Annotated in this window: 58 protein-coding genes and 1 tRNA gene (1 of these 59 only partly in view); 27 read left to right on the top strand and 32 right to left on the bottom strand. The window is 71.0% G+C overall.

All coding sequences use genetic code 11. From position 1 onward, the window contains the following. Window positions 1-190 precede the first annotated feature (190 nt). The 3 genes from ABT342_RS28710 to ABT342_RS28720 all read left to right on the top strand — a co-directional run bounded on the left by ABT342_RS28710 (window position 191) and on the right by ABT342_RS28720 (window position 2,174). Window positions 191-1,279: an FG-GAP repeat domain-containing protein gene (locus ABT342_RS28710; protein WP_351580051.1), complete on the top strand. Its 1,089-nt coding sequence runs from the start codon at window positions 191-193 to the stop codon at window positions 1,277-1,279. A gap of 263 nt (window positions 1,280-1,542) precedes the next feature. Next, on the top strand, window positions 1,543-1,806 hold the full coding sequence (locus tag ABT342_RS28715) for a hypothetical protein (protein WP_351580054.1): 264 nt from the start codon (window positions 1,543-1,545) through the stop codon (window positions 1,804-1,806). Further along, on the top strand, window positions 1,803-2,174 hold the full coding sequence (locus tag ABT342_RS28720) for a PIN domain-containing protein (RefSeq protein ID WP_351580057.1): 372 nt from the start codon (window positions 1,803-1,805) through the stop codon (window positions 2,172-2,174). Before ABT342_RS28715 ends, ABT342_RS28720 begins: the two co-directional genes overlap by 4 nt. 44 nt (window positions 2,175-2,218) lie before the next feature. On the opposite strand, the gene ABT342_RS28725 is transcribed toward ABT342_RS28720, so the two are convergent. Continuing rightward, window positions 2,219-2,506, bottom strand: a complete 288-nt coding sequence (locus tag ABT342_RS28725) for a DUF397 domain-containing protein (RefSeq protein WP_351580060.1) — start codon at window positions 2,504-2,506, stop codon at window positions 2,219-2,221. Continuing rightward, window positions 2,463-3,314: a helix-turn-helix domain-containing protein gene (locus ABT342_RS28730; RefSeq protein WP_351580064.1), complete on the bottom strand. Its 852-nt coding sequence runs from the start codon at window positions 3,312-3,314 to the stop codon at window positions 2,463-2,465. The genes ABT342_RS28725 and ABT342_RS28730 overlap by 44 nt, the downstream gene beginning before the upstream one ends. 139 nt (window positions 3,315-3,453) lie before the next feature. On the opposite strand from ABT342_RS28730, the gene ABT342_RS28735 reads away from it, so the two are divergent. The 7 genes from ABT342_RS28735 to ABT342_RS28765 all read left to right on the top strand — a co-directional run bounded on the left by ABT342_RS28735 (window position 3,454) and on the right by ABT342_RS28765 (window position 7,481). Next, a complete protein-coding gene (locus ABT342_RS28735) occupies window positions 3,454-3,834 on the top strand; it encodes an ATP-binding protein (protein WP_351580270.1) in 381 nt (126 codons plus the stop codon). A gap of 27 nt (window positions 3,835-3,861) precedes the next feature. Then, the gene (locus ABT342_RS28740; protein WP_351580067.1) at window positions 3,862-3,984 is read left to right on the top strand and encodes a hypothetical protein; all 123 of its coding nucleotides are present in this window, start codon (window positions 3,862-3,864) and stop codon (window positions 3,982-3,984) included. A gap of 83 nt (window positions 3,985-4,067) precedes the next feature. Next, the gene (locus tag ABT342_RS28745) at window positions 4,068-4,643 is read left to right on the top strand and encodes a dihydrofolate reductase family protein (RefSeq protein ID WP_351580070.1); all 576 of its coding nucleotides are present in this window, start codon (window positions 4,068-4,070) and stop codon (window positions 4,641-4,643) included. Between the two features lie 147 nt (window positions 4,644-4,790). Continuing rightward, window positions 4,791-5,891, top strand: coding sequence for a DUF2330 domain-containing protein (locus ABT342_RS28750; protein WP_351580073.1), 1,101 nt, complete (start codon window positions 4,791-4,793; stop codon window positions 5,889-5,891). Then, window positions 5,878-6,549, top strand: coding sequence for an O-methyltransferase (locus ABT342_RS28755; RefSeq protein ID WP_351580076.1), 672 nt, complete (start codon window positions 5,878-5,880; stop codon window positions 6,547-6,549). The genes ABT342_RS28750 and ABT342_RS28755 overlap by 14 nt, the downstream gene beginning before the upstream one ends. 109 nt (window positions 6,550-6,658) lie before the next feature. After that, window positions 6,659-6,985, top strand: a complete 327-nt coding sequence (locus ABT342_RS28760) for an antibiotic biosynthesis monooxygenase family protein (protein ID WP_351580080.1) — start codon at window positions 6,659-6,661, stop codon at window positions 6,983-6,985. A gap of 10 nt (window positions 6,986-6,995) precedes the next feature. Further along, on the top strand, window positions 6,996-7,481 hold the full coding sequence (locus ABT342_RS28765) for a GNAT family N-acetyltransferase (protein ID WP_351580083.1): 486 nt from the start codon (window positions 6,996-6,998) through the stop codon (window positions 7,479-7,481). Between the two features lie 70 nt (window positions 7,482-7,551). Here the strand turns inward: ABT342_RS28765 and ABT342_RS28770 are convergent, their stop codons facing one another. Genes ABT342_RS28770 through ABT342_RS28780 form a run of 3 tightly spaced genes read right to left on the bottom strand, consistent with a single transcriptional unit; the run spans window position 7,552 to window position 12,080 of the window. Further along, window positions 7,552-8,634, bottom strand: a complete 1,083-nt coding sequence (locus tag ABT342_RS28770; protein WP_351580086.1) for a tetratricopeptide repeat protein — start codon at window positions 8,632-8,634, stop codon at window positions 7,552-7,554. After that, window positions 8,631-9,974 carry an AAA family ATPase gene (locus ABT342_RS28775; protein ID WP_351580090.1) on the bottom strand — a complete coding sequence of 448 codons (1,344 nt, stop codon included), beginning with the start codon at window positions 9,972-9,974 and terminating at the stop codon, window positions 8,631-8,633. Before ABT342_RS28775 ends, ABT342_RS28770 begins: the two co-directional genes overlap by 4 nt. A gap of 33 nt (window positions 9,975-10,007) precedes the next feature. Continuing rightward, window positions 10,008-12,080 (bottom strand): MDR family MFS transporter, encoded by a 2,073-nt coding sequence (locus ABT342_RS28780; protein ID WP_351580093.1) that lies wholly within the window; start codon window positions 12,078-12,080, stop codon window positions 10,008-10,010. Between the two features lie 225 nt (window positions 12,081-12,305). Here ABT342_RS28780 and ABT342_RS28785 point away from each other — a divergent pair, with 225 nt between their 5' ends. Together ABT342_RS28785 and ABT342_RS28790 are read left to right on the top strand one after the other, a co-directional pair. Further along, window positions 12,306-13,136, top strand: coding sequence for a peptidoglycan-binding domain-containing protein (locus tag ABT342_RS28785; protein ID WP_351580096.1), 831 nt, complete (start codon window positions 12,306-12,308; stop codon window positions 13,134-13,136). Window positions 13,137-13,293: 157 nt separating this feature from the next. Further along, complete coding sequence (locus ABT342_RS28790; protein ID WP_351580099.1) at window positions 13,294-13,944, top strand: HAD-IA family hydrolase; 651 nt, start codon at window positions 13,294-13,296, stop codon at window positions 13,942-13,944. A 29-nt stretch (window positions 13,945-13,973) separates the two neighbouring features. On the opposite strand, the gene ABT342_RS28795 is transcribed toward ABT342_RS28790, so the two are convergent. The 4 genes from ABT342_RS28795 to ABT342_RS28810 all read right to left on the bottom strand — a co-directional run bounded on the left by ABT342_RS28795 (window position 13,974) and on the right by ABT342_RS28810 (window position 17,483). Further along, window positions 13,974-14,588 carry a GOLPH3/VPS74 family protein gene (locus ABT342_RS28795; RefSeq protein WP_351580102.1) on the bottom strand — a complete coding sequence of 205 codons (615 nt, stop codon included), beginning with the start codon at window positions 14,586-14,588 and terminating at the stop codon, window positions 13,974-13,976. A gap of 90 nt (window positions 14,589-14,678) precedes the next feature. Next, complete coding sequence (locus ABT342_RS28800) at window positions 14,679-15,704, bottom strand: alcohol dehydrogenase (protein WP_351580105.1); 1,026 nt, start codon at window positions 15,702-15,704, stop codon at window positions 14,679-14,681. Window positions 15,705-15,896: 192 nt separating this feature from the next. Next, window positions 15,897-16,481, bottom strand: coding sequence for a TMEM165/GDT1 family protein (locus ABT342_RS28805; RefSeq protein WP_351580108.1), 585 nt, complete (start codon window positions 16,479-16,481; stop codon window positions 15,897-15,899). A 213-nt stretch (window positions 16,482-16,694) separates the two neighbouring features. Further along, the gene (locus ABT342_RS28810) at window positions 16,695-17,483 is read right to left on the bottom strand and encodes an ABC transporter permease (protein WP_351580111.1); all 789 of its coding nucleotides are present in this window, start codon (window positions 17,481-17,483) and stop codon (window positions 16,695-16,697) included. A 192-nt stretch (window positions 17,484-17,675) separates the two neighbouring features. Here ABT342_RS28810 and ABT342_RS28815 point away from each other — a divergent pair, with 192 nt between their 5' ends. The 4 genes from ABT342_RS28815 to ABT342_RS28830 all read left to right on the top strand — a co-directional run bounded on the left by ABT342_RS28815 (window position 17,676) and on the right by ABT342_RS28830 (window position 22,866). Then, entirely contained in the window at window positions 17,676-18,320 is a 645-nt protein-coding gene (locus tag ABT342_RS28815; RefSeq protein ID WP_351580114.1) for an HNH endonuclease family protein, read from the top strand. Window positions 18,321-18,487: 167 nt separating this feature from the next. Continuing rightward, window positions 18,488-20,170, top strand: coding sequence for an alkaline phosphatase D family protein (locus tag ABT342_RS28820; protein ID WP_351580117.1), 1,683 nt, complete (start codon window positions 18,488-18,490; stop codon window positions 20,168-20,170). A 184-nt stretch (window positions 20,171-20,354) separates the two neighbouring features. Next, a complete protein-coding gene (locus ABT342_RS28825) occupies window positions 20,355-22,310 on the top strand; it encodes an FAD/NAD(P)-binding protein (protein WP_351580120.1) in 1,956 nt (651 codons plus the stop codon). Window positions 22,311-22,377: 67 nt separating this feature from the next. Next, a complete protein-coding gene (locus ABT342_RS28830) occupies window positions 22,378-22,866 on the top strand; it encodes a DoxX family protein (protein ID WP_502965634.1) in 489 nt (162 codons plus the stop codon). Between the two features lie 46 nt (window positions 22,867-22,912). Here ABT342_RS28830 and ABT342_RS28835 read toward each other — a convergent pair whose 3' ends face one another. Beyond that, window positions 22,913-23,611, bottom strand: coding sequence for a superoxide dismutase family protein (locus tag ABT342_RS28835; RefSeq protein ID WP_351580123.1), 699 nt, complete (start codon window positions 23,609-23,611; stop codon window positions 22,913-22,915). A 286-nt stretch (window positions 23,612-23,897) separates the two neighbouring features. Between ABT342_RS28835 and ABT342_RS28840 the strand changes: the two genes are divergently transcribed. Beyond that, entirely contained in the window at window positions 23,898-24,527 is a 630-nt protein-coding gene (locus tag ABT342_RS28840) for a DedA family protein (protein ID WP_351580126.1), read from the top strand. On the opposite strand, the gene ABT342_RS28845 is transcribed toward ABT342_RS28840, so the two are convergent. The 3 genes from ABT342_RS28845 to ABT342_RS28855 all read right to left on the bottom strand — a co-directional run bounded on the left by ABT342_RS28845 (window position 24,496) and on the right by ABT342_RS28855 (window position 25,375). Further along, on the bottom strand, window positions 24,496-24,750 hold the full coding sequence (locus ABT342_RS28845; protein WP_351580128.1) for a DUF2277 domain-containing protein: 255 nt from the start codon (window positions 24,748-24,750) through the stop codon (window positions 24,496-24,498). The two genes, ABT342_RS28840 and ABT342_RS28845, sit on opposite strands and share 32 nt — an antisense overlap. A 48-nt stretch (window positions 24,751-24,798) precedes the next feature. Next, window positions 24,799-25,014, bottom strand: coding sequence for a hypothetical protein (locus ABT342_RS28850; RefSeq protein ID WP_351580131.1), 216 nt, complete (start codon window positions 25,012-25,014; stop codon window positions 24,799-24,801). Window positions 25,015-25,171: 157 nt separating this feature from the next. Next, complete coding sequence (locus ABT342_RS28855) at window positions 25,172-25,375, bottom strand: helix-turn-helix transcriptional regulator (RefSeq protein ID WP_351580134.1); 204 nt, start codon at window positions 25,373-25,375, stop codon at window positions 25,172-25,174. An 86-nt stretch (window positions 25,376-25,461) separates the two neighbouring features. Here ABT342_RS28855 and ABT342_RS28860 point away from each other — a divergent pair, with 86 nt between their 5' ends. Next, the gene (locus tag ABT342_RS28860; RefSeq protein ID WP_351580137.1) at window positions 25,462-27,480 is read left to right on the top strand and encodes a zinc ribbon domain-containing protein; all 2,019 of its coding nucleotides are present in this window, start codon (window positions 25,462-25,464) and stop codon (window positions 27,478-27,480) included. On the opposite strand, the gene ABT342_RS28865 is transcribed toward ABT342_RS28860, so the two are convergent. Both ABT342_RS28865 and ABT342_RS28870 read right to left on the bottom strand, forming a co-directional pair. Further along, the gene (locus tag ABT342_RS28865) at window positions 27,477-28,112 is read right to left on the bottom strand and encodes an NADPH-dependent F420 reductase (protein WP_351580140.1); all 636 of its coding nucleotides are present in this window, start codon (window positions 28,110-28,112) and stop codon (window positions 27,477-27,479) included. The two genes, ABT342_RS28860 and ABT342_RS28865, sit on opposite strands and share 4 nt — an antisense overlap. A gap of 113 nt (window positions 28,113-28,225) precedes the next feature. Next, a complete protein-coding gene (locus ABT342_RS28870) occupies window positions 28,226-28,369 on the bottom strand; it encodes a hypothetical protein (protein WP_351580143.1) in 144 nt (47 codons plus the stop codon). Window positions 28,370-29,186: 817 nt separating this feature from the next. Between ABT342_RS28870 and ABT342_RS28875 the strand changes: the two genes are divergently transcribed. Continuing rightward, the gene (locus ABT342_RS28875) at window positions 29,187-29,873 is read left to right on the top strand and encodes a hypothetical protein (RefSeq protein ID WP_351580146.1); all 687 of its coding nucleotides are present in this window, start codon (window positions 29,187-29,189) and stop codon (window positions 29,871-29,873) included. A gap of 35 nt (window positions 29,874-29,908) precedes the next feature. Here ABT342_RS28875 and ABT342_RS28880 read toward each other — a convergent pair whose 3' ends face one another. The 4 genes from ABT342_RS28880 to ABT342_RS28895 all read right to left on the bottom strand — a co-directional run bounded on the left by ABT342_RS28880 (window position 29,909) and on the right by ABT342_RS28895 (window position 33,019). Then, window positions 29,909-30,601, bottom strand: a complete 693-nt coding sequence (locus ABT342_RS28880) for a response regulator (RefSeq protein WP_351580149.1) — start codon at window positions 30,599-30,601, stop codon at window positions 29,909-29,911. A 97-nt stretch (window positions 30,602-30,698) separates the two neighbouring features. Then, a complete protein-coding gene (locus ABT342_RS28885) occupies window positions 30,699-31,868 on the bottom strand; it encodes a sensor histidine kinase (RefSeq protein WP_351580152.1) in 1,170 nt (389 codons plus the stop codon). Window positions 31,869-31,885: 17 nt separating this feature from the next. Further along, complete coding sequence (locus tag ABT342_RS28890) at window positions 31,886-32,674, bottom strand: hypothetical protein (protein ID WP_351580155.1); 789 nt, start codon at window positions 32,672-32,674, stop codon at window positions 31,886-31,888. A 270-nt stretch (window positions 32,675-32,944) separates the two neighbouring features. Next, window positions 32,945-33,019: transfer RNA gene (locus ABT342_RS28895), tRNA-Val, on the bottom strand. A gap of 276 nt (window positions 33,020-33,295) precedes the next feature. On the opposite strand from ABT342_RS28895, the gene ABT342_RS28900 reads away from it, so the two are divergent. From ABT342_RS28900 to ABT342_RS28915, 4 genes are all read left to right on the top strand, one after another. Continuing rightward, on the top strand, window positions 33,296-34,006 hold the full coding sequence (locus tag ABT342_RS28900; protein WP_351580276.1) for a DUF4097 family beta strand repeat-containing protein: 711 nt from the start codon (window positions 33,296-33,298) through the stop codon (window positions 34,004-34,006). A gap of 73 nt (window positions 34,007-34,079) precedes the next feature. After that, a complete protein-coding gene (locus ABT342_RS28905) occupies window positions 34,080-35,459 on the top strand; it encodes a hypothetical protein (protein WP_351580158.1) in 1,380 nt (459 codons plus the stop codon). Window positions 35,460-35,777: 318 nt separating this feature from the next. Then, complete coding sequence (locus ABT342_RS28910) at window positions 35,778-36,323, top strand: DUF4383 domain-containing protein (protein ID WP_351580162.1); 546 nt, start codon at window positions 35,778-35,780, stop codon at window positions 36,321-36,323. A gap of 20 nt (window positions 36,324-36,343) precedes the next feature. After that, window positions 36,344-36,559: an FmdB family zinc ribbon protein gene (locus tag ABT342_RS28915; RefSeq protein ID WP_351580165.1), complete on the top strand. Its 216-nt coding sequence runs from the start codon at window positions 36,344-36,346 to the stop codon at window positions 36,557-36,559. Between the two features lie 27 nt (window positions 36,560-36,586). Here the strand turns inward: ABT342_RS28915 and ABT342_RS28920 are convergent, their stop codons facing one another. Next, on the bottom strand, window positions 36,587-37,240 hold the full coding sequence (locus ABT342_RS28920) for a response regulator transcription factor (RefSeq protein ID WP_351580168.1): 654 nt from the start codon (window positions 37,238-37,240) through the stop codon (window positions 36,587-36,589). Further along, complete coding sequence (locus ABT342_RS28925) at window positions 37,231-38,523, bottom strand: ATP-binding protein (RefSeq protein WP_351580171.1); 1,293 nt, start codon at window positions 38,521-38,523, stop codon at window positions 37,231-37,233. The genes ABT342_RS28920 and ABT342_RS28925 overlap by 10 nt, the downstream gene beginning before the upstream one ends. Window positions 38,524-38,633: 110 nt before the next feature. On the opposite strand from ABT342_RS28925, the gene ABT342_RS28930 reads away from it, so the two are divergent. Then, complete coding sequence (locus tag ABT342_RS28930; protein WP_351580174.1) at window positions 38,634-39,272, top strand: DedA family protein; 639 nt, start codon at window positions 38,634-38,636, stop codon at window positions 39,270-39,272. 34 nt (window positions 39,273-39,306) lie between these two features. Here ABT342_RS28930 and ABT342_RS28935 read toward each other — a convergent pair whose 3' ends face one another. The 3 genes from ABT342_RS28935 to ABT342_RS28945 are packed head-to-tail and all read right to left on the bottom strand — an operon-like array spanning window position 39,307 to window position 43,975. After that, complete coding sequence (locus ABT342_RS28935) at window positions 39,307-40,194, bottom strand: HAD family hydrolase (RefSeq protein WP_351580177.1); 888 nt, start codon at window positions 40,192-40,194, stop codon at window positions 39,307-39,309. After that, complete coding sequence (locus tag ABT342_RS28940) at window positions 40,191-42,800, bottom strand: phosphoribosyltransferase (protein ID WP_351580180.1); 2,610 nt, start codon at window positions 42,798-42,800, stop codon at window positions 40,191-40,193. The genes ABT342_RS28935 and ABT342_RS28940 overlap by 4 nt, the downstream gene beginning before the upstream one ends. A gap of 2 nt (window positions 42,801-42,802) precedes the next feature. Beyond that, window positions 42,803-43,975, bottom strand: a complete 1,173-nt coding sequence (locus ABT342_RS28945; protein WP_351580183.1) for an HpcH/HpaI aldolase/citrate lyase family protein — start codon at window positions 43,973-43,975, stop codon at window positions 42,803-42,805. A 209-nt stretch (window positions 43,976-44,184) separates the two neighbouring features. On the opposite strand from ABT342_RS28945, the gene ABT342_RS28950 reads away from it, so the two are divergent. Then, window positions 44,185-45,042: a TerD family protein gene (locus tag ABT342_RS28950; RefSeq protein ID WP_351580186.1), complete on the top strand. Its 858-nt coding sequence runs from the start codon at window positions 44,185-44,187 to the stop codon at window positions 45,040-45,042. A 36-nt stretch (window positions 45,043-45,078) separates the two neighbouring features. On the opposite strand, the gene ABT342_RS28955 is transcribed toward ABT342_RS28950, so the two are convergent. The 6 genes from ABT342_RS28955 to ABT342_RS28980 form a co-directional block, all read right to left on the bottom strand. Next, complete coding sequence (locus tag ABT342_RS28955) at window positions 45,079-45,816, bottom strand: TerD family protein (RefSeq protein ID WP_351580189.1); 738 nt, start codon at window positions 45,814-45,816, stop codon at window positions 45,079-45,081. Between the two features lie 118 nt (window positions 45,817-45,934). After that, window positions 45,935-47,074: a DUF475 domain-containing protein gene (locus ABT342_RS28960; RefSeq protein WP_351580192.1), complete on the bottom strand. Its 1,140-nt coding sequence runs from the start codon at window positions 47,072-47,074 to the stop codon at window positions 45,935-45,937. A gap of 70 nt (window positions 47,075-47,144) precedes the next feature. Continuing rightward, on the bottom strand, window positions 47,145-47,720 hold the full coding sequence (locus ABT342_RS28965) for a TerD family protein (protein WP_351580194.1): 576 nt from the start codon (window positions 47,718-47,720) through the stop codon (window positions 47,145-47,147). A gap of 159 nt (window positions 47,721-47,879) precedes the next feature. Beyond that, complete coding sequence (locus tag ABT342_RS28970) at window positions 47,880-48,455, bottom strand: TerD family protein (protein WP_351580197.1); 576 nt, start codon at window positions 48,453-48,455, stop codon at window positions 47,880-47,882. A 113-nt stretch (window positions 48,456-48,568) separates the two neighbouring features. Beyond that, window positions 48,569-49,027 (bottom strand): peroxiredoxin, encoded by a 459-nt coding sequence (locus ABT342_RS28975; protein WP_351580200.1) that lies wholly within the window; start codon window positions 49,025-49,027, stop codon window positions 48,569-48,571. 109 nt (window positions 49,028-49,136) lie between these two features. After that, window positions 49,137-49,577 carry a DUF3052 domain-containing protein gene (locus ABT342_RS28980; RefSeq protein WP_351580203.1) on the bottom strand — a complete coding sequence of 147 codons (441 nt, stop codon included), beginning with the start codon at window positions 49,575-49,577 and terminating at the stop codon, window positions 49,137-49,139. A 401-nt stretch (window positions 49,578-49,978) separates the two neighbouring features. Here ABT342_RS28980 and aceE point away from each other — a divergent pair, with 401 nt between their 5' ends. Together aceE and ABT342_RS28990 are read left to right on the top strand one after the other, a co-directional pair. Then, window positions 49,979-52,726: a pyruvate dehydrogenase (acetyl-transferring), homodimeric type gene (aceE, locus tag ABT342_RS28985; protein ID WP_351580206.1), complete on the top strand. Its 2,748-nt coding sequence runs from the start codon at window positions 49,979-49,981 to the stop codon at window positions 52,724-52,726. Window positions 52,727-52,806: 80 nt separating this feature from the next. After that, complete coding sequence (locus ABT342_RS28990) at window positions 52,807-53,586, top strand: potassium channel family protein (RefSeq protein WP_351580209.1); 780 nt, start codon at window positions 52,807-52,809, stop codon at window positions 53,584-53,586. On the opposite strand, the gene ABT342_RS28995 is transcribed toward ABT342_RS28990, so the two are convergent. Both ABT342_RS28995 and ABT342_RS29000 read right to left on the bottom strand, forming a co-directional pair. Beyond that, complete coding sequence (locus ABT342_RS28995; protein WP_351580212.1) at window positions 53,567-53,956, bottom strand: peptidase inhibitor family I36 protein; 390 nt, start codon at window positions 53,954-53,956, stop codon at window positions 53,567-53,569. The genes ABT342_RS28990 and ABT342_RS28995 overlap by 20 nt on opposite strands. 166 nt (window positions 53,957-54,122) lie before the next feature. Continuing rightward, window positions 54,123-55,209, bottom strand: the 3' portion of a protein-coding gene (locus ABT342_RS29000; protein ID WP_351580216.1) for an MFS transporter. Its footprint extends 524 nt past the window's final position; only the last 1,087 of its 1,611 coding nucleotides appear in the window; its start codon lies beyond the right edge, outside the window; it ends in the stop codon at window positions 54,123-54,125.

Genomic DNA, 55,209 nt, shown 5'->3' on the forward strand with positions numbered 1-55,209 from the left:
CGTCCTTGCTGCCCATCTGTGATCCTTCCCGGCAGAGACCACATCTCATGCCAGACGGGTCACACCGGGGCATACACAAACTTCAGGACAGTCCCGCATCACGACCAGCACACCCGGCCTGACAGCAGACGGCTATATCCAGCTCCATGACCGCGGAAATCTTGTCGTCTACAACGCCAAGGGTCAGTCCGTGTGGTCCAGCGGATCCGCCACACGCAACGACGTCAACGGCGATGGCCGCAGCGACATGGTCGAGTGGTACGACTACGGAGACACGGACAATTACCGCGACGCCCTGCACGTGCTGAAGGGCGAGGCCGACGGCAGCATCAAGGCCCCCTACACGGCGTGGCAATCAGCCGGCAACCAGTGGGATGAGAACGAGACGAAGAAGGTCTACGGCGACTTCAACGGCGACGGGCTCTCCGATGTCGCGGTCATGTACTACTACGACGACTACAGCCACAAGCTCTGGACGTACCTCGGCCAGTCCAACGGCACTTACAGCGCCCCATTCTCCTCCTGGGCCTCAACCGGCAACCGGTGGGGAGCCATCAACCGCTCCACCCTCCAGGCCGGTGACTTCAACGGCGACGGCCGCGACGACATCGCCGCCTGGTACGACTATGCCGACGGCACCGACACCCTGTTCACGTTCACTGCCGATGTCCGAGGTGGTTTCAACAAGCCGTTCTCCAGCTGGACCTCCACAGGCACGTGGACCCGCAACCTGAGCAAGATCACCACGGGTGACTTCAACGGAGATGGTCGCGACGATGTCGGCGTGCTCTACGACTACGCTGCCGGCGCCGTCAAACTGTGGACCTTCCAGGCCCAGCCCACCGGCGGCTTCGCGCACCCCATCGTGGCTTGGACCCACGACGCCTGGGGCGACTGGAACCGTACCCACGTCCACGCCGGCGACTTCAACGGCGACGGCAAGGACGACATCGCCACCTGGTTCGACTACCCCGACGGCAGCGACAAGATCCATACCTACATCAGCCTCAGTACAGGGAACAGCACCTTCGCCCCGCCCAAGGAAGCCTGGAGCGTGGGAGCCGGAACCATCACCTACCAATCCATGCAGATGGTCCCTGGTGACTACAACGGCGATGGAAACGACGATCTCGGCGCCATGTACAGGTACAGCAACGGCACGGTGAAGATGTTCACCTGGCTTGCCAAATCCGACGGCACCTTCGAACCCATCAAGGTCAGCTGGAGCGACTTCTGGGACTACGCCAGAACAACCTTCGTCAACCGTTACACCACCTGAGCTGAGACCCCGCCTCAGGCCCTGTGCCCCGGCGATCGCGATCGCCGGGGCACAGGCGCACCTCAAAGCCCGTCTCCATCCCGACGACCTCGTCCGCGAGACCGAGGAGAGTATGGGCACTATGGCCCGCTCGCTTCATCACGCAGTACGTGGCGCATGCCCTTCGCTCCCTGGAGAGCCCGATCCCCCCTACGCCCCGCCCCCGCCTCCCGTCGCGCGCCGGAAGGGGAGCCCACAACGGTATTCTGTTGTATTCTTCGCGCATGGCTGACACCACCATAAAGATCACCGAAGAAGTACGTGACCGCGTCCGCGCCCTCGCCGAGGAGCGAGGTCTCAGCACCCGCGCCTACATCGAGCGGATGATCACAGCGACGCCAACGGCGGACGAGCGCGCCGAGCGCACCGCCAAAGCGATCGCCTACGTACGGGCCAACTTCGGCGTGGACCTCAGCGAGAGCGATCTGCGCGAGGGAGAAGAGTGGCGCGAGGCAATCCTGACCAGGCAGGTGGGCAGCCGCAGGTGATCATCCTTGACCACACCGCGGTCATCGCACTGTGCCGCGGTCATCGAATGCTGTCCCGAATCGTCGTCGTCGAAGTCGACGATCCGGCACGGCGTGCCCACGTCCCGTCACTCTGCCTGGTAGCCGCGGGTCTGGAGCTGGCAGGCGTCGCCGCCCACGTGGGAGCACTACCCGGCCTGGAGTTCCTGCCCCTCGACTTCGCAGGGGCCTCGACCGTCGAGGACGTGGTCGCCGCCGGCGTCGAGTGGCCGTACGCGCACGCGGTCTACGCCGCCGTCTCCAGCGCGGTCGAGGGCCAGGTATTGACGGCGACACCGGAGGCGTACGACGGCACCGGGGTGTGGGCCGTGGACATCGGCAAGCCCTGACCCTCGCCCGTTACTGCGCGGCCTGCTGAGCCCGAAGCCGTTCCTCAGCCGGCGCCGAAGCCGCCGCGCGCGGCCGCCGACACGAAGTCCGCGAAGGCGCCCGGGGCGAGGCTGAGGTGGGGCCCGTCGGGGACCTTGGAGTCGCGGACGGCGACGAGGTGGGCGGCCTCGGCGATCTCGACGCAGGAGCCGCCCTGGTCGCCGCTGTAGCTCGACTTGCGCCAGGCGGCACCGCCGAGGGCGGCGCACTCGACGCAGTCGCCGCCGTCAGGCCCGCTGTAGCTGGACTTACGCCAACGGGCGCCCGTCAGGTGAGAGTTGCTGCTCTGCATAGCATTCCTCCATCGTGCGCAGGATCAGCGCGGCCGAGTCCTTGATGGACAGGGCGGCGGCCTGGAGGTGAGCGTAATCGAGCGAGCAGCTCTTGACGGTGTCCGGGTTGGCCGTCGGATGCCCTTGCCCATAACCCTCGGTGTAGACGATGGACGGGTCGCTCGCGAAGCGGTAGAGGTTGAACGAGCCTTGCAGCCCGGCATGGACTCCGACCGCGAACGGCAGCACCTGGATGTTCACCAGGCGGTCGTCCTCGTACGACAACAGATGGGCCAGTTGCGCCCGCATGACCTCCGGGCCGCCGACCTCCTGGCGCAGCGCAGCCTCCCCGAGGATCGCCCAGAGCACCGGCGGCTCGTCCTTCTTGAGGATCCGCTGCCGCCCTAGCCGGACCGTCGTACGGTCGTCGAGCTTGCTCTGGCCCCTGGCGCCGAGCACGGCACGTGCGTACGCCTCCGTCTGCAACAGCCCGTGCACCATGTGCGTGTGGAACGTGCAGATCTCCGTCGCGCGCGCCTCCAACTCCGCCACCTGTTGGAACCACGCGGGCAGCTGGCTGCGCAGCACAAGACCCAGCAGCCGGGTCAGCAGCCCGCCCGTCCCCAGCGCCGCGTCCGCCCGCTCGCTGAACGCCTCCGTCGGCAGTTTCCGGGCCGTCTCGATCTGGCCGACCAGCGATCCCGTGTAGTTGATGATGGCGCCCAGCTGCTTCTGGGTGAGTCCGGCCGCTTCGCGGTAGCGACGGAGCTCGTAGCCGTAGTAGTCGAGCGGCGAGGCGCTCGGGTCGAGGACGTTGATATGGGTCACGCGGTACCCCCTCGTACGTGCAACTCCGTCCACTGCGGGACGGGTTGTATTCGTTCCGTAGCCGAGAGTAGCCGCCCGGCCGCACGCTCGTAGCGTGAACGAAGACACCGAGGACGTCGCACCCGCCACCCAATACGCCATGCGCTTCGCAGTCGGAGACCACTCCGCCCGCCACGTGCGGCGCATCCTCCGCCACTACCTCACCCAGTGGGACATGCCGGACCTGGCCGACGCCGCCTCCCTCGCCCTCACCGAGCTCCTCACCAACGTCCACGTCCACGTCCCGGACCGCCGCTGCTCCCTGCTCATCGAGCGGGGCCCGACGGGGGTACGCGTGGAGGTCAGGGACGACTCCCCCGCCCTGCCGCGCCTGCGGGTCCTGTCGCCCGACGAAGAGACAGGGCGCGGTCTGGCGCTGGTGGACGCGATGGTCCACAAATGGGGCGTGTCGCGGAACGGATCACCGGGCAAGACGGTCTGGTTCGAGTGCCGCGCAAAGCCTCTCCCGCCACCATGCTGACCCGACGCCTGGGCCGCGGCGAAGGCGGTGCACCGTCTCGGTGACCCGGAGTGGCTGGGCACGGCGGTCGCCAAGCCGGCGCCGAAGCCGCGGCGCACCATCCATCCGGACTGCCGGGTGGGCCAGGTCATCGAGGCCCTCGGCACCTGACGACGCCCCCCCCTGGCGCGCTCGCGGTGCCGCCACCTCCCGCTTAGGGTCGAGTCGAGTCCCGATCGGAGGGAAGGCGCCGCATGCGAAAGCTCTTCCTGCAGATCAACATGTCCCTCGACGGCTTCATCGAGGACGTCAGCGGCGAGATCGACTGGCACTTCGCCGACCGCGAGTTCGACGAGTTCATCCTCGAAACCCTCCGGTCCATCGACGCGATGATCTTCGGCCGCGTCGCCTACCAGAAGCTCGCCGAGTACTGGCCCACGGCCGCCACCGGCCCCGACGCCTCGGAGCTCGACATCGAGGTGGCCAGGCTCGTGAACGGGCTGCCGAAGTACGTCGTGTCGCACCACCTCGCCCACGCCGACTGGAACAACTCCCACATCATCCGCGGCGACGTCGCCGAGCGGATCGGGCAGCTCAAACAGCAGCCGGGCCAGGACATCGCGCTGTTCGCCGGCGCCGGTGCGGCGACGACCTTCACCCGGCTGGGGCTGATCGACGAGTACCGGATCATCGTCAACCCGGCGCTGCTGGGAGCGGGCACTCCGCTGTTCAAGGGCGGATACCGGCGGACCGAGCTGAAACTGCTCCGCACCAGGCCGTTCAAGAACGGCTCGGTCGTCCTGTACTACGCACCCGTACAGGTGGGCTAGTCCACTGATCGACTGGCGGCCCCGCGCCAGGGGGCGGATCCTGGCTGGACGCGGCGATCCACCCGAGGGGCCGCCGCACGAGGCGGTCCCTCGGGCCGTGGCTCGCGTGGCTGGAACCGATCGGTCCGCTCCGTCGTCCGAAGAGGCATGCGGGGGATACACAAGATTCTTCTGGTCGTGGGCGCGCTGTTCGCGCTGCAGCTCGGGTCACTGATCGCACCGGCGTACGCGTGCGGCTGCGGCGCGATGATCCCTGACGGGAAGTCGCGGATCCAGGTCGACCACGAGACGTCGATCGTCAGCTGGGACGGGCGCAGGGAAGACATCGTCATGCGCTTCACCGTGAACGGCGACGCGCCCAGCGCCGCATGGATCATGCCCGTGCCGAACCGGGCGACGGTGGAGCTGGGCGACGAGGAACTCTTCCGCGAGCTGTCGTACGACACCGAGCCGGAGGAGCGCACCAGGCACTACTTCTGGCCGCGCGGCGGCGACTGGCCGTTCTCGTCCGGGGACGGCAGCAGCGCGGGCGCCGCGCCGCCGGGGGACGGTGCGCAGGCCGCGCCGCCCGTCGGGGTGGTCGGGCGGGAGCGCCTCGGTGCCTTCGACGTGGCGCGGCTGACGGCGACCGACCCGGACGCGCTGCGGAACTGGCTGGAGGAGAACGGGTTCGAGTTCCCGGACCGGCTGGGGCCGGAGCTGCGGCCGTACGTCGACCAGAAGTGGGAGTACGTGGCCATCCGGCTGGCCCCGGACGACGAGAACACGGTGCTGGGCGGCTCGCTCGACCCGCTGCGGATCCGGTTCGCGAGTGAGCGTCTCGTCTACCCGATGCGGCTGTCGCGGCTCGCGAAGAACCCGCAGTCGCTGACCCTGTACGTCCTCGCGCCGCACCGCATGGAGCCGAAGAGCCGCATCGGCGGCGACGAGCCCGAGGTCACGTTCGCGGGCGAGCTCACGTACCCGCGCCCGGCGGTGGGGAAGCTGACCGGGGGCAAGCCGGTGTTCCTGACGGCCTTCGAGCAGGAATTCCCGGAGCCGTCGCGCATCGACGGCGACCACGAACTGCTGGCAGCCGCCGCCGACACGCCGTACCGGCAGGTGGAATGGCGGGACGAGATCCTCCTGGTGGGCGGGATGCCGGTGTGGCTGCTCACGGTGGGCGGAGTGGTCGTGGTGGTGACGGCGGGAATTCTGTGGCGCCGGAGCCGCAAGCACGCGGTACGTTTCGGGCATGTCATCGAATGATCAATGGACCGCTGTAGACGCCTTCTTCACCGAGCACCTCGCACCCGAGGACGAGGCCCTGAGCGCCGCGCTCGCCGCGAGTGACGCCGCCGGGCTGCCGCAGATCGCCGTCGCCGCCAACCAGGGCAAGCTGCTGCACCTGCTCGCCCTCTCCCAGGGCGCCCGGAAGATCCTGGAGATCGGCACCCTCGGCGCGTACAGCACGATCTGGCTGGCCCGCGCCCTGCCCGCCGACGGCCGGCTCGTCTCGCTGGAGTACCGGGAGCACCACGCGGTCGTGGCCCGCGCCAACCTCGCCCACGCCGGCCTCGACAAGCTCGTCGAGGTCCGGGTGGGCGCGGCGCTGGACTCCCTGGCGGTGCTGGAGGCGGAGGGGGCGGGCCCGTTCGACCTCTTCTTCATCGACGCCGACAAGGGGAACAACCCGGAGTACGTGGAGTGGGCGGTGAAGCTGTCCCGCCCCGGCAGCCTCATCATCGTCGACAACGTGGCGCGCCAGGGCGCCGTCGCCGACGCGACGAGCGAGGACACGGCGGTCCGCGCGACGCGCCGCATGGTCGAACAGATCGGCCGGAACCCGAGGCTCAGCGCGACGGCGGTGCAGACGGTGGGGGTCCGGGGGTACGACGGCTTCCTGCTGGCCCGCGTCCGCGACTGACCGGCACGTCCGCGACCGATCGGCACGTCCGCGACCGACCGGCGAGTCCCCGCCCGGCGCGCCCCGCCCGGCCCGGCCAACTCCGGGTGTCGGCACATATCCTGCCCCCATGAGCTACGTGAAGATCAATGTACTGACCGTCCCCGCCGACCAGCGCGACGTGCTCGAGCAGCGGTTCGCCGCCCGCGCGGGGTCCGTCGAGTCCTCCGACGGCTTCGAGTGGTTCGAGCTGCTGCGTCCCGTCGAGGGCACCGACCAGTACCTCGTCTACACGCGCTGGCGCGACGAGGAGTCCTTCAACGCCTGGATGGAGGGCCCGATGAAGGCCGCCCACCAGGGCCAGGGCGGTGGCGGCGAGCGCCCCAAGCCCGCCGCCACCGGGTCGGAGGCCTGGTCCTTCGAGGTCGTACAGCAGGCAGCGCCGAAGCAGAGCTGAAGCACGGCTGATGACGAACTGGGTGATACGCCCGGAGCACGTCGACACCCCCGCCGCCACCGCCCTTCGGCGGGACTACTACGACGAGGTCGCGAGCCGCTACTGGAAGCGGCCCGCGACCACGGCGGAGATCGACGACGGGCTCGACGGTGACGGGGCGGAGCGACTCGCCGCCCCCACCGGCGAGTTCGTCGTCGGGCGGTACGGCGGCGAGGCCGGATCCTGCGGCGGGGTCCTGATGCTCGACGCGGTGACCGCCGAGCTGACGCGGGTGTACGTACGGCCCGGGTTCCGCGGCACGGGCGGCGGGGCGGCGCTGCTGGGCGCGCTGGAGGACGCGGCCGTCGGCCTGGGTTCCGAGCGGATGGTCCTCAACACCAGGCTGGACCTCGTCGAGGCGCGCACGCTCTACACGCGCGGCGGCTACGCGGAGATCCCGGCGTACTGCGAGGGTCCGTACATGGACATCTGGTACGGCAAGGATCTCCCCCGCTGAGAGGGCCGCTTCAGGCCGCTCCAACCCGCCTCGGCCTGCTTCAGGCCGCTCCAGGACTCTTCGGGTCGCCTCAGTCGGTCTTCCTCCGGTCGAACCAGACCGTCGCCAGCGTGGGCACGATCCCCGCCCAGAACAAGATCTGCGGCACTGTCCGCTCCGTCCACGGCACCTGCGAGATCAGCAGGGCGCAGAGCATCGCCCAAGCCGCCTGCGCGAGCACGACGCGGGCCCAGCGCCACCGGCGTGCCACGGACCGCACGCTCAGCCGGACGCCGGTGCGCAACCTGCGATAGCGGCGCCACGCGCCGAAGCCCCAGATCGCGGCCATGGGCACGAGGGTCCAGAGCCGGTTGCCGAGCGGCACCGGCAGGTCCCGGGCCGTCTCGCCGGCCTGCGGGAAGATGTCGAGCATGGCCCCCGCGGCCGCCACGCACAGGAGTGCCAGCCAGCGGATGCCGCGCAGCATCCGGTAGCCGGCGTGGTCGAGATCGCTCCGCAGCCCGGGGCTGTCGGGGACGACGGCGAGCGCGTCGGCGTATATGTCCGCGGCCTGCTTGGCCGAGGTGCCCGGCTTGCTGGCCTCCTGCTCGCTCACCAGCACCAGCGCGATCGCGTTGGTGGGGTCGATGCGGAGGACCTCCCGCAGCGCCCACTTGTACGTCTCGACGTCCTCGATGGCGGCGGCTGCCAGCCACAGCGCCTCGTACGCCCGTACGTCCTGCGGGTCCAGCCGCACGGCCTCCTTGGCGAGCTGGAAGGCCTCGAAACGGCGCGTGGGGTAGTACGCCAGGAGCTCGGCGAGCAGCGCACGCACCGCACTGTTGTCCGGGTCGAGCCGGAGCGCCTCCAGCAGGGAGTCCTGCGCCTTCTGCCAGGCCTCCGCCCGGTCCAGGTGGTCCGCGCGGCGCAGCGCGTACGCCTGCATGTAGAGCGCGCTGACGTCCTCGGGGTCGCGCTTGAGCGCCTCGGTGATGGCGGCGACCGCCTGCTCACCGTTCTTGGCGCCCATGTGGCAGCGGCAGAGCTTCACCCAGGCGCGGACATCGTCGGGGTCCTCGGCGAGGCGGCGGGCCAGCAGGGCCTCCGCCTGCTCGTAGCGCTTCATGTCGATGAGCGCGTCGGCCTGTTCGACGGCCGGGTGCGGGGTCGTCACAGCTTGCGTCTCTTCCTCAGGTAGGTGAGCAGGTCGTCGTACATCCCGCCCTCGTTGGCGAACATGGCCACGTTGCGCGCTGCCGCGAACCACGGCTCGGTGGAGGGGATGACGGTCTTGGCCGCGTCGAGCAGGTCGGACATGCCGATCATGCGGACGGTGCCGGTGCGCGCGGAGTCGAGCAGTGCCGTCTCGGCCGCGGACTCGCACAGGTGGGCGAGGTCGGCTCCGGAGAGGCCGTCGGTGGCCTTGGCCAGCTTGGCCACGTCGACGTTCTCGATGGGGCGGTCGCGCAGGTGGTAGCGGAGGATCGCCTCGCGGGCGGGGGTGTCGGGCGGCAGTACGAGGAGGGTGCGGTCCAGGCGGCCGGGGCGGCGCAGGGCGATGTCCACGTCCCAGGGGAGGTTGGTGGCGGCGAGGACGAAGACGCCCTCGTTGGCCTCCGCTCCGATGCCGTCCAGCTCGGTCAGCAGCTGGTTGACCGTGTTGCGCATGCCGCTGTTCTGGGTGCGGCTGCGCTTGCCGCCGAGTGCGTCCAGCTCGTCGAGGAAGACCACGCAGGGGGCCTGGCGGCGGGCGGTGGCGAAGACCTCGTGCATGTTGCGTTCGGAGTTGCCGATCCACATGTCGAGTACGTCGTTGAGGGACACCGACAGGAAATTGGCACCGAGTTCGCCCGCCACGGCGCGGGCGATGAAGGTCTTTCCGCAGCCGGGAGGGCCGTACAGGAGGAGTCCGCCGCGCAGGCTCTTGCCGTACAGCCTGCGCAGTTCGGGATTGCGCATCGGGGCGAGGAAGGCGGCCTCCAGACGCTCCTTGACCTCCCGCATGCCGCCGACGTCCGCCAGGCGTACGCCGCCGGGCGCGTCCACGTCGAAGGCGGAGGCCCCGCCCGGGTCGCCGCTGCCGTCGACGGTGAGCGGGCTCTCGACGAACCGGGGCGGCACCGAGTCGCCGACCTGGTCCTCGGCGGCCTTCCAGTCGAAGCCGACGCGGGACCGCGGTGCCTCGGCGGCGGGTTGCGCACTCTGCGGCTGCTGCGCGGGGGACTGCGGCGCAGACGGCTGCTGCGCGGGCGACGCAGGTGACTGCTGCGCGGGTACGACAGGCGCCTGCTGCGCGGGCACCTGTGCGGGCATTCCCATCGCGCGGGCCATCAGTTCGCGTGCCTGCGCGTCGCCGGGCGCGTGCTGGAGCGCGACGGCCACCTCCGCGACGGCCGCGTCGTGACGGCCCGCGGTCAGCAGCATCTCCGCGAGGTGCAGCCGCAGCGGTACGTCACCGGGCGCCGCAGCGACGGCCGTACGCAAACTCTGGATCAGGGGTGGGTCCTCCGACATGGCCCACACTTTACGTTCGGGCCTGTCGCCCCCTCAGCGCCGGTGCCACGCCTCGTGATCGCGGTGCGGTGCGCCGGCGTACGGGCGTTCGCCGTCGGAGCCGCCCAGTTCGGCGGTGAGCTCCTTCACGAGCTGCACCAGGTCCGTGGGTCGGTCCGGGCCCCACCAGTCCCCGAGCAGTTCGGCGAGCGACTCCTCCCGCGCGGCCGCCAGCTTCGCCGCCGCCTCGACACCCTTGTCGGTGAGGATCAGTGCCAGCCCCTCGCGCCGGGCCAGCCCCTGCTCCTCGACCTGCCGGGACGCCTCTGTGATCACCTTCAGCGGTACGGGGGTGGCGTCGGCGAGCCGGGACGGTTCGACGGTGCCGTGCCGTCTGATGCGCAGGAGCAGCCAGCTCGCGGCCGGGACCAGATCGAGCCCGGCCTTGTGGGTGATCCTGGTGTAGATCGCCTTGCGGCCCTCGCGCGAGCCGAGCACCGACAGGGCGCGGGCGCACTCGTCGTACGAGGAGCGCTCGACGGGGTTGGAGGCGAACGTCTCGCTGGCCTCGGGCGCGGTGACCGAGCCGCGCAGTTTGTCCTCCCTGAGGTACCAGGCGACGACGAAGGCGACGACGACGACGGGGGCCGCGTACAGGAAGACGTCGGTGATCGCGGTCGAGTACGCGTGCACGACGGACGGCCGCAGCGCGGGCGGGAGTTCGGCGATGGCGCGGGGGTCGGCGGCGAGCTCGGCGGGACCGGCGCCGGGCGGGACCTGCTGCCCGGCGAGCGCGGTGGTGAGCTTGTTCTCCAGCCCGCTGTTGAAGAGCGTGCCGAAGACGGCGACGCCGAACGACGCGCCGATGGAGCGGAAGAAGGTGGCGCCGGAGGTGGCGACGCCGAGGTCGGCGTAACTGACGGCGTTCTGCACGACCAGCACCAGTACCTGCATGACCAGGCCGAGTCCGGCGCCGAAGACGAAGAAGTACGCGCTCGTCTCCCAGACACCGGTGGACTCCGTCAGCTGGTGCAGGAGCAGCAGCCCGATCGCGGTGATGCCGGTGCCGAGGATGGGGAAGACCTTCCAGCGTCCGGTGCGGCTGACGATCTGGCCGGAGGCGGTGGAGGTGATCAGCAGCCCGAGCACCATGGGCAGCATGTGCACGCCGGACAGGGTGGGGCTGACGCCCTGGACGACCTGGAGGAACGTGGGCAGGTAGGTCATCGCGCCGAACATGGCGAAGCCGACGACGAAGCTGATGACGGAGACGAGCGTGAAGGTGCGGATCCGGAAGAGCTTGAGGGGCAGTACGGGCTCGGCCGCGCGCCTCTCCACGTACACGAACGCGACGAGGAGTACGGCCGCGAGGACGGCGAGGCCGATGATCTGCGGCGAGTCCCAGGCCCAGGTGGTGCCGCCGAGGGAGGCGACGAGGACCAGGCAGGTGGCGACGGACGCGATCAGGAACGTACCGAGATAGTCGATGGTGCGCCGGGTGGCGCGGGCCGGGATGTGCAGGACTGCGGCGATGACGAAGAGGGCGACGATGCCGATGGGGATGTTGATGTAGAAGACCCAGCGCCAGGAGAGGTGCTCGGTGAACAGCCCGCCGAGGAGCGGCCCGAGGACACTGGTGGCGCCGAAGACCGCGCCGAACAGGCCCTGGTACTTGCCGCGTTCTCGTGGTGTGACGATGTCGCCGACGATCGCCATGGACAGCACCATCAGGCCGCCGCCGCCGAGGCCCTGGAGCGCGCGGAAGGCGATGAGCTGGGTCATGTCCTGCGCCATGCCGCACAGGGCCGAGCCGATGAGGAAGATGACGATGGCGGCCTGGAAGAGCTTCTTGCGGCCGTACTGGTCGCCGAGTTTGCCCCAGAGGGGCGTCGCGGCGGTGGAGGCCAGCAGGTAGGCGGTGACCACCCAGGACAGATGGTCCATGCCGCCGAGTTCGCTGACGATCGTCGGCAGGGCGGTGGAGACGATGGTCTGGTCGAGCGCCGCGAGCAGCATGCCGAGCAGCAGTGCGCCGATCGCGACGAGGACGGTCCGGCGGGTCTGTCCCGCGCCGGGGCCGGGTATCGGGCCGGGGTTCACGGCCTGGCTGCTCACATCCTGCGCCATGGATACTCCTCGGTACGTCGCGGTACTCCCATCGTGGCCGCTGTGTCCCGTTATGGCCTGCCGAAGCGGCGGACGCCGCCCTGGACCGCCGGTGTGCGGCCTGCATAATCGCTGGAGCCCGAGCGGAGGGGATCCACGATGACGGGACAAACCTGTCCTGAATGCGGTACAGCGCCGGCGGAGACGTGCGCGTGCGGGGACTTCCCCCTGCGGGTGCGGCCGTATGTGACGCTGCCGACGCCACCGGAGGACGAGCCGTACACGGCCCCGACGGAGGTCTTCCCGCGGCAGGCCGCCGCGCCCCTTCCGCCGCAGGCCCCCGCGCCCGTTCCGCAGCAGGACGCCGCGCCCGTTCCGCAGCAGGACGCCGCACCCGTGGAGCTGGCTCCGGTCCCGGAGGCGGCCCGCCGACGGAGGCGACGGGGCGGCGGCAGTGGCGGTGGGGCGCTGATCGCCGCCGTGGCGGTGGTGGCGGTGCTCGGGACGGCGGCGTACGCCGGGGGCCTGCTGACGGGCGACGAGGAGCAGGAGCGGGCGCTGCCCGACGTCGAGGCGACGGAGCCGTTCCTGAGCTTCGCGCCGGACGCGGCGCCGTCCGCCTCGGCATCGCCCTCGGCCTCGGCGTCGAAGGGCGACGCGTCACCGTCCGCCTCGGCGTCCGCTTCCGCGTCGACGTCCGCCGCGGCCGCCCCGAAGGCCTCCTCTGCGGCGTCGGGCACCCCGGCCGCGCCGCGCCCCTCGGTCACGACCCGCGCCACGGGCACGGTGGCCCCCGCCCCGGCCGATCCCGCCCCGGGCACACTGCGCCCCGGCGACAGCGGCCCGGAGGTCGAGGAGCTCCAGCGGCGGCTGGAGGACATCGGGGCCTACGACGGCCCGTCGCACGGCTACTACGACGAGGACGTCGAGTACGCCGTGGCGCTGTACCAGGCGTACCGGGGCATCGACGGGGACCCGGAGGGCGTCTACGGCCCGGACACGCGCCTCGCGCTGGAGTCGGACACGGAGGAGCCGGACGACCACCCCGGCGGCGGCCGCGGCGGCAAGGGGCACTGAACGCGTGTACCGCAGGTACTGATCGCATCCGATTACGGGGCAGGCGGCAGAGCTGGTAGGTTTTGTATCGCACAAAAACAAAGTGGTCCCCGCGTGCACCCCCTGACCGGCGCGCGGGGACCTCTTGTCTCTGTCTCCTCGCCTTTGGAGTACGCCGATGCCGGTGACCGCGCGCGCCCTCCTCCTCGACATGGACGGCACCCTCGTCAACTCGGACGCCGTCGTGGAGCGCGTCTGGCGGCAGTGGGCGGTCGGCCACGGCCTCGACCCGGACGAGACGCTGAAGGTCGTCCACGGCCGGCAGGGCTACGCCACGATGGCCGTCCTGCTGCCGGAACGCCCGATGGAGGAGAACCACGCCGAGAACCGGCTGCTCCTCGCCCAGGAGACCGCCGACCTGGACGGCGTCGTCCCGGTCCCGGGCGCCCCCACCTTCATGGCCGCCATCGCCGGCCTCCCCCACGCCCTGGTCACCTCGGCCGACGAGGCCCTCGCCACGGCCAGGATGCGCGCCGCCGGGCTGCCCATGCCGTCCGTACGGGTCACCGCCGAACGCGTCGGCGCCAGCAAGCCGGACCCGGAGGGCTTCCTCAAGGGCGCGGCCGAACTGGGCTTCGCCCCCGCCGACTGCGTGGCCTTCGAGGACTCCGAGGCGGGCATCACGGCCGCCCGCGCCGCCGGCATGCCCGTGGTCGGCGTCGGCCCGCGCGCGGCCGCCTTCGCACCGGACGTCCACGTACCGGACCTGACGGCCCTGCGGGTGGAGTCGACGGCGGACGGCGCGATACGCCTGCACGCGGCGGCCTGAGCCCAGCCCCGGCGCATCGAGGCCCTGCGTCAGTCGCCCCGCCAGATGTTGTCGAAGGCGGCCTGCTCGACGGCACGCCGCTGCCGTACGGCCGCCAGCTGCAGCAGCGCGTCGTGAACGGCGGCGAGCACGGTGTCCACGGCGTCGTCGTCCACGCCCGGCGCGTCGACGGAGACCTCCCCGGCCTCCCCACGAATCCCGACGGCCGACGCGAGCGCGGCCAGCCTGGGCTCGTCCGAGGCCAGGCGGTCCGCCGCCGCACGGTGCTCCGGCGAATCGGCCGGCACGGGCCGGCCCTTCCCGAAGGACATCCCGCGGCGGTGTTGCCGACCGACCTGCCCTTCCGCTTCGAGGGCGGCCAGATAGGCCGCGGACAGACCACGGCCCCTGCGCCACAGCCAGTCGTCGAGCGACTCGTACGGCGCTTCGCGGACGAGCGACGACGCGGCCTGGTCCAGCAGCGGATCGGCCGTGGTCGGGCGGTAGCCCGGCACGATGCGCTTGCCGGCCAGGGTCACGGCCCCCGCGTCGAGGAGGTCGAGCAGCTCGGCTCCCGCGAGAGCGAGCGACAGATCCCCCTGTTCCACGGCGCGGCCGGGCGCCGCGTCCATGGCGATGATCATCAGGTCTCGTGATGTGGTCATGGATCGGGTTCGCCTCGATCGAGAGGGTCGAAGGGAGCGGTCGGCCGCGGCACGGCCGTAGGGCGGGGCACAGCCGTAGGGCGCGGCGCGTCAGCCGGGGGTGAGCACCATACGGAAACGCGCGGCGCCGGAGAGCATCTTCCGATACGCCTCGTCGGCCTGGTCCAGCGGCATGATCTCGGCCATCGGGCGGATCCCGTGCAGAGCGCTGAACGCCATGGTCTCCTGCACGTCCTGGGCGGTGCCGGACGGATGGCCGCGCACGACCCGGCCCTGCATGAGCAGCTGGACCGGACTGATGTCCATCGGCTCCAAGGTCGCGCCGATGACCACCAGCTCACCGCGGTGGGACAGCCCGTCGACGGTCGCCGCGATCGCGTCCGAGCTGCCGGCGGTGGCCATCACGACCTTGGCCCCGCCGAGGGCCTGCAGCGCGTCCGCGACGGGGGTGTCCGCCGTGCTGTCGATGTAGTGGTGCGCGCCGAGCTGCTTGGCGAAGTCGGCCTTGGCGGCTCCGCGGGCGATGGCCACGGTCTCGAAGCCCATCGCGACGGCGTACCGCACCCCCAGGTGACCGAGGCCGCCGATGCCGAGTACGGCGACCAGCTCACCCGGCCGGCCCGAGCTGCGCCGCAGCCCGTTGTACATGGTCACACCGGCGCAGGCCATGGGGCCGGCGTCCGTCGCGGCCAGCCCGTCGGGGATCCGGGCCAGGGCGTCCACCGGGGCGATCATCACCTCGGCGAAGCCGCCGTCGTAGGACCATCCGGGGACCTTCAGGTTCGCGCAGACGATGAAGTCGCCCTGGCGGCAGGCCGTGCAGTGGCCGCAGCTGCCGCCGAACCAGCCCACGGCCACCCGGTCACCGACCTGCCAGCCCCGGCTCTGCGTCCCCTCGCCGAGCTCCTCGATCCGCCCGGCGATCTCGTGCCCGGGAACCAGCGGAAACCGTACGCCCGGAAGCACGGCGTCGACGAAGACGGCGTCGCTGTGACAGATCCCGCAGGCGTCCACGGCCACCCGCACATGACCCGGGCCCGGCCGCGGTACCTCACGCTCGACGATCTCGAACGACCGGCCTGGGGCCGTGACCTGCGCGACTCGGCATGCACTCATCTGGATCTCCCCTGGATCGGGCGCGAGAGCCCCGCAATCCAGCAGACCAGTTCCGGCCCGATCACGCGCGCCGAGGGGAAGCCCGGTCCCGGCACGCCTCGGCGCGCCCGCCCGTCAGCCCGGCGCGCCCCGTCACGCGGGGCCCGCCCCGGCCCACGGGCCCCCGGTCAGCCCGCGATCGCCTCGTACAGGTCAGCCCACGATCGCCTCGTACAGGCTGAACCCCGCCAGCGCCAGCATCAGCCCCGCCGCCACCTTCGTGATCAGCTTCAGCGGCACGTACTTCATCAGCGTCCGCCCGCCCACGATGCCCAGGCCCGCCACCGCCCACAGCGCCAGCACCGCACCCAGCCCCACCGACAGCGGGTTGTCGTAACGGGCGGCCAGGTTCGCGGTCATGATCTGGGTGAGGTCGCCGAACTCCGCGACGAGGATGAGCATGAAGCCCGCGCCGGAGACCTTCCAGAAGGACTGGTCGGCGGGGGCCTTGATCGTCTCGTCGTCCCCGTCGTCCTTCTTCAGCAGCAGCATCACCGCGCCGGCGAGGAACAGGACGCCCACGACCGCCTGCACCAGCCGGTGCGGGAGCAGGGTCAGCACGCTGCCGGCCGCGATGGCGAGTGCCACATGGACGGCGAAGGCGGCCGCGACTCCGGCGAAGACGTACGACGCCCGGTAGCGCGTACCGAGCATCAGCCCGGCGAGGGCGGTCTTGTCGGGGAGTTCGGCGAGAAAGACGACGCCGAAGGTGATCGCCATGATCGTGAAGCTCAGCACGGGTGGTTCCTCAATCGGTGGGGCACCGCCGCACCGAGAGACCTGACCGATTCCGTCAACATCACCGTTTCAGGGGTCGCTTCGGCGCGGCAGGGCCATGAATGGTCATGGTCACTGCTGGCCGAAGGTCTCGCTGGCGGACCACGCGAACGCGGTCGCCTCCGGGCGCCGGCCGAGGCGAGCTCGGCAGTATGTCGACGGTCCGGCGAAGAGCTACTCCCCTTCTGCTCCGCCCAGGGTACCCGGTGGCGCAGCCTGCGGTTCCTCCCTGTGGACGAGCCCCCGCGCCACCAGCTCCAGCACCAGCGCGACCGCCACCACCTGCACCGCCATCAGCCCCACCAGCACGAACAGCTGCACCGCCCCCGCCTCCAGCGGTGACGCGCCGCCCAGCAGCATCCCCACGAACGCGCCGGGAAGTGTGACCAGCCCCACAGTCCGCGTCTGATCGAGCCCCGGCAGCAGCGCGTCGGACGCCGCGTCGCGGGCCACCTCCATCCGGGCCTCGCGCTCCGGCAGCCCGAGCGCCATCCCGGCCTCCACCTCCCCGTGCCGCGTCGCGAGCTCGTCGAGCGCCCGCCGGCCGCCGAGGACCGTCGCGGTGAGCGCTCCGCCGATGAGGATCCCGGTGACCGGGATGAGCGCGATGCCCTCGACCGGTACGAGCCCGGTGAGCAGCAGCGTGCCGACGACGGGGGCGACGCCCGCGCCGATCGGGAGGGCGGTGCGCCACCAGGTGCCGTTGGGGGTGATGCGGCGCCCGGCGGTGCGTACGGCGACGGCGTACATCACGAGCAGGAACGCGAGCAGCAGCCAGGCGGAACGGACCGCCCAGCCGATGACGAGCGAGACCGCGGCGAGCTGGACCGCGGCGCGCACGCCCGCGACGGCGATCTCGCGGGAACGGGACGGGCCCAGGTGTGCGAGGGCGGCGACGGTGGCCGCGGCCGCCAGCAGCACGGCCAGGACGACTCCGAAGGCGACATTGACCGGCAGCAGCACAGGCCAACCTTATGCCGGTCGGCCCGAATTGTCGGGGTGTCAGAAAGACCGTCCGAAACCTTGATGTGACGTGCTCATGTCGTCACCCTGTTACCTGGTGCCCATCCCCACGAAACCTGGCGCCGCCACGATGGCGCGGGCCCTGCCGCAGGGCTCGCACCACCAACAGCCTCCACCCCCACGGGAGTTCGCATGTCACGTGTCTACGCGCGTCGACTGGCGTATACGGCCGCTCTTGCCGCACTCGCCTCCGCCACCACCCTCCTCACCGCGCCGGCCGCCAGCGCCGCCCCGCCCACCCCGATCAGCGCCGCCACCGCCCGCACCTACCTCGGCCAGCTCACGGTGAAGGCGGAAGGTTCCTCCACCGGCTACAGCCGCGACAAGTTCCCGCACTGGATCACCCAGTCGGGCTCCTGCAACACCCGCGAGGTCGTCCTCAAGCGCGACGGTACGAACGTCCAGCAGGACTCCAGCTGTGCCGCCGTCAGCGGCAGCTGGTACTCCCCGTACGACGGCGCCACCTGGACCGCCGCGTCCGACGTCGACATCGACCACGTCATCCCGCTCGCCGAGGCCTGGCGTTCCGGCGCCGGCTCCTGGTCCACCTCCTCGCGGCAGGCCTTCGCCAACGACCTGACCCGCCCGCAGCTCATCGCCGTCACCGACAACGTCAACCAGGCCAAGGGCGACAAGGACCCGGCCGAATGGCTCCCGCCGCGCAGCTCCTACAACTGCACGTACGCCCGGATGTGGGTGCACGTGAAGCACCACTGGAACCTCTCGGTGGACTCGGCCGAGAAGTCCGCCCTCCAGTCCGTCCTGAACGGCTGCTGAACGGCCGCCGAGCAGCCGTCGAGCGAAAGCTGGGCGGCCGCCGAGCGACTACTGAGCGGCTGCTGAGCGGCTGACGAACCCGGCCCGTCGAACAGTCGCCGAGCTGGAACCGCGCTACCCTCCCCCGTCGTTCCGTACCGTACGGGGCGACGGAGGAGGACAGGCCTATGGCAGCCGGGCTTCGACTGGGACCGCTTCTGCGGTACGTCGACTGGCAATCGGGCGATTCCGCGACCATCTGGGTCGAGGCGGACCGTCCGTGCACGGCCGAGGTGCGGTGCGCGGAGGGAGGCGGCGGCTCGATCCGTACGTTCCAGATCGAGGGCCACCACTACGCGCTGATCCCGGTGACCGGCCTCGCCCCCGGTTCGTCGACCGCGTACGAGGTGCTGCTCGACGGCCGCCGCGTCTGGCCGCTCGAGGACTCCGGCTTTCCCCCCAGCACGATCCGCACCCCCGCCGTCCCCTCCGACGGCGTGCGCGTCACCTTCGGCTCCTGCCGCTGGTCCTCGCCGCCCGCCGACGAGCACGACACTGTCGGCCCCGACGCACTGGACACACTGGCCGCCCGGCTGCGCGAGGACCCGGCCGCCGAGCGCCCGGACGTCCTGCTCCTGCTCGGCGACCAGGTCTACGCGGACAACACGTCCAAGGCGACCCGGCGCTGGCTGGCCGCCCGCCGCGATCTGCGCGATCCCCCCGGCGCGCAGGTCGCGAACTACGAGGAGTACACCCGGCTGTACGACGAGTCCTGGCTCGACCCCGAGGTGCGCTGGCTGCTCTCCACCGTTCCCAGCTGCATGATCTTCGACGACCACGACGTCATCGACGACTGGAACACCAGCGCGGCCTGGGTGGCCGAGATGCGGGCCAAGCCCTGGTGGCAGGAGCGGGTGGTCAGCGGGCTGATGTCGTACTGGGTCTACCAGCAGCTGGGCAACCTCTCCCCGGCCGAGCTGGCCAAGGACGCGCTCTACGCCGCCGTCCGCGACACCCCGGACGGCACCGACGCGCTGCGGCGCTTCGCGGCGGAGTCCGACGCCGACCCGTCGACGCTCCGCTGGAGCTACCGGCGCGACTTCGGCAGGACCCGGCTCGTGATGGTCGACACCCGGGCCGGCCGGGTCCTGGACGAGGCCGAGCGGGCGATGCTGGACGAGGACGAGGCACGCTGGCTGCGCGAGCAGGCGCTGGACGCGCCGGGCTCGTACGACCATCTCCTCATCGGTTCCTCGCTGCCCTGGCTGCTGCCGCCCCTGGTCCATGACGCCGAGAGCTGGAACGCGGCACTGTGCCGGGGCGAGCGCGGCCCACGCTGGGCGCGGTTCGCCGAGGATCTGCGCCGAAGATCCGACCTGGAGCACTGGGCGGCGTTCCCGGCGTCGTTCGACGCGCTGACCGCGCTGATCGCGGAGGCGGGCAGCGGCCCGCAGGCCCCGGCGACGGTGTGCGTGCTGTCGGGCGACGTGCACCACGCGTACATCGCGGAGCCGCACTGGCCGGCCCCCGACCAGGGCCAGGGCCCGGACGCCGCGCCGCGGGCGCGCGTGTTCCAGCTCACCTGCTCCCCGGTCCACAACGCGATCCACCTGACGATAAAGCTCGGGTTCCGCTTCGGCTGGAGCCGGACAGGACGGCGCCTCGGCCATGCCCTGACCCGGCACGGGCGGATGGCACGGCCCGCCGTCGACTGGCGCAGGAGCGGCGGGCCGTGGTTCGGGAACCAGCTGATGACGCTGGCGCTGCGCGCGCGTTCGGCAGACCTCCGGCTCGAGCAGGCGCGCCGCGTGGACCGTTCGACCACACGGCTCGTGACCGTTCTCGATCGGAATCTGACGAATGGTTCGTGAGTCGGTGCGCGAGTCGTGCGCGAGTCATGTGTGAGTCGTGCGCACGTCGTACGTGAGTCGTCCGACAGCGGAGCGTGATACTCACCCCGGCCCTTCGCCTCACGGCGTGACAACGGCATGATGTGGCGGACCACTAGGCGGACCATCCGCTTCTTGCTGCCCAGATGCCCCGGGAGTCACAGCTTTGTCCACAGTTCGGCATGCCATAGCCCTGGTCGGCGCAGGTCCTCGCGGCACCTCGGTGCTGGAGAGACTCTGTGCCTCCGTGCCCGAACTGGCCCCGGACACCCCGCTGACCGTCCATGTCGTCGACCCGGCACCGGCCGGCCCCGGCCAGGTGTGGCGTACGGACCAGCCCGCCGAGCTGCTGATGAACACGGTCGCCTCCCAGGTGACCCTGTTCACCGACGACAGCGTGGTGTGCGAGGGTCCGATACGGCCGGGGCCGAGCCTGTACGAGTGGGCGGCGGCCCGCCCCTCGGAGGCGGGGCTCGGCCCCGACGACTACCCGACGCGGGCCTGCTACGGCCGCTACCTGGAGTGGGCGTTCCGGGGGATCGCCGAGCGGGCGCCGCGGACGGTCCGGGTGGAGGTGCACCGGACTCGCGCGGTGCGGCTGGACGAGGCCGAGGACTCGACGCAGCTGCTCGCACTGGACGACGGCACGGTGCTGACCGGCCTGAGCGCGGTGGTGCTGGCGCAGGGGCATCTTCCGGTGACGCCTGGGGCGGTGCCGGCGGGGCTGGGCGCGTACGCGGACCGGCACGGCCTGCGGCACTTCTCCCCCGCCAACCCGGCGGATCTGGACCTCTCGGGCATCGAGCCCGGAGAAACGGTCCTGCTGAGGGGCCTCGGCCTCAACTTCTTCGACCACATGGCGCTGCTGACGACGGCCCGCGGCGGCACGTTCGTACGCGACGAGGCCGACCGGCTGGTCTACCGGGCCTCGGGGCGTGAGCCGCGCCTGTTCGCGGGCTCGCGGCGCGGGATCCCGTACCAGGCGCGCGGCGACAACGCGAAGGGCGCGTCGGGCCGGCACCAGCCGCTGGTGCTGACACCGGATGTGATCGCGGTCTTCCGCAAGCGCGCGGACGCGGGCGATCCGCCGGACTTCCGGGCCGAGATATGGCCGCTGGTCGCCAAGGAGGTGGAGACGGTCTACTACGAGGCCCTCCTGGCCCCGTCGCTGGACCGCGCGCTGCGGGGCCGCTTCCGGAACGACTTCCTGGACGCGCCCGGCGGCAGCGACGAGGAGACCGCGGTCCTGGACGCGTACGGCTGTCCGGCCGCCGACCGCTGGTCCTGGGAGCGCGTCTCGCGCCCGTACGGCTCGGAGACCTTCACCGGTCCGGCCGCGTTCCGCACCTGGCTCCTCGCCCATCTGCGGCGGGACGCCGAGCACGCGGCGCTGGGCAATGTGGCGGGCCCGGTCAAGGCGGCCCTCGACGTGCTGCGGGACGTGCGCAATGAACTGCGGCAGATCGTGGACCACGCGGGGCTGTCCGGGGCGTCCCGCCGGGACCATCTCGACCGCTGGTACACACCGCTGAACGCGTTCCTCTCCATCGGCCCGCCGCGCCGCCGGATCGAGGAGATGACGGCCCTGATCGAGGCCGGGGTGCTGGAGGTGGTCGGCCCTCGGATGACCGTACGGGCGGAGGACGGCCGCTTCAGGGCGCAGTCGCCCGACGTACCGGGCTCGGAGGTGTCGGCGACGACGCTGATCGAGGCCCGGCTGCCGGAGCCCGACCTGCGGCGCAGCCGCGACGAACTGCTCTCGCGGCTGCTGCGGACGGGCCAGTGCAGGCCGCACACCGTCGATGGTTACGAAACCGGCGGCCTGGACGTGACGGAGCGGCCGTACCGTCTCATCGACCGTCAGGGACGGGTGCATCCGCGCCGGTTCGCGGTCGGAGTGCCGACGGAGGGGGTGCACTGGGTGACGGCGGCCGGGGCGCGGCCGGGTGTGGACTCGGTGACGCTGTCGGACGCGGACGCGGTGGCGCGGGCGGTGCTGCGCATCGCGGGAACGACAGGCAGGAAAAGTCCGGCGAGTGCGACGAGTACGACGAGTGCGGCCGATGAACATCGGATGAAAAAGGACCGCATCTCAAATGTTGAACTTGCAAGTATCGATTAGGGCTGCCTAACCTGTGACTCCCCTCATCGGTTTCACGTCCCCAGACCGAAATAGGAGTCCTCTCGCCATGTCCAACAACAGCCAGCCGGACCAGTCGAACCTGACCGCGAAGCTGAACCAGGGCCAGCCGTACGTCCTCGGCCTGTTCCGCATCGTCATCGGCCTGCTCTTCGCCTGCCACGGCGCCGCCTCGCTCTTCGGCGTGCTCGGCGGCGCGATGGGCGGCGGCACCGTGCCCACCGGCGCCTGGCCCGGCTGGTACGCGGCGGTGATCCAGCTCGTCGGCGGCGGCCTGGTGCTGCTGGGCGTCGGCACCCGCTCGGCGGCGTTCATATCCTCGGGCTCGATGGCGTACGCGTACTTCGCCATGCACCAGCCCGAGGCGCTGTTCCCGCTGCAGAACCAGGGCGAGTCGTCCGTGCTGTTCTGCTGGGCGCTCCTGCTGCTCGTCTTCACCGGGCCGGGCGCGCTCGCGCTGGACGGGCTGTTCTCGTCGCGCGGCACGGCTGCCGAGGAGAAGAAGAGCGAGGAGCCCGCGGCGGCTGTCGCGGCCTGACGCCGTGCACTGCGCTGAGCCCGGTCCGGCTTCGTCCGGACCGGGCTCAGCGCGTTCCGGAACCCGCTGCGGAACCGGCTTCCGGAGCAGCCGAGGAACCCGCCGCGGACTCCACTCCGGAACCACCGAACGGCACGGTGAAGCAGGCCACCCGGTCACCGCTGCCGCCCTGCTCCCGGTGGAGGACCACCGAGTTCGCCTCGCCGCGTCTGAAGCCCCACGCGTGCTTCGTCTCGACCGTGGCCATACCGTCCGGGCCGGACGTGAAGTCCAGCCAGACCTCGTTGAGCGCGCTGACGCCGGGGTCGGGGGCGTGCCGGTAGTGCGGGCCCGCGGCGGCGGGGTCGGTGCCGCACGGCGCGGCATGGACGTGCACCCCGAACGCGTACGACGGCTTCAGGCCCGCCAGCCGGGCCCGCACGGTGGTCCCCCAGAGGTCCGACTGCTGCGTGATCTCGATCCGCGCCCCGGCCGGGACGAGGGTGGTGTCGTACGTCAGGGCCGGGGAGGGGATGAGGGCGGTGGGCGTGGCGAACTGCGCGTGGGTGGTGAGGGAGAGGCCCGCGTCGGGCGAGGTGCGGGTGCCGTGCGCGGCGTGCGCCGCCTGTGCGGTACGTGGCTGATGGGCCGCGTGCCCGGCCCCCTCCTGCTCACCCGGCCCCGGCGGGAACGCCGCCAGCAACGCCAGGGCCGCGACCCCGGTCAGTACCCCTGCGCGTACGACTGCCGGTACCGCTGCCACCATCTGCTCGCTCCTTTTCCTGTGGGCCGCCCGGACCGCGCGGGCCTCGCCCTCCCCTCGTACCGCGTACGGAACCCGCCCGGCGCGACGCGACGCCCCCACGCCCATGACTGCACCCGTACGGCCGTGCCCGACTTCACCCCACCCCTGCCGATCCGCCCCAGGGCCGTAGGCGTACGCTGTATGGCTGTCAAGCGCCTCTGCCGCTCCTGCCGCTCCCCGCGACATCGCGGCGTCGTCACTGGTCATCACTCGCTGTTCGGGGAGTAGGGGAGTAGGGGGAGTAGCGGTGCTCGAGACGGTGGGGCTGCTGACCGACAGCCCATGGATCTATGCGGTCGTTGCCCTGTCCGTCCTGCTGGACGTGTTTCTGCCCGTACTGCCCAGCGGTGTGCTGGTGATCACGGCCGCGACGGCAGCGGCGGCCGGTTCGACAGCGGTCGCGGACGCCTCGGGAACTTCGGGGCCCTCGGGGCCCTCGCTGCTGGCGCTGCTGTTCTGTGCGACGACGGCGTCCGTGCTGGGCGACCTCGTGGCGTACCGGCTCGCCTGGCGCGGCGGCGACCGGCTGGACCGGGCGATCGCCCGCTCGCGCCGCCTGACCAGCGCGCAGGAACGTCTCAGCGCGGCGCTCAGCCGGGGCGGCGGACTCCTCGTGGTGATCGCCCGCTTCGCCCCGGCCGGCCGCTCGGTCGTCTCCCTGGGCGCGGGCGCCTCGCACCGTGCCGTGCGGGAATTCCTTCCCTGGTCCGCGCTCGCCGGCGCGGCCTGGGCGGGCTACAGCGTCGGCCTCGGCTACTTCGGCGGCCAGTGGCTGGGAGCGACCTGGGTGGGCGTGGCGGTGTCGGCCCTGGCCCTGTTCGCGGCGGGCGCGCTGGCGGCGTACGTCATGCGGCGTCCGGCTCCGGAACCCGCTTAGAGGGTGTCCGGTCAGCGCCTCGGACCTCCAGCCCGTCGAGCAACGCGCGGGTCGCCTCCGCGATCTCGTCCACGGCCCGGTCGAACACCTCCCGGTTGTGCGCGGCAGGCGCCCGGAACCCGGACACCTTCCGCACGAACTGCAGGGCCGCGGCCCTGATGTCCTCCTCGGTGGCCTCTTCGGGGAGGACGGGCGGTCGGAGAGTCTTGATGCTGCGGCACATGCCTCCAGTGTGTCGCAGGCGGCTGCGTCCTAAGAGGTGTGCCGTAATTCAGCGGTAGTCGATCTTGAGGTTTTGGAGTGCGGCGCTGGCGCGGGCGGTGTCGTTGACCGTGTCGCCGTGCCTGCGGTGCTGCCGTAGGGCCTTGTAGTCCTTGGGGCAGGCGATTGCGTGTTCGGCCCGTGCCCGCCGTTTGGCGAACGGCTTGCTCTTGGTGTTGCTGGTGATGACATCGGGGCGGCTGCGGTACGCCCCAACGCCGATCACCAGGCGGTGTCCGGCGACTTGTTCGGCCAGCGATGACGCGCCGGTCGCGGGCGCGGATGGTGACGCTGCGCCGCTAGTTCTTGGAGCAGGCGGTCACCTTGCGTTCCTCCACGTGGATGAGCATGCCGTCCACCACCCACAGATCAGCCCGGCTTCCTTAGGTCGGTTCATCACCGCGCTTGGGATGTGCTTCGCGCCAGGCGTCCAACCGCTCCACCGGCCACAGGGGGGTGCGGCCGACATAGATCGGGGTGGGGAAGTCGTCGCGGCTGCTGTTGAGGTTGTAGACATGCTGGACGGTCACGTTGAGTCGCTCCGCTGCCTGGCGAGCGTCTGCATATCCGGGAATCGTTGCTGCCATGCACTCATTTTACCTCGATTCATAGCTCAACTACTCATATACCGTGGCATAGGTCAGCTAATTGGTGCGGGGGGAGGGTGACGGCGATGCAGGCTGCCCAGACGCGCAGGTTCCGGGGGAAGAACAAGGCCCCGAAGTGGACCAAGCCCGACGACGGGCAGGTGTCCGTGATGGTGCTACCGCTGGCCGTCACCGATTCCGGCGACCTCGCCCGGCTGGAGCGCCTGTTCGGCGCGATGTGGTCGATCAAGCGTGCCGTCCAGCGGGACGCCCGCGCCAAGGTCGACGCCTACTGGGCTGCGTGCCACGAGCGGGAGGAACAGGGCGCGAAGGCCGTGCGGCAGCGCCTCGGCCTGTCCCGTGAGGCCCTGGAACGCTGCGCCTACAAGCATTTGGAGGCCGGCGGACACTTGAAGTACCACGCCTCGAAGGCCCTGGCCATGCACATGGCTGACGAGGTGTGGAACGGCGTCTCCAGGCACCTGTTCCCCGACGCCACCGGACAGCGCTTCGGCCGCCCGAAGGTCGGACGCTGGCATGACTTCACCCGCATCCCCGGCCGCGCCCGCTCCCACACCACCGAGAACAAGTGGGAGACCTTCCGCCTGGTCGGCACGCTCCACGGCCACGCCATGACCTACACCGGCAGCGGCCAGCACACTCTGATGCAGCCCCGCCGGATGCCGAAGCCCACCCTGCCGGACGGACAGGCGCCCACGGGGAAGCTGACCGCCGCCGGGAAGCCGGGGACGCGGAGGGCGAACTGGTGGGACCACACCGGCCCCCTCGCCGTCGTCTTCGCCGGAGGCCCCGACAGCAAGCGCGGCGACCTCGTCCTCCCCGTCCGCATCCCCCAGAGTCCGGGGCAGTGGGCGCGGGTTGAGCACTTCCTCAGGCATCCGGGCCGCTGGCACAAGGTGGATCTCGTACGCCGCCGCAAGGCGTCCGCGCCGGGCGGCTGGGTCTATGAGGCGCACCTGATGGTCCTCGGCCCCGGCTACACCGCACCCTCGGTGCGGGCCATGCGCGACCAGGCCGCCGCCCTGGACCGGATCGGCGGGGTGGACGGCAACGTCTCCAACCTCTCCGTCGTCTCCTTCCCCGCCCAGCTCGACGGCGGTACGCCCGTCTCCACCGAGATCACGCTCACCGACAACGAGCGGCTGCGACTGGAGAAGGAGGCGAAGAAGCAGCGCGGTCGGACGCGGGCACTGGAGCGCTCCCGCCGGGCAACGAACGCTGCACAATACGGCATGTCGAAGAAGCAAGCCAAGCGTGCCCAGCGCCGCACCGACAAGGGCCTGACGCCCAAGACCGTGACCGTGCCCGGCGGCGCCCGGGCCGCCCGCACAGACGGGGTACCCAAGCAGGCATTCCGGCGTGACCTGCTCTCCACCAACTACCGGGAGCTGCGCGCCCGCCGGGCCGAACATGCCGCCTCGGCAGCCGAGCACCGCCGCCACCGCGCCCGCACCGTGGCACGGGAGATCATCACCGACCACGGCCCCGTCCTCGTTGTGGAAGACTGCGACATCCGCACCTGGTACCGGCTGTGGGGCAAGCGCCTCTCCCAAACCACCCCGGGCATGCTGATCTCCGCCCTCAAGACGGAGTGCGAAGCCGCAGGCGGCAGGCTCGTACAAGCCTCCACCTGGTCAACCGCCCTGTCCCAGCACTGCCTGTGCGGCGAGCGCGTGAACAAGACCCTCCGCGAGCGCGAACACAAGTGCAGCGCTTGCGGCCTGGTCGCCAAGCGTGACCTCGTATCCGCAGCCCTCGCCTCCTTTGTCCGCTTCACCGACGTGGACGACCCCAAGACCGCGTACCTGGACACCGCTGCGTCCGGCACGCACAGATCACGTACTCACAAGCGCTGGAAGAAGCGCTGCGGGAGTCAACCACACCGAGCCCGAAACCGCCCCGGCGGTCGGGACGCGTGGCAGTCCCACGGCAACGCCGTGAGACCTCTGCTCCCCGAACCGCCGGACAGCGGAACCGAGCAACCCCGGATGAGTCACGACCTCGTGGCCACGCCGGAACGCCCGGAACCCGCACCGCGTGCAGTCCACAGCTCACCCTCTGGTGAATTGCGGATCAAGTCTTAGGAGGCCAAGGGCACGACCCTCACATTGAACTCGGCCGTTCCGAGAGCCCCCCAGATCCCCGTGAACAGCATGGCGTATTGCTCCTGTCCCCGGGCGGTCGCGATGCCTCCCAGGTCCATCAGCGCGTCCTCCGTCCACCCGAGATCCGCCAGCAGGCGCGCCACGGTCCGCTTGGCCTCGGCGTCGTCCCCGGACAGGAACAGCGTGCTCGGCCCTGCCAGCCTGCCCGGATCCTTCATCACGTGGGAGTCCACGGTGCACAGCGTCTTGACGACGGCGGTGCGCGGGAAGGCCGCCTGGATCTCCTCGCCGAGGCTGCGGAACGGGTGCGACAGCACCATCTCCCCTTCGTCCTGGCCCTCGACGAAGCCGACCGCCACGTCGATCAGCACCTTCCCTTCCAGGGCCGCCGCGCCGATCCCCTCCAGCACCTCCAGCGATGCCGTACCCGGCGTGGCGTTCACGACCACCTCGCCGTACGCGGCCGCCTCGGCCACTCCCACGACGGCCGCCCCGCCAACCTCCCGTTCCTCCGGCTTCCGCGACCCCAGCACGACCTCATGTCCGGCGGCGCTCCAGCCCGCTGCGAGGGCGCGGGCGACATTTCCTGTTCCGATCAGTCCGATTCGCATACGAGGACGCTAACGACGCGGTCCCGCCCACCGAATCGGACCAGAGACCCAGCCCGGACCGATGCGGGACCTACGACCTTCGCCCCCGTCCCTGCCCTCCTGCCCTCCTGCCCTCACGCGGCCTCGGCCGACTCCGCCTCCGCCCCGTCCGCGACGGCCTCGGCCCACTCCACCAGCAACAACTGGTACCGGGCCTCGTCGGCGGCGGAGAGCCGCCCGCCCGACAGGGCCCACAACGCCCGAATCTCCTCATTCACCACGGCAGCGGACCGCACGGAACCACGTTTGAGAGGGTTGAGGGACATGCGTACAAGATTACGGCTCCCCACCGACAACGACGGCATCGCGCCGCGCGGGAACGGGCGGATGGTGGCCGATTCAACAGAGGGAACGGCTCTGCCCAGGGTGCGGAGTTGGCGGCCCTGAGCAGATGATGGAGGTGAATGCCGCGCAGAGAGATGGCTGACATGAAACGCACATTCTTCCGGCGATGCGTTCTGGCAATTCCCCCGCTGGCGGTGCTTCCGGCTCTTGTCGCCCCCGCAGCCGCAGCCCCACCCGCACCGGCCTCGGCCTCGGCCCGTCCTGTGACGAAGATCTGCGGGAGTTGGACCTCGGTTCCCGGTTCATCGTCGATCCAGGCACGAGCATGCCTGGAACACCTGCGAGGAGTGAATCCGACGTTTCCCAGTGAATTCGGCTCCTGGCTCCGGGTCGTCACAACGGCTCGCTACACCGGCACCGAGAGCGCCCCACATGCCATGGCGGCAACGTCATACATCAACCGCACATGGGCAGGCAGCACACACTTGTATGTGTCCGCCGGGGACAAGCAGGACTCGTACACCACAGGCTGGTGGCGACGGGCGAGCTTCCCCGGAAGTGTCGTAGGAGCCAGGACGTACATCAATCCCAACGAGTCGGTGGGTGCGCCCGTTCACGTCCACTCGGGCTTCATGAAGGTCGCACCCTGAGCCCGGGCGGCCACGTCTCATCGAACGTTGAGTGAACTCGCGCCCTCAGCTGAGTACGCGTACTCAAGTGCGGCGCGCGGATTGATCGAAGACTGTGCGCATGAGACGAATTCCCGCCCTGAACAGCACAGTTGCCCGCTCCTCGCGCCGCCTGCGGCTCACCCTCGCGGTCACCGCCCTTGCCGCTGTGACGCTTTCCGCCTGCGGCACCGAGAAGACGACTGCCGACGGCTCGGGCTCCGGCTCCCGGAACAAGCCCGCCAACAGCGTCGGAGCGCAGCCTGGCGCTGCGTCAGGCAGCCCTGAGCAGGCGGCCTTCATGGAGATGATGGACAGAGTCGCGCGGCCGTGCCCTTCGGACGCTCCGTCCGACGAACCGATCGCTTCGGGAGGGCCGCGGACCGGCCCGCTGGAGCCGCTGCCGCCCGGCGAGACCGTGCCCGCCGATACCCTGCCCATCGCCCCCACGGAGGGCCCGGAGACGGTACTGAACGCCTTTGAGTGGTGCGCGGCCCACCTCCATGTCGAGCGCGTCACCCATGCGCTCGCCGAAGTGGCGGATCCTACCCCCGCCCAGGTCGGGAAGGTCCTGAACGATCTCGGGTACATCGACGAGCGCATCCACGGCCTCAAGCAGTCCGGCTCGACCACACGTTTCCTCATCGACCTGCGCATCCGGGGCGGCAAGCTCGGCCTGGAGGGCTCGGCGGCCGGCGCGAACACCGACATCGAATTCGTCGCAGGCCCCGCGACCGGCCCGTTCACACCGGTGCAGCGCAGGCAGTGACCCCCGGAGGCCCGCGGACGCGACCGCCTCGCGTCTCAGTGCGTTCCCAGGCCGCCGTCGGAGGCCGCCACGACTCCTGACTCGTACGCCGCGATCACCAGCTGGGCGCGGTCGCGGGCGGCCAGTTTGGACAGCAGACGGCCGATGTGGGTCTTCACCGTGCCCATGCTCACGTGCAGCCGCGCCGTGATCTCGTCGTTCGACAGGCCCCGCGCGATCAGCTCCAGGACCTCGCGCTCCCGCTCCGTCACCCCGGTCAGCGGGACGCGGCCGTGGCTCGGGACCGGCTCCGGGCGGCGGGTGAACTCCTCGATGAGGCGACGGGTCACGGACGGAGCGAGCAGGGAGTCGCCCGTGGCGACGACCCTGATGGCGGCCAGCACTTCCGCGGGCGGGGCGTCCTTGAGGAGGAAGCCCGCCGCGCCGGCCCGCAGGGCCGCGTAGACGTACTCGTCGAGGTCGAACGTGGTCAGGATCAGCACCCGTACGCCCGCGGTCTCGGGGGAACCACGGATCTGCCGGGTCGCCTCGATCCCGTCCATGACCGGCATCCGGACGTCCATCAGGACCACGTCCGGACGGTGCAGGCGGGCGAGCTCGACGGCCTCTGCCCCGTCACCCGCCTCTCCGACGGCGGTGAGGCCGGGTTCGTTCTCGACGAGGATCCGGAAGGAGCCGCGCAGCAGCACCTGGTCGTCGACGACGAGCACCCGGGTCGCGTCCGTCATGCGCTCCTCACACGGTCCGTCATGCAGTCCCCCTCACACCGTCCGTCATGCAGTCCCCCTCACACCGTCCGTCATGCAGTCCCCCTCACACCGTCCGTCATGCAGTCCCCCTCACACCGTCCTGCGGCAGTCGGACGGAGACAGCGAAGCCTCCCTCGGGGCGCGGGCCCGCGCTGAACGTCCCGCCGTACATCATCGCCCGCTCCCGCATACCGACCAGGCCGTGGCCCCCCGGCCGTTCCCGGTCGGCGCCCCGCACGCCGTCGTCCGTGACGTCGATACGCACCTCGCGCGGATCGCCCTCGACCGTCACCCGGCAGCGTGCGGAGGCCGCGTGCTTCACCACGTTGGTGAGGGACTCCTGGACGATCCGGTGAACGGCCAGGGCGATTCCCGCGGGCAGACCTCCGTCCGGCACCCGGACGCTCAAGTCGACGTCCACGCCTGCCTGTCGTGCCTGATCAGCCAGCCGGTCGAGCGCGTCGAGGCCGGGCGCCGGGCCCAGCGGGGCGGCGGCCGTGTCGGTGCGGAGCACCCCCAGGGTGCGACGCATCTCGGTCATGGCGGCCCGGCTGGTCCGTTCGATGACACGCAGCGCGTCCACGGCCTCCTCCGGGCGGTGCTGGGCCACATGTCCGGCGACTCCCGCCTTCACGGCGATCAGGCTGAGGCTGTGCGACACGATGTCGTGCAACTCCCTCGCTATCCGCAGCCGTTCCTCGGCTATGGCCTCTTCGGTGCGGCGGGTGGCGCGGTCGGCCTCCCGGGCCCGGCGGGCGCGTACGACGAAGCCCGCCGCCCAGCCGCCGCCGAGGACCAGCCAGACGATCGCGGCGATACCGGCCGCCCCGCTCCAGGTCTCGGCCGGGGTGACCAGGGCCTCCCCGGTGAGGACGGCGGCCGCCGAAACGGCGAGCGAGGCGGCGAGCACCGGCACCGAGCGTCGCGGGGGCGCGGTGAGGGCGACCGCGTAAAGGGTGAGGCCGGCCGCGGTCCACGGCTCGCGCGTGATGTCCAGGAGGGTGGCGGCGACGGCTCCGGCGAGGGCCGTCACCGCGGCCCGCAACGGCCACCGCCGGCGGGCCGCGACCGGGAGGCCGACGACCGCTGCCACGAGCAGGCCCGCCCACACCGGTCCGGTGTAGGCGGGCTGGGTCCCGCTGCCCGGCATCCGGGCGAAGCCGGCGTACGTGGCCGTGATCAGCAGCGCGGCGGCCAGGTCGAGCGCGAGCAGATGACCGTCGCGCAGCCGCCGGGGAACACGCATGGCCCGACCGTACATCGTCAACCAGCCTGTCCGATCAGGGTCATGAGGATCAAGGTGGCGGTGACCGCCGCGGTCCAGCGCAGGACGGTGGCGCGGCGCGGTACCGGGCCGTCACGCAGCACGGTGACGCCCAGCGGAACGAGGGCGAGGCAGAGGCCGGCGACAGCCACGACCGACAGCGGAGTGGTCCCCTTGAGCACGCCGAGCGGCAGCGCGGCGGTGGCCGCCAGGGCGAGCGCCCGGACCGGTCCCAGCACCCGCGCCCGCCAGGCCCCGACGGCGAGGAGCAGCCAGCCGCCCATGATCGCGAGGTTGAGGGCGCTGAAGACGTGGAAGGCCCCGTACGTCTCGCCGACGAACCGGGTGGCGCCCTGCGCGCCCTGCCGGTCGGCGAGCTGGAAGGCGAGGTGGTCGACACCGGCGTGGAAAGTCCGGGCGAAGAGCCCGAGAACGGCGAGTACCCCGCCCCACAGGGCCGGTCCGGGGCTGCGGCGGCCGATCCGCGCCGCCAGTACGGCGAGGGCCGGCCACAGCAGGACGGTCCCCGCGGCGAAGGCTCCGTAGGAGACCGCGATCAGGCCGGGGTGCTCGACGCGGGCGGCGAGCTGCTCCGGGAAGAAGAAGTGAAAGGGCAGCCGCAACAGGACCCCGGCTCCCAGCAGCACAGGCGCCGCCACCAGCGAGACCCCGCCCACCCACCGCCCGGGGAAGGGCGTGTCACCACCCCACTCCACGGGCAGCAGCCGGGCCTTGGCCGGGGTGGCGGTGTCGTGGACGAGGGGTGCGCTCCGTGTCGTTGTCGTCATGCCGTGAACGATCCCGCCCGGACGCGCCCTTCCGCGTCGGAGCACGGTCCGCTTCCCGCCGTCGGCCTCAGGTCCGACTCTCCCGCCCTGCCGGCTCCGGCATCAGACCGTGGTCCGATGCCTCAGGGGCACCACACATACGTCCTCGGGCCTCGGGCCTCGGGCCTCGGGCCTCGGGCCTCGGGCCTCGGAGGAGCACAACTACTCTCCGCTGACGTCAGAAGTGGACGTCAAAGGCCCCCAACCGTGATCGGTTGGGGGCCTTTGCACTGGTGGGCGCGGACGGTTTCGAACCGCCGACATCTGCTTTGTAAGAGCAGCGCTCTACCCCTGAGCTACGCACCCGGAATGAGGCAACAGCCTACATGGCCCATGGGTGGGTGCCGCAAACCAGATGCGCCGACACCGGGGGCGCGGCGGCTCGGGCAGCGGAATGGGGGGTTAGCCCTACCCCGGAGAGGGTGGGGGGCAGGATCGTGCGGCGGGCTGGCGCGGGCCTACGGTTGGGGAACATCGCAGCTCGGACCAGGGGGATCGATCACCGTGAGCACATTCCGTAACCGCACCGGCACCCGTACGCACAGGCGCGCGCTCATCGCCGCGGGCGGGGCCGTGGTCGTCATGTTCGCCGTCGGCGGGTGCGGCAGCGCGGACGTGGAGGGGGCGCCGGTCGAGCGGAAGTCGTTCGCGTTCAGCGGGAAGACGCTGACGATCGACGCCGACAACTCGGAGGTCGAGCTCGTGCCGGCGGACGTGAAGGCCGTGGAGGTGGAGCGGCAGGTCGACGGGTGGGTGTTCCTCGGGGACGGGCCCGAGTCGAGCTGGAAGATGGAGGGCGAGACGCTGACCTTCCGGCTGGAGTGCGACGCGATCGCCAGCAACTGCAACGCGCGGCATTCGGTGAAGGTGCCGCGCGGGGTGGCCGTCACCGTGAAGAACGACAACGGGAGCGTGATCGCCTCCGGGTTCGACACGGCGCTTTCGCTGCGGTCGGACAACGGGGAGGTGACCGTGCGGGACTCCAGCGGGGCGCTGGAGATGTTCAGTGACAACGGCGAGGTCACCGGCGAGCGCATAGCCGCCACGAAGGTGACGGCGAATTCGAACAACGGGACGGTGCGGCTGGGCTTCAGCGTCGCGCCGGCGATGGTGGACACGGGGAGCGACAACGGCGAGATCACGATCGAGGTGCCCAAATCCACGGCGTACAACGTGACCACGACGACCGACAACGGCGAAACCTCCGTGGACGTGGGCCACGACCCGAAGAGCGCGTACGTCATCAAGGCCCACAGCGACAACGGGGATGTCGTCGTGCGCAGCGCGAACTAACGGGCTCGTGTGTTCGTCCTTACCTGATGGGAGAATGAACGGGGCAGGGCGGACACGGGCACGGGAGAGGCATGTGACGGCGACACACGCGCGGCCGCACGCGGGGGCAAGGGCGAGAGCGGGTGGCGCGCGGGGAGTGCGGGACGTGCTCGCGCTGGTTCTGTTGCCGCTCCCGCTCGTCGTCGCCGTACTGCCGGGTGCGTTCGCCGGCGGGGGGACACGGCGGTGGTTCGGGGGACGCGGGGAGAGTCAGCGGGCCGATGCACAGGCCGCGAAGGACGCGGCCGCGGAGGCGTTCTACGAGCTGGACACGGCGCAGCGGGATCTGCGGATCTCGATCGAGACGATCACGGCGGTGGACAGCTCGCCGGACGCGCGCCGGGTCGCGGACGAGTTCGCGGCACTGGGGCGGCGGATCGACGAGGTCAGTCACCGGTACATCACGGCGGTCGACGCGCATGATCTCGACCGGGACGATCTCGAAGCGTCGGTGGCGGCGCGGGCGCGTACGGAGCTGACGAAGGCCAAGGACGAGCTGGTCCGGGTCAAGAGCGAGCTGGACCGGTTCGCGCGAGGGCTGGGGCCGCTGCTGGACAAGGCGGAGACCCAGCTGGCTCGGCTGGCTCCGGCGGTGGAGCGGGCACGACAGGCGCTCCTCGCCGCGAGCAATGCTCTCGACTCGGTGCGGAGCTCCGGAATGCGGGCGGACGATCTCGCAGCCCGGCTGGCCGCGCTCGCACCCGAGCTGACCCGGCTCAACGAGGGTGCGGGCCGGCACGGGGTGGCGGAGACCCTCCAGCGCGCGGACCACGTGATGCGCGACGCCGAGGCGGTACGGGCGGAGGCGGAGCGGCTCCCGGAGCGCGCCGCCGAGATCGACCACCGGCTGGTGTCGTTGCGTACCCGAGCGCAGGCCCTCACCACCCGTGCGGGCGGTGTCGAGCCCATCCTCAGCGAGCTGCGGCGCCGCTTCACCGTCGCCTGCTGGCAGGACCTCCAGCCCGTCCCCGCGCAGGCGGCGGAGAGTGTCCGCCGGGCCGAGGAGAAGCTGAAGGAGGCCGCGAGGGCCCGGGACGAGCAGCGGTGGGCGGATGCGACAGCCCTCCTCGCCACGGTGCGTGCCCTGCTGAACAGCACGGACGAGGCGGTCTCGGCCGCCGGGGACCGGCTGCGCCGTCTCGACGCGGTCGCGAAGGACCCGCAGCAGGAGATCGACCGCACACGGTTCGCGATCCGCGACGCCCAGCGCCTCGCCATGGCGGGGCGCAGCACCCCGGACCCGCGCCACGCCCGCCCGTTGGACGACTCCGTGGCGCGCCTGGAGCGGGCCATCGCGGGGCTCGAGGGCCGCCATCCCGACTACTGGCACTTCCTGACCGAGACGGAGGCGGTGCGCGCGGCCGTCGCCCGCGTCGTCGGGCAGATCCGCGGCGACCGCGCCCCGGCCACGTAGGGCCTGGGCAGCCGGCGCGGGCGAGGAAGCCCCGGCAGGGCGCGTCGGACAGCCCGCCCTGGAAGTCCCTGGCAGGCCTCGTCGGACACCCGGCCCTGGCGAGGAGGCCCCGGCAGGGCACGTCGGACAGCCCGCCCTGGAAGCCCCTGGCAGGCCGCATCGGACGGCCGGGCAGCGCTGCTCCGGACAGCCGGCCCGGGCACGGCAGCTCCGGGGCAGCCGACCCCGGACGGGGCGGATCAGGGGCGCCCGTTTGTCGGCTCGTGCGCACGGGCGGATGCTGGAGTGAAGTTCGTTCGGCGGACGAAGGAGGCCACGATGGCATCCACTCAGCACACACACCATGCGCCGCACGCCAAGGCCCACCGGGTCCTGCTCGACGAGCACCTGCCCGTCGACCACCACCTCAGCCAGGTCTACCGCGTCGGCGCCGGGCTCATGGGGCTCGTTCTGCTCGCCTTCGGGATCCTCGGCCTGATCGACAACATCGGATTCTTCAACACGGGCAACGCCACCATCGCGGGCCTCAACACCAACGGCGCGCTGAGCGTGCTGTCCGTCTGCATCGGCCTGCTGCTCTTCGTGGGCATGGTCATCGGCGGGAATTTCGCCTCGACCCTCAACATGGTGCTCGGCGTCCTGTTCATCCTCAACGGCTTCCTCGGTCTCGGGTTCCTCGACACCGAGGCCAACTTCCTCAACTTCCGCATCCAGAACGTGCTCTTCAGCTTCGTCGTCGGGCTGCTGCTGATGTGGTTCGGGATGTACGGCAGGGTGGGCAGCGCACTCCCCCACGACAACCCGTACTGGAAGGCCCGGCACCCCGACGAGGCGGCCCACGAGGAACAGGCACGACAGCGCTGAGGCACGGTTAGTCTGTCCGCATGCCCCGTTACGAGTACCGCTGCCGTTCCTGCGACGACGTCTTCGAGCTGAGCCGGCCCATGGCCGAGTCCTCCGCTCCCGCCGCCTGCCCGGCCGGGCACGAGGACACCGTGAAGCTGCTGTCCGCCGTCGCCGTCGGCGGTACGAACACGGCCCCGGCCGCCCCGAGCGGTGGCGGTGGCGGTGGCTGCTGCGGAGGCGGCTGCTGCGGCTAGCCGGAGAGGGAGGCAGCCGGACGGGCCCTAGCTGTCGAGGTACCGCAGCACCGCGAGCACCCGTCGGCTGTAGCCCGCCGTCGCCTCCCCCGTCAGCTCCAGCTTGTCGAAGATCGCGTTGATGTGTTTCTCGACCGCGCTCTGCGACACGTGCAGCCGCGCCGCGATCGCCGCGTTCGTGTGCCCCTGTGCCATCTCGGCGAGCACCTCCCCCTCACGCCCGGTCAGCCGGGACAGCGGATCCGTGCGGGCGCTGCGTACGAGGAGGCGGCGTACGACCTCGGGGTCGAAGGCGGCCCGCCCCTCCCCCACCCGCTCCAACGCGTCGAGGAATTCGTCGACCTGCGCCACCCGGTCCTTGAGCAGGTAGCCGACGCCCGCCGGGTGGTCGCCGGTGAGCAGCTCGGTGGCGTACCGCTTCTCGACGTACTGAGAGAGCACCAGCACGCCCACCCCCGGCCAGCGCCCGCGGATCTCCAGGACCGCCCGCAGGCCCTCGTCGGTGTGGGTGGGTGGCATGCGTACGTCGGCGACCACCACGTCCGGGCGCCCGGCGGAGACGGCCGCGATCAGCCGGTCACCGTCTCCCACCGCCGCGAGCACCTCGTGGCCCTCCTCCGCGAGGAGCCGTACAAGGCCCTCTCGGAGCAAGGTCGAGTCCTCGGCCAGGATCACGCGCACGGCAGCTCCTTCGGCAGATTCGTCGGCAGATCCGGCGAACGTTTCGCCGGCAGGTCCGTCGGCAGGTTCATCGGCAGCTCCGCGGTGACGAGGGTGGGGCCGCCGGGCGGGCTGTAGACCGCGAACCGTCCGTCGAGGGCTGCGACCCGGCGCGCCAGCCCGGTGAGACCGCCGCATGAGGGGTCGGCGCCGCCGCGGCCGTCGTCCTCGACGCGCACCCGCAGGACGTCGCCGTCGCGCGCCAGCCGTACGTCGACACGGGTCGCGCCCGCGTGCTTGACGACGTTGGTGACGGCCTCGGAGACGACGAAGTACACGACCGTCTCGGCTTCCCCGGCCAGGGGTCCGTCGACGGCGTAGTCGACGCGCACCGGCAGGTTCGCGCGTTCGGCGACGCTCTCCAGGGCCGCGCGCAGCCCCGCCTCGTCCAGTACTGCGGGGTAGATCCGCCAGGCCACTTCGCGCAGCTCGGCCAGGGCGCGCCGGTTCTCCTCGTGGGCCTGGAGCAGGAGTTGGTCCGCGCGCTGCGGGTCGCGGCTGCGGCGGGCCCGGCCGAGCAGCATGCCGAGGGCGACGAGCCGCTGCTGGACGCCGTCGTGCAGGTCGCGTTCGATCCGGCGGCGTTCGTCGTGGACGGCGGACATGACCTCGGCGCGGCTGGTGGCGAGTTGGGCGATGCGCCGCTCCAGCGCGTCCTGCCGGCTGGGGCCGAGGAAGCGGCGGGCCAGCCGCACTTCGAGGAGGGCCGTTCCGAAGACGCCCTGGGCCGCCAGGAACAGCAGGAGCAGCGCGGCGGCGCTGCTCGCGGCGACCGTGCCCGGATCGCGAATGTCGGTGATCAGCCAGCCGTAGACGAAGAACGTGCCGTACCCCGCGCCCAGGACGACGTACAGCAGGACGACCGCGCCGAGCAGGCCCAGGGGCCAGCGGGCGGCGACGTAGCGGAGGGCACGGCCACCGGCGACGACACCGGCGCCCGCATCGCCATCGGAACCGGCACCGGCACCGGCACCGGCACCGGCACCGGCACCGGCGTACAGCCCTGATGTGGGCGGCATCGGCTCCCCGTGGAAGCGGGCAAGCCGGCGCCGTTCGAGACCGGCGAGCCGGGCCGCCGCGGCGTTCAGCGGACGCAGTACGGCGCGCCGGGCCCGCGGCAGGGCGGAAACCGGCAGCAGGACCAGTCCCGCGAGCACGACGAAGAGCAACTCGACGACGGCCGTCGCGGCGCCGATCGCCAGTCCGGTCGCATGCCGTATGCCGCGCGCTGCTGTGCTCTTCATGATCGGCCACGCTAGCGGGCTGTCCGGCTCGCGCACACTGCGGAAGACCACAGGGAAGTGTGCGGCGGCCTTCAGGGTGCGTTCAGCCGCGCCTGCCTAGCGTGGCAGCCATGAATCCGACGATCGAGAACAGCGGCGCCCCGGGCTGGATCAACAGCCTGATGGACACCCTCGGCGCACCGGGCGCGGGCATCGCCGTCGCCCTGGAGAACCTCTTCCCGCCCCTGCCGAGCGAAATCATCCTGCCGCTGGCGGGTTTCGCCTCGGCGACGGGACGGATGGATCTGCTCGCGGCGCTGCTGTGGACGACGGCCGGATCGGTGGTGGGCGCGCTGGCGCTGTACGGGGTCGGCGCGCTGCTGGGCCGGGAGCGTACGGTCGCGATCGCGGCGCGGCTGCCGCTGGTGAAGGTGGCGGACATCGAGCGGACGGAGGCGTGGTTCACCCGGCACGGGACGAAGGCCGTGTTCTTCGGGCGGATGATCCCGATCTTCCGCAGCCTGATCTCGGTGCCGGCGGGCGTCGCACGGATGCCGCTGCCCGTCTTCCTGGCTCTGACGGCGTTGGGCAGTGCCCTCTGGAACGCGGTGTTCGTGCTGGCCGGGTACTGGCTCGGCGACAACTGGGGGGCCGTGACCGGGTACGTCGACATGTACTCGAAGGCGGTGCTGGTGGCGGCGGTGGGAGCGGTGGTGCTGTTCGTGGGCGTGCGGGTGCTGCGGCCGGGGCCCGGGGCTCGGCGGGGCTAGCTCCCGCCGAGGCACCCCGCCCCACCCCGCAGGCTCAGTGCGTGGCAACCCCCGACCGGGTCGGCGCCGGCACCGTCGCGGTCCCCACGGTCGCCGACGCCGTCGCCGTCGCCGTCGCCGTCGCCGTCGCCGTCGCGAAGCGGCGCAGGATCTCCTCCCCCGCCGCCACCCCCCGCTCCCCGAGCGCGGTGACGTGCGGCGCCGACCAGTCGGTGTCGGCCAGTTCGCCGTGGGCCGGGCGCCAGGCGTGGTCGGCGGTCAGGAGGAGGTCGGCGTCGAGGAGGGAGTCGCCCGCGGCGAGGACGACCTCGGCGTCCGTGCGGCGGACGACCTCGTGGACGGCGGCGCTCTTGGTGAGCGGCTTCGGAACGGCGTAGATCTTGCGGCCCTGGAGGGAGACGGTCCAGCCCTTCGGCTCCGCCCAGGCGGCGAGCTCCGCCGTCCAGCCGTCCGGCAGGAGCGGGCGCTCGACGACGAGATACGCGAACAGGTCCTCGGCGACCCGCTCCTTGAGCAGCCACGCCGGGTCGGCCGCGGCGACCATGTGGGCGCGGACCTCGGCGAGCGAGGCGCACTCGTCCGCGAGCCGGGACGCGACGACGCGCTGCCAGTCGGGGTCGGAGGCACCGTCGACCAGCAGATGCCCGCCGTTGGCGCAGATCGCGAACCGCGCCGGGGGTCCCGGCAGATGGATGCGGCCGTACTGCTCGCGCGTACGGGTCGTCGTCGGTACGAAGACGGTCGTACGGGCCAGCTCGGGGAGCAGCCCCGCGGCCGTCTCCGTCATGTACGACAGCGGCTTGCCCTCGTACACCTCGACGCACAGGAGCCGCGGCGCCTGCGCGTCCGGCATCGGCAGCTGGAGCGCGGCGGCCGAGTAGATGAGCGTACGGTCCAGGTCGGTGGCGATCAGCGTGGTCACGGCGCGGCCACCGCCTTGCCGTCGGCGCCGGTCGCCCCGCGCGTGAACCGGGGGTGGATCAGCCCGACGCAGGTGTACGGGAGGCCGTCGACCTCCTCGACCGGTACGCCGCGCTGTTCGGCGAGCAGCCGTACGTGGTCGAGGTCGGCGCCCGCGCCCCGCGTGGCCAGGATCTTCCAGGGGACGCGGCGCAGCAGGACGCGGGTGGTCTCGCCGACGCCCGGCTTGACCAGGTTGACGTCGTGGATGCCGTACTCCTCGCTGATCCGCTCGACCGCCGCCCAGCCGGCCCAGGTGGGCGCCCGGTCGGCCGCCAGCAGCTCCTTGACCTCGGCGTCCACGGTGTCGGCCACCTCGTCGAAGCGGGCCGCGACGGTGTCCAGGAAGTGGCCCGAGACGTCCGCTCCGGCCAGCTCGCGGTAGTACTTCGCGCCGTGGAAGTCGTACGGGCCGACCAGGTCGGCGCGCAGGACGGTGCGCGATATCAGGCCGGAGACGGTGGAGTTGAGGCAGGCGGAGGGGATCAGGAAGTCCTCGCGCGTGCCGTACGTACGGACACAGCCGCCCGGGTCGGCGAGGACCGCGATCTCGGGGTTGAAGCCGTCGAACTCGCCGAGCGCGGCGGCCAGTTCGCGGGTGATGGCGCCCTTGCCGGTCCAGCCGTCGACGAACACGACGTCGGCCGGGTTGTGGTGGGCGGCGAGCCAGCGCAGCGCGTTGGCGTCGATGCCGCGGCCGCGCACGATCGACACGGCGTAGTGGGGCAGGTCGAGGCCGTGGCGGTGCTGGGCCCAGCGGCGCATGAGGACGCCGACGGGGGTGCCGGCGCGGGCGAGGGAGACGAGGACGGGGCGGGGCGTCCGCTCGGCGAGGACGGTCTCGGTGACGGTGCCGACGGCGCGGGCGATGCGGGTGGCCGAGGTGTCGAGCGCGGCGCGGAAGAGGTCCTGGTACTGGTCGCTGGGCTGGTACTCGACGGGCAGCGACTCGGCGTAGTGCGCGCCGCCGCTCTGTATCGCCTCCTCGCGCTCCTCGGTGGGGGCTTCGAGCTCGACGTCGGAGAGGTCCTGGAGCAGCCAGCCGACCTCTTCGGGGGCGTAGGAGGAGAAGCCGGGGCCGCGGAGGGGCTCGGGGAGCATGGGGGCCCTTTCGGGTGCTTCAGTCACCGTGGACACGTCGGGTGCTTCGGGAGCTTCGGGAGCTTCGGGTGCTTCGGGTACGTAGGAGGGGACGACGGCGAGCACGACGTGCGGTATGTGCGCGGCGAGCTGGGCCAGCAGGCCGTCGGGGGCGTGCAGTTCGGGCGTGTCCGCGGCCGAGTCGACGACGGCGACCACGGCGTCGAAGCCGGCGCCCGCGACGTTGTACGCGTACCGCTCGCCGGGGCCGTCGGCCGGGGCGTCGTGGGCCGGGAAGACCAGCCGGCTCCGTATCGCGTAGCCGGGGTCGTCCACGGCGAGGACGGGCGAGCGGGTGGTCGTCGAGTACCGCACCTCGGGCACGGCGCCGGCGTCCTCCAGGGCGTGGGCGAGGCGCAGCGGCGCGTACATCAGCTCCTCGCACCCGAGCACGAGGACGCGCCGCGGCCCGGGCGCGAGGAGCTCAGGCGCGAGGGGCCTGGGCGCCGCGCCCTCGTCCCCGGCCCCGGCGGTCTGGCCCGTCGCCGCTGAACCGAGGGCCTCTGAACCGAGGGCCTCGGCGATCCGGGCCGCCATGCCCGGGAGCGCGGCCTCCAGCGCGGCACGGTGCTCGGGGTGGAAGCCGTGCCGGCCGCCGTCGGGGACGCCGTGCGGCCACCCGAGGTCGACCCGGACGGCGGGTCGCGCACCGGACCGTGCGGACACCCCGGCACTCGCGGAACGACTGCCCACAACCCATGAGCCCGCCGCCTCGTGTTCCGCCACCAGTGCCTGGCCCTTCTCCAGGACCCCCGCCGGCAGGCGCACCGTGCCGGAGGCCGAGGACAGCAGGTCGATACGGGCGTCGATCTCCTTCGCGAAGGCCTCCAGACGGCCCAGGTCGTCCGCCGAGCGCATGTCGACCAGGGCCACGACCACGTACCGCCCGCGGCGCGGGTAGCGCTCGTGGAGATCGCGGATCGTGTTCAGCACGGTGTTGCCGGTGGAGAACTCGTCGTCCACGAGCACCAGTGGCCCGGACCCGGCCAGCAGCTCCGGGTCCTGCGGGAGCAGCAGGTGCGAGGTGGCGTGGGAGTGGGACTCCTCGAAGCCGCCCGCCGGGGCGATCCCGTCGACGGGGCGCCGGGTCGAGTGCAGGTACGGCGCTGAGCCGAGGCCGTCGGCGACCGAGTGGCCGAGGCCGGTCGCGGTCTCCGCGTAGCCGAGGACCACCGCGCGGGCGGCCTCGTCGGGGCCGAGCAGGTCGCGTACGCGCAGGCCGAGCGCGAAGCCGTGGCCGTACACGACGGCGGGGCTCTGCGGCACGTGCTTGCCGAGCACGTGCGACACCAGCAGATGCGCCCGTTTCGGGTTGCGCCGCAGGGCCATGCCCAGCAGCTCCTTCAGCCCCTCGTCACCGACGAGCTCCACTCCCAGCCGCTGGGAGACCCAGCTGCCCGACCACACCACGGTTTCGTCCTTCGTCATCGTCAGCCGGCCAGACCGGCGGTGAGCAGCTCCACGAAGCCCACGTCCGCGCGCGCGACACCGAACGCCTCGGCCCGCAGGAGCGTGCGCTCCGCCCAGGCGCGGTGCGGCTTCACCTCGTTCATCTTGTTCGTGTACGCCGAGCGCATCACGCCTCCTCCTCCCCGTTCGGGGCGAAGGATGTCCTGCGCGTCGCTGAACTCCTCATGGCTGACGACCGAGAGCGCGTGCACGGGCAGCACATGGGAGGGGTGGATGCAGGTCTTGCCGAGCAGTCCGTTGGCGCGGTCCATCTCGATCTCCCGCAGCAGTCCGTCGAGGTCGTGCTCGATCAGTGCGGTGCGCAGCTCCTCGGCCCGCACCTCCAGGAAGGGGCTGCGGCGCAGCTGCGGCTTGAACATGCGCTCCTGGAGCCGGAAGTACTCCCACACCGGCCCGGTGATGGTGAATCCCGTGCCGTCGGAGCGGCCCAGCACGTTGACGACGTCCCCGATGACGTTCGCGACGATCTGGACGTCGTACGCGGTCATGTCGGGCGAGCGCCGCAGTCCGTACGCCGAGCAGAAGTCGGTGACGCCGAGGCGCAGCGCGAGCACCCTGTCGCGGTGTGCCTCGACGATGCGGGCGATGCCGGCGAGCGTGTCGGCCCTGGTCTCCAGGTGCAGCAGTTCGGGCGATTCGAGCACGGGCATCACGTACAGCGTGCGACCGGTCTCGGCCTCGGCCGCGCGGACCGCCTCCAGGAAGGGGCCGCCGCGCTCCTCGGTGAACTTGGGCAGTACGAATCCGGACAGCAGCCGGGCCGTCCCGCCGAGGCGCCGGATCAGGTCGGTGATCTGGCCGGATTCGCGGACCCGGACGAACAGCAGCGGCACTTCCGCGCCACGCAGGACCAGACCCTCCAGCGCTTCGAACTGGCGGACGAGGTTCTCCTCGGCACCGGCGACTTCGGCGTCGTCGATCGAGTCCTCCAAGCACAGCACCATGGACACGACGCCCCGCGCGGCCTGCTTGAGGACGTCGTCGGCGAGGCGCGGCCTGGTCGCCGGGCTGTAGAGGGTGGCGCCGAGAGCGGCCGCGAGCGTACGGGCCGGGGAGCCCGCCTCGAATTCGGCGGGCTCTTTGTGGAACAGTTCCTTCCGCACAGTGGCCGGGATATGCCCGAAATGACGCATGTATGTCCCCCGTACTGCCTCTGCGGCCCTGTCGTCATGGTGGCCGGTAATAGTACGTAGAGCGAGGTGTCGCGAGTTCCCCGTGTGCATGAAATCCAGGTAACTCGTCTGCATATCGACCCTGGCACCGGGCCGCCCCGTCGGCCACCCCGGCCGTGTCCGCGCCCCCGCGTTGTCCGCCAGGGGCCCGGGAAGGCAGGATGACCGGCATGACGCACGCGATGCTGAAGGGCTCCAACGTTCCTCTCGGAGCGACGGCGGTACGAGCCGTCCTGCGCTGGTCCCCCGGACCCGGGGTGCCGGACGTCGACGCCTCCGCGCTGCTGCTGGGATCCGACGGCCGCGTGCGCTCCGACGAGGACTTTGTCTTCTACAACCAGCCGCGGCACCCGTCCGGGCTGGTGCGGCTGCTGCCGAAGAAGCGGACCGCCGAGGGGCTCACGGACACCGTGCAGGCCGATGTCGGCTCGCTCGATCCGTCGGTCGACCAGGTGGTGCTCTCGGCCTCCTCCGACGGCGGCACCTTCGCCGGCGTACAGGATCTGCGGATCATGCTGTACGACGCCGGCGCGGCGGACGGCGAGCCGCTCGCCACCTTCGACGTACGGCCGGAAACCGGCGAGGAGACCGCGATCATCTGCGGCGAGCTGTACCGGCGCGGGGACGGCTGGAAGTTCCGCGCGGTGGCGCAGGGGTATCCGACGGGGCTGATCGGTCTCGCCACGGCGTTCGGGATCTCGGTCGACGAGAGCGAGCCGCAGCCGCAGCAGCCTGAGTCCCAGTCCCAGCAGCAGGCGCAGCCGCAGCCCGAGTCCGCGACTGCGGCAGTGGCGGCTCCCCCCGCGATGCCGCCCGCGCCCCCGCAGCCGCAGTCGCCGCCCGAGCCCGGGACCCGGGCGGCACCCGCCTACGGCTACCCGCAGCCCGCGTACGGCTACCCGCAGCCGGCCGCCGCCCCCGCGGCCCAGCCCGCCTACGGCTATCCGCAGCCCGCCGCCGCGGCGGCACCCGCACCCGACCCGAATTTCCGGCTGCCCCCGATGGGACCGCAGTTCGTCCGCCAGTGAGCCGGGCGGCGAAGGCGCAGACAAGCGCGGCACGGCTCAGATCTTCGTCTTGTAGCCGCGCCCCCACTGCAGCCCCCAGCCGTACAGCCGATCCAGCTCCGCCTGGAAGCCGTACACGAACTTCACCTCACGGCGCACGGTCAGCTCGCCCTTGACGTTCTCCATGCTGAAGACCGCGCACGAGCGGGCCTGCGGGGCCCGCTCGTCCAGCTCTATCTCCACCCGCGGCCCGTTGCTGGGGTAGAGGGTCACCTTCGCGTGCGTACGGTCGAAGGCGGGCGTCCGGTCGTAGATGTAGACGAAGAACAGCAGCCGCTTGATCGACTCGCGGTGGTCGAGGTTGACGAACAGCGTCTCGCCCGAGGGCGCGCCGAACCGGTCGTCGCCGCTCAGCCGCACGTAGGGGGCCTCGTTCAGGCTGCCGAAGAAGCTGCCGAGCGGCTGCACCACGCCCTTGCTGCCGTCCGCCATCTCGTAGAGGCAGCCGAGGTCGAGGTCCACGTTGACGACGCCCTGGGTGTGCGCCTGGACCACATCGGGCTTGAAGAGCTTGAGGGGGTGCCGCAGCAGCCGTCCGCTCTGCTTGGAGCGGCCCTCGATGTCGCTCGTGCGCATCCGCCAGGAGAGATTGACCCGGAGGTTCCCGGTGGCCGCGCCCTGCTTGCTCAGCGAGACCTGCGGGTGCCGCTTGGTCAGCTGGATGGAGTTGGTGGCGGCGCTGCCCGAGTCGAACTGCGCTGCCCTGCCGCGCCACAAACCGTCCCAGAACGCCATGCCGTCCCACCCCTGCCTTTAGTCCCCTGCGCAACCGCACGGGGCGGCCCGGAGGCCGCTCGCCTCCTCAGGCCCTGGCCTGCCGCCCCGCTGAGAGCGTTCCTCAAACCCCGCGGCGTCACACTTCCTTCGCCGCGAGCTCCTTGTCGCCTCCGCCGCCCTCGGCCGCCGCGAGCCGCCGGTTGCGGGCGACCGACGACCAGAACGACCAGGCGATCAGGGCCACGCCGATGCCGCCGGTGACGACCTCGGGGATCTCGTACTGGATGGTGATCAGCAGGATCACGGCCAGCGCGCCGATCGCGTAGTGCGCGCCGTGCTCCAGGTAGACGTAGTCGTCGAGGGTGCCCTGGCGGACCAGGTAGACGGTCAGCGACCGGACGTACATGGCGCCGATACCGAGGCCGAGCGCGATGACCACGGGGTCGTTGCTGATCGCGAAGGCGCCGATGACACCGTCGAAGGAGAACGACGCGTCCAGCACCTCCAGGTACATGAACATGAAGAACGCGGCCTTGCCGACCAGCTTGACGGCGGAGACGGGCTTTCCGGCCTTCTTGGCCGCTTCCTCGGCCTCGTGCTCGCGCTCCTCCTCCTCTTCGAGCTTGTCCTCGAAGTAGCCGGAGAGGCCGCCGACGATCATGTACGTGATGAGGCCCGCGACACCGGCGAGCAGGACGGTCGCGGACTTGTCCGCGTGGGTGCCGCCGAACTGGTGGGCGTGGACGGCGAAGGTCGTCGCGGTGATGAGCAGGACGATCAGCGCGATGCAGGCCGCCAGCATGTCGATCTTGCCCAGCTTGGCCAGCGGGCGCTCCAGCCAGGCGAGCCACTTGATGTCACGGTCCTCGAAGATGAAGTCGAGGAAGATCATCAGGAGGAAAATGCCACCGAACGACGCGATCGCCGGGTGAGCGTCGGTAACCAGCTCCTCGTACTTCGCGTGGTCGTTCAGCGCGAGGTCGATGGCCTCGATCGGGCCCAGCCCCGCGGTGACCGAGACGATCACGACGGGGAAGACGAGCCGCATACCGAAGACGGCGATCAAGATGCCGATGGTGAGGAAGATCTTCTGCCAGAACTCGCTCATTTTCTTCAGCACGCCGGCGTTGACCACCGCATTGTCGAAGGAGAGCGAGACTTCGAGAATGGACAGGATTGCGACGAGCCAGAAGGCCGTCCACCCCCCGTAGAACACCGCAGCGACCAGGCCGAGCGCAGTGACTGCGAACGACCAGCCGAAGGTTTTCAGTACCACTGGCTACCCAATCGTTGTGTACGGTCTCCCCTCTCGTCGAGTAGGGGAATCCCCCGCGCCGTACGCGGCTTTACGAAACGTTGACCCCGAAGTCTAGAGCGATGCCCCGGAGCCCCGACGCGTACCCCTGCCCCACGGCCCGGAACTTCCACTCGCCTCCGTAGCGGTACAACTCACCGAAGATCATCGCGGTCTCGGTGGACGCGTCCTCGCTCAGGTCGTACCGCGCGAGTTCCTGCCCATCCGCCTGGTTCACGACACGGATGAACGCATTGTTCACCTGGCCGAAAGTCTGGCCGCGATTGTCGGCCTCGTGAATCGAGACCGGAAAGATGATCTTGTCGCAGTGCGCCGGCACCTTGGAAAGGTCCACGATCAGCGACTCGTCGTCCCCGTCACCCTCGCCGGTGAGGTTGTCGCCGGTGTGCTCGACCGAACCGTCCGGGCTCGTGAGGTTGTTGTAGAAAACGAACCATTCGTCACCGAGCACCCGCCCCGACTGGCACAGCAGCGCGCTGGCGTCGAGGTCGAACGGCGCCCCGGTGGTCGAGCGTGCGTCCCAGCCGAGCCCGATGAGGACCCGGGTGAGGTTCGGTGCGGCCTTGGAGAGGGAGACATTGCCTCCCTTGGCGAGTGTGACGCCCATGACGGTGGGTCCTCCCCTGTGTATGTGCGGAACAACAGCCGCGTCCGGCGCCGCACGGATGGTGTGCGGCGCCGGTTGCATTCTCCCGGGGGCCGTCCCCCGGCCCCCTTGGACGTACCTGCTATGTGTACGCGCTCTCTACGGCCGGCTCTCCTCGGCTCAGACGTTGACTCCGAAGTCCTGCGCGATACCGCGCAGACCCGAGGCGTAGCCCTGGCCGATGGCCCGGAACTTCCACTCCGCGCCGTTGCGGTACAGCTCGCCGAAGACCATGGCCGTCTCGGTCGAGGCGTCCTCGCTCAGGTCGTACCGGGCGAGCTCCTCACCGCTGGCCTGGTTCACGACGCGGATGAACGCGTTGCGGACCTGGCCGAAGGACTGCTGGCGGGTCTCGGCGTCGTAGATCGACACCGGGAACACGATCCGGGCGACATCGGCCGGCACGCCGGCCAGGTTCACCTTGATCTGCTCGTCGTCGCCTTCGCCCTCACCGGTGAGGTTGTCACCGGTGTGCTCGACCGAGCCGTCGATGCTCTTGAGGTTGTTGAAGAAGACGAAGTTTCCGTCACCCGTGACCTTGCCCTCCTCGTTCGTCAGCAGGGCGCTGGCGTCGAGGTCGAAGTCGGTACCGGTGGTGGTGCGGATGTCCCAGCCGAGACCGACGGTGACCGCGGTCAGGTTGGGGGCGGCCTTGGTCAGCGAGACGTTGCCGCCCTTGCTGAGGCTGACTCCCACGAGTCCTCCCAAGTGGTTTTCAGGGGCAGCGCCCCCGTCGTGCGTTGGCATCGGATCAACGACTGGATCCTAGTGACGGGTTCCCAGCCGAAACAGACACATCGACCAAAGAGTCAGAGGGTGTCGAGCGCCTTGACGTAGTCGTTGAGGTCGCGGGCGTCGGGCAGGGCGTTGACGACGGTCCACCGCACGACGCCCTCCTTGTCGATGACGAAGGTGCCGCGCACCGCGCAGCCCTTCGCCTCGTCGAAGACGCCGTACGCCCGCGAGGTCTCGCCGTGCGGCCAGAAGTCCGAGAGCAGCGGGTACTCCAGACCCTCCTGCTCGGCGAACACCCGCAGGGTGTGGATGGAGTCGTTGGAGACGGCGAGCAGCTGGGTGTCGTCGTTCACGAACTTCGGCAGCTCGTCGCGGAGCGCGCAGAGCTCGCCCGTGCACACGCCGGTGAAGGCGAACGGGTAGAACAGCAGCACCACGTTCTTCTCGCCGCGGAACTCGGCGAGGGTGACCGTCCGCCCGTGGTTGTCCTTCAGCTCGAAGTCCGGGGCCTTGGTGCCGACCTCGATCGCCATGTCCATTCCGTCCTCTCAGTGCGCCCGACCGGTGGTGCCGTCCACCCTAGGGCCTACGCACAGGACCCCCGCCGACGGGCGTCGGCGGGGGTCCCAGGACAGTCAGCGCTCAGCGCTTGCCGGACTTCGCCGCCTTGGGCGTGACCAGCCTGCTGCCGGTCCAGTCCTTGCCCGCGTTGATGCTCCTGGTCTGCGAGAGGCCGGCGGTCTGGGCGGCCTCGTTGATGTCGCTGGGCTCGACATAGCCGTCACGGCCGGTCTTGGGCGTCAGGAGCCAGATCTCCCCGCCTTCGTCGATCAGACCGATGGCGTCCACCAGTGCGTCCGTAAGGTCGCCGTCCTCGTCACGGAACCAGAGCAGGACGACGTCCGCGACGTCGTCGTAGTCCTCGTCGACGATTTCCTGGCCGATAACGGCCTCGATAGCCTCACGGAGCTCCTGCTCGACGTCGTCGTCGTAGCCGATCTCCTGGACCACCTGTCCGGGCTCGAACCCCAGCTTGATCGCCGGGTTGGTCCGCTCCTCCGCGTGGTCCGCGGTCGCGCTCACGGCTTGCCTCCTGATCTTGTTTCGGAAAATGCTTCAGCCGCGCGCGTACGCGAGGCGTTGGCCGTAGTCCACACGGGCGGGACCGATCGCGCAAGTACCCGGCCGCCGAGACCGCCGAAACGGTGACGTTTACGGCCGTCTCGCCGCAACTCCCGGCATGGACCGCCAGCGGCCCACCGCGCACCGGCCACCCTGAGGGAACTCCGGCTCTTCGCCACCTTTGTACGCTTCCGCGTCCCCGGTCCGCCAATCGGGGGCGGTTGATTACCGAACGGTAGAGATGACGTAAATGCTCCACGGGGTACACGATGGGGACGGCGTAACCCGACACCATCGGCGTGACCCCCACAGCCGGCGACCGAGCAGTCCCCTCCCCACCCACCGAGCAGTGAAGGATGAGCGTGGCTTCCGGATCCGATCGCAACCCGATCATCATTGGCGGCCTGCCGAGCCAGGTCCCGGACTTCGATCCGGAGGAGACCAGGGAATGGCTCGACTCCCTCGACGCCGCCATCGACGAGCGCGGCCGTGAGCGCGCCCGCTACCTCATGCTGCGCCTGATCGAGCGGGCCCGTGAGAAGCGTGTGGCCGTGCCCGAGATGCGCAGCACGGACTACGTGAACACGATCGCGACCAAGGACGAGCCGTTCTTCCCCGGCAACGAGGAGATCGAGCGCAAGATCCTGAACGCGACCCGCTGGAACGCCGCGGTGATGGTCTCCCGCGCGCAGCGCCCCGGCATCGGCGTCGGCGGCCACATCGCCACCTTCGCGTCCTCCGCGTCCCTGTACGACGTGGGCTTCAACCACTTCTTCCGGGGCAAGGACGAGGGCGACGGCGGCGACCAGATCTTCTTCCAGGGGCACGCCTCGCCCGGTATCTACGCCCGAGCGTTCCTGCTGGACCGGCTGAACGAGACCCAGCTCGACGCCTTCCGCCAGGAGAAGTCGAAGTACCCGAACGGGTTGTCGTCGTACCCTCACCCGCGGCTGATGCCGGACTTCTGGGAGTTCCCGACGGTGTCGATGGGCCTCGGCCCGATCGGCGCGATCTACCAGGCGCGGATGAACCGCTACATGGAGGCGCGCGGGATCGCCGACACCTCCAAGTCGCACGTGTGGGCGTTCCTCGGCGACGGCGAGATGGACGAGCCCGAGTCGCTCGGGCAGCTGTCCATCGCCGCGCGTGAGGGCCTGGACAATCTGACCTTCGTGGTCAACTGCAACCTTCAGCGGCTCGACGGCCCGGTGCGCGGCAACGGAAAGATCATCCAGGAGCTGGAGTCGATCTTCCGCGGTGCCGGCTGGAACGTGATCAAGCTGATCTGGGACCGCTCCTGGGACCCGCTGCTCGCGCAGGACCGGGACGGCGTGCTGGTCAACAAGCTGAACACCACGCCCGACGGCCAGTTCCAGACGTACGCGACCGAGACGGGTGCGTACATCCGCAAGCACTTCTTCGGCGACGACCACCGGCTGCGCGCCATGGTCGCGAACATGACCGACGACCAGATCCTGCACCTGGGGCGTGGCGGCCACGACCACAAGAAGATCTTCGCGGCGTACTCGGCGGCGCGCGCCCACAAGGGCCAGCCGACCGTGATCCTCGCCCAGACGGTCAAGGGCTGGACGCTCGGCCCGAACTTCGAGGGCCGCAACGCGACCCACCAGATGAAGAAGCTCACGGTCGACGACCTCAAGGGCTTCCGCGACCGTCTGCACATCCCGGTCACGGACCAGCAGCTGGAGAACGGCCTGCCGCCGTACTACCACCCGGGTCCGGACTCGGAGGAGCTCCAGTACATGCACGACCGCCGCAGCGGTCTCGGCGGGTACGTCCCGACCCGCGTCGTGCGGTCGAAGCCGCTGGTCCTGCCGGACGAGAAGACGTACGCGGCCGTGAAGAAGGGGTCCGGTCAGCAGTCGATCGCCACGACGATGGCGTTCGTCCGGCTACTGAAGGACCTCATGCGGGACAAGGAGATCGGCAAGCGGTTCGTGCTGATCGCGCCGGATGAGTACCGCACGTTCGGCATGGACTCGTTCTTCCCGAGTGCGAAGATCTACAACCCGCTGGGCCAGCAGTACGAGGCCGTGGACCGTGAGCTGCTGCTCGCGTACAAGGAGTCCCCGACCGGGCAGATGCTGCACGACGGCATCTCGGAGGCGGGCTGCACGGCGTCGCTGATCGCGGCGGGTTCGGCGTACGCGACGCACGGCGAGCCGCTGATCCCGGTGTACGTCTTCTACTCGATGTTCGGTTTCCAGCGGACCGGTGACCAGTTCTGGCAGATGGCCGACCAGCTGGCGCGCGGTTTCGTCCTGGGTGCGACCGCCGGGCGTACGACCCTGACCGGCGAGGGCCTCCAGCACGCGGACGGCCACTCGCAGCTGCTGGCGTCGACGAACCCGGGCTGTGTCGCGTACGACCCGGCCTTCGGCTTCGAGATCGCGCACATCGTCGAGGACGGCCTGCGGCGGATGTACGGCTCCGACGGCGAGCACCCGCACGGCGAGGACGTCTTCTACTACCTGACCGTCTACAACGAGCCGATCCAGCACCCGGCCGAGCCGGCCGACGTGGACGTCGACGGCATCCTCAAGGGCATCCACCGCTACAAGGCGGGCGAGGCCGGCGAGATCCCGGCGCAGATCATGGCGTCCGGTGTCGCGGTGCCGTGGGCGGTCGAGGCGCAGCGGATCCTCGCCGAGGAGTGGAACGTACGGGCCGATGTGTGGTCGGCGACGTCCTGGAACGAGCTGCGGCGCGAGGCGGTCGCGGCCGAGGAGCACAACCTGCTCCACCCGGAGGAGGAGCAGCGCGTCCCGTTCGTGACGCAGAAGCTGGGCGGCTCGGAGGGCCCGTTCGTGGCGGTCTCCGACTGGATGCGGTCGGTGCCGGACCAGATCTCCCGCTGGGTGCCGGGCCGCTACGCCTCGCTCGGCGCGGACGGCTTCGGCTTCGCGGACACGCGGGGTGCGGCGCGCCGCTACTTCCACATCGACGCCCAGTCGATCGTGCTGGCCGTCCTCACCGAGCTGGCCAAGGACGGCCGGGTCGACCGCTCCGTCCTCAAGCAGGCGGTCGACCGCTACCAGCTCCTGGACGTGACGGCGGCGGACCCGGGCACGGCGGGCGGCGACGCGTAGGTTTTTCCCGGGGGGACTGCGTCCCCCCGGGCCCCGCAGTGGACCCCGGGGGCCGCGGCGGGGACGAAGCAGCCCATAGCATGCTGGGCATGACTGACACGTCCGCTCAGCTCCGGTGGGAGCGGCGCACCCAGGGCCCGCTGCTGTGGCTGGCCGTCGCCTTCGCCGTCGCGTATGCCATACCGGTGGTCGCGCCGGACTCGGACGACTGGGTGCACGACGTGTGCCACGTCGTCAACTGGGCGGTCTGGGGTGCCTTCGCCGCCGACTACGCGGTCCGGCTCTGGCTCACGGACGAGAAGTGGCGCTTCGTCCGCGCCAATCCGCTGTCGCTGCTCGCCGTGGTGCTGCCGATGCTTCAGCCCCTGCGGCTGCTCAAGCTCGTCTCCATGCTGCTGCTGGCCGGGCAGCGGGCCAGGTTGGCGTCGCAGGTGCAGGTGACGACGTACGTCGCCGGGTCCTGCCTGGGTCTGCTGATCTTCGGCGCGCTGGCCGTGCTGGAGGTGGAGCGCCACGCTCCGGGGGCCTCGATCCGCTCGCTGGGGGACGCCCTGTGGTGGGCGTTCACCACGATGACGACCGTGGGGTACGGGGACATGGCCCCGACCACCGGCCTCGGCCGGGTGCTCGCGGTCGGGCTGATGCTGTCGGGGATCGCCCTGCTGGGTGTGGTGACGGCCAATATCGCCGCCTGGTTCATCGCCCGCTTCGAGAAGGACGAGGGGCTGGAACTGCGGCAGGCCGAGGCGCTGGAGGCGCTCACCTCGGAGGTACGGGCACTGCGCGCCGAGGTCGCGGCGCTCAGGAGCGATGGCGCAGTGCCCGCGCAGGCGACAGGCCCTAGCTCTCCCACACCTTGAAGGCCCGCACCCGGTACGGCGACTGCGGCACCCACGTACCGCCGCCCGGGTAGGTCTCGAACTCGCCCGTCTCCGCGCACTCCTCCGACTGGTACGTGGTCACGGGCCGCCCGGTCCGGTTCACCACCGCCTGCGCGCTGGTCCCGGGCGGAAGCGGTACGCAGGACTCGATGTCGAGCCCGGCCAGCTCGTAGAGGTGCCGAGGACCCTCGAAGCCCGGTTGCTCCCAGAGACACAGCTCGCCGGGGCCGCACGCGCCCGACAGGGGCGCCGCGTGGGCGGCGGCGGGTGCGAGCAGGGTGGCGGCGCTCAGGCCGGCGGTGCTCAGGGCCGCGGCGCTCAGGGCTGCGGCGAGGACGGTCGTACGCATGACGGATCAACCCCCGTGGTGACGGATCCGCGTGGTCACGGATCACTTGCCCGCACCCTGGCCCCCGGCGACGGCGACGGGGAAGGCCCGCCCGTACGAACCATCCGGATAGGCGACAGCCCCGCCGGCAGGCCCGGCGGGGCTGTCGTACGTCACGCGGTTGACGTCAGATGTGGGCCGCTCCCGCGCCCGCCTCCGCGTTCTCACCGCGCTTGGTGAAGATCGCCACGCCGGCGGCGACCACGGCGACGACCGCCGCGACACCGCAGGCCAGGCCCATGCCCGACATGAAGATGTCGTGCGTGATACCGGTGATCGTCGCGACGACCGGCTCGGGGGTGCCCTCGGCCACCGGCGGCGTGCCCGCCGCTACGGCGTCGGTCGCCTGGGCGAGCTGCTCCGGCGCGAGCGGGGGCAGCTTGGCCTCGGCCCACTTCTCGGGGAACTCGCTGTCGACCGTGGAGGCCATCACCGCGCCGAGGACGGCCGTGCCGAGCGCGCCGCCGACCTGCATCGCGGCCTGCTGGAGCCCGCCCGCGACACCGGACAGCTCCAGCGGCGCGTTGCCGACGATGACCTCGGTGGCGCCGACCATCACCGGGGCGAGGCCCAGGCCGAGCAGCGCGAACCAGAGCGACATCAGCAGCCCGCTCGTGTCCGTCGTCAGCGTGGTCATGCCGAACATCGCCGCCGCGGTCAGCACCATGCCGCCGACCAGCGGAATCCGCGGGCCGACCTTGGTGATCAGGGCTCCGGCGATCGGCGAGGAGACGATCATCATGCCGGTGAGCGGCAGCAGGTGCAGTCCGCTGTCGACCGGGCTCATGCCGTGGACGCCCTGGAGGTAGAACGTCACGAAGAACAGGCCGCCCATGAAGGCGAACGCCATCAGCACCATGAGGATCGTGCCCGCGGAGAGCGGCACCGAGCGGAACAGCCCCAGCGGGATCAGCGGCTCCTTCGCCCGGGTCTCCCAGAAGGCGAAGAGCGCGAAGCACAGCACCGCGCCGCCGAGCAGGCCCCAGGTCTTCGGATCGCCCCAACCCCCGCTCTCGCCCGCCTTGATGATCGCGAAGACGAGGCAGAACATCGCGCCGGAGAGCAGCGCGATGCCGGGGATGTCGAACGAGCGCGGGGCGTTCTCCGCGCGGTGGTCCTTGAGGATGACCAGTCCGAGGGCCAGCGCGAGGACGCCGACCGGCACGTTGATGAAGAAGACCGACTGCCAGCTGACGTGCTCGACGAGCACACCG

Origin of the sequence: Streptomyces sp. NPDC000410 (assembly GCF_040300305.1) — a bacterium.
GTDB lineage: Bacteria > Actinomycetota > Actinomycetes > Streptomycetales > Streptomycetaceae > Streptomyces.

Bases quoted from the DNA above. Each gene is read 5' to 3' on its own strand.
- ABT342_RS28845 (WP_351580128.1), bottom strand. From the start codon at position 24,750: ATGTGCCGCAGCATCAAGACTCTCCGACCGCCCGTCCTCCCCGAAGAG.
- ABT342_RS28790 (WP_351580099.1), top strand. From the start codon at position 13,294: ATGCCGGTGACCGCGCGCGCCCTCCTCCTCGACATGGACGGCACCCTC.
- ABT342_RS28955 (WP_351580189.1), bottom strand. From the start codon at position 45,816: ATGGCGTTCTGGGACGGTTTGTGGCGCGGCAGGGCAGCGCAGTTCGAC.
- ABT342_RS28820 (WP_351580117.1), top strand. From the start codon at position 18,488: ATGGCAGCCGGGCTTCGACTGGGACCGCTTCTGCGGTACGTCGACTGG.
- ABT342_RS28745 (WP_351580070.1), top strand. From the start codon at position 4,068: ATGCGAAAGCTCTTCCTGCAGATCAACATGTCCCTCGACGGCTTCATC.
- ABT342_RS28950 (WP_351580186.1), top strand. From the start codon at position 44,185: ATGACGCACGCGATGCTGAAGGGCTCCAACGTTCCTCTCGGAGCGACG.
- ABT342_RS28855 (WP_351580134.1), bottom strand. From the start codon at position 25,375: ATGGCAGCAACGATTCCCGGATATGCAGACGCTCGCCAGGCAGCGGAG.
- ABT342_RS28775 (WP_351580090.1), bottom strand. From the start codon at position 9,974: ATGTCGGAGGACCCACCCCTGATCCAGAGTTTGCGTACGGCCGTCGCT.
- ABT342_RS28735 (WP_351580270.1), top strand. From the start codon at position 3,454: ATGCGCTTCGCAGTCGGAGACCACTCCGCCCGCCACGTGCGGCGCATC.
- ABT342_RS28860 (WP_351580137.1), top strand. From the start codon at position 25,462: ATGCAGGCTGCCCAGACGCGCAGGTTCCGGGGGAAGAACAAGGCCCCG.
- ABT342_RS28725 (WP_351580060.1), bottom strand. From the start codon at position 2,506: ATGCAGAGCAGCAACTCTCACCTGACGGGCGCCCGTTGGCGTAAGTCC.
- ABT342_RS28865 (WP_351580140.1), bottom strand. From the start codon at position 28,112: ATGCGAATCGGACTGATCGGAACAGGAAATGTCGCCCGCGCCCTCGCA.
- ABT342_RS28715 (WP_351580054.1), top strand. From the start codon at position 1,543: ATGGCTGACACCACCATAAAGATCACCGAAGAAGTACGTGACCGCGTC.
- ABT342_RS28930 (WP_351580174.1), top strand. From the start codon at position 38,634: ATGAATCCGACGATCGAGAACAGCGGCGCCCCGGGCTGGATCAACAGC.
- ABT342_RS28890 (WP_351580155.1), bottom strand. From the start codon at position 32,674: ATGACGACAACGACACGGAGCGCACCCCTCGTCCACGACACCGCCACC.
- ABT342_RS28800 (WP_351580105.1), bottom strand. From the start codon at position 15,704: ATGAGTGCATGCCGAGTCGCGCAGGTCACGGCCCCAGGCCGGTCGTTC.
- ABT342_RS28945 (WP_351580183.1), bottom strand. From the start codon at position 43,975: ATGCGTCATTTCGGGCATATCCCGGCCACTGTGCGGAAGGAACTGTTC.
- ABT342_RS28880 (WP_351580149.1), bottom strand. From the start codon at position 30,601: ATGACGGACGCGACCCGGGTGCTCGTCGTCGACGACCAGGTGCTGCTG.
- ABT342_RS28795 (WP_351580102.1), bottom strand. From the start codon at position 14,588: ATGACCACATCACGAGACCTGATGATCATCGCCATGGACGCGGCGCCC.
- ABT342_RS28965 (WP_351580194.1), bottom strand. From the start codon at position 47,720: ATGGGCGTCACACTCGCCAAGGGAGGCAATGTCTCCCTCTCCAAGGCC.
- ABT342_RS28975 (WP_351580200.1), bottom strand. From the start codon at position 49,027: ATGGCGATCGAGGTCGGCACCAAGGCCCCGGACTTCGAGCTGAAGGAC.
- ABT342_RS28765 (WP_351580083.1), top strand. From the start codon at position 6,996: ATGACGAACTGGGTGATACGCCCGGAGCACGTCGACACCCCCGCCGCC.
- ABT342_RS28995 (WP_351580212.1), bottom strand. From the start codon at position 53,956: ATGCGTACGACCGTCCTCGCCGCAGCCCTGAGCGCCGCGGCCCTGAGC.
- ABT342_RS28875 (WP_351580146.1), top strand. From the start codon at position 29,187: ATGAGACGAATTCCCGCCCTGAACAGCACAGTTGCCCGCTCCTCGCGC.
- ABT342_RS28835 (WP_351580123.1), bottom strand. From the start codon at position 23,611: ATGGTGGCAGCGGTACCGGCAGTCGTACGCGCAGGGGTACTGACCGGG.
- ABT342_RS28940 (WP_351580180.1), bottom strand. From the start codon at position 42,800: ATGACGAAGGACGAAACCGTGGTGTGGTCGGGCAGCTGGGTCTCCCAG.
- ABT342_RS28910 (WP_351580162.1), top strand. From the start codon at position 35,778: ATGGCATCCACTCAGCACACACACCATGCGCCGCACGCCAAGGCCCAC.
- ABT342_RS28750 (WP_351580073.1), top strand. From the start codon at position 4,791: ATGCGGGGGATACACAAGATTCTTCTGGTCGTGGGCGCGCTGTTCGCG.
- ABT342_RS28915 (WP_351580165.1), top strand. From the start codon at position 36,344: ATGCCCCGTTACGAGTACCGCTGCCGTTCCTGCGACGACGTCTTCGAG.
- ABT342_RS28990 (WP_351580209.1), top strand. From the start codon at position 52,807: ATGCTGGGCATGACTGACACGTCCGCTCAGCTCCGGTGGGAGCGGCGC.
- ABT342_RS28925 (WP_351580171.1), bottom strand. From the start codon at position 38,523: ATGAAGAGCACAGCAGCGCGCGGCATACGGCATGCGACCGGACTGGCG.
- ABT342_RS28780 (WP_351580093.1), bottom strand. From the start codon at position 12,080: ATGGCGCAGGATGTGAGCAGCCAGGCCGTGAACCCCGGCCCGATACCC.
- ABT342_RS28830 (WP_502965634.1), top strand. From the start codon at position 22,378: ATGTCCAACAACAGCCAGCCGGACCAGTCGAACCTGACCGCGAAGCTG.
- ABT342_RS28885 (WP_351580152.1), bottom strand. From the start codon at position 31,868: ATGCGTGTTCCCCGGCGGCTGCGCGACGGTCATCTGCTCGCGCTCGAC.
- ABT342_RS28900 (WP_351580276.1), top strand. From the start codon at position 33,296: ATGTTCGCCGTCGGCGGGTGCGGCAGCGCGGACGTGGAGGGGGCGCCG.
- ABT342_RS28815 (WP_351580114.1), top strand. From the start codon at position 17,676: ATGTCACGTGTCTACGCGCGTCGACTGGCGTATACGGCCGCTCTTGCC.
- ABT342_RS28760 (WP_351580080.1), top strand. From the start codon at position 6,659: ATGAGCTACGTGAAGATCAATGTACTGACCGTCCCCGCCGACCAGCGC.
- ABT342_RS28755 (WP_351580076.1), top strand. From the start codon at position 5,878: ATGTCATCGAATGATCAATGGACCGCTGTAGACGCCTTCTTCACCGAG.